The sequence below is a fragment of the Paenibacillus sp. FSL K6-1217 genome, assembly GCF_045040735.1.
In the GTDB taxonomy this organism is placed as follows: Bacteria; Bacillota; Bacilli; order Paenibacillales; family Paenibacillaceae; genus Paenibacillus_AQ.
In genome coordinates, this window is sequence record NZ_CP150271.1 from 1,840,216 (window position 1) to 1,897,886 (window position 57,671).

A 57,671-nucleotide genomic window follows, 5' to 3' on the forward strand; every position below is an offset into this window, starting at 1 on the left:
GGAGCCGCCGGTAAGAGCTGATCTCTCCGCGTATTAGCGCCGTCACCACCTCCTCATGGGTCGGACCAAGCACGAACTCACGGTCGTGACGGTCCTTAAGCTTCATCAGCTCTTTGCCGTACACCCCATACCGTCCGGATTCTCTCCAGAGCTCTGCCGGCTGCATCGAAGGCATAAGGACCTCCTGCGCACCGGCGGACTCCATTTCCTGGCGCACGATCTGCTCCATTCTGCGCAGTACCCTCCGTCCGAGCGGCATATAGGTGTACACCCCGGCAGCAAGCTGGCGGATATACCCGGCACGCAGCAGCAGCTGATGGCTTCTTGTCTCTGCTTCGGCAGGAGCTTCGCGCAGAGTGGTAACTAATAGATCGGTTTGACGCATGTAGATCAGCCTCTTTCTTGGATAAGTGAGTACGGGTCCAGATCCTTATACTGTGTTCATGAGAACGCAAAAAAGACGCATCCGTCAGGGACGAATGCGCCGTGTTACCACCCTGGTTCAACCAACAGCCTATACAAGCCTGCGGTCCTCTAATCCGGGTAACGGCCGGGTCCGGCAGACATATGCCCATCTTCAGCATAAGCTGCAGCTTCCAAGGCAGGATTGGTGTCTCACGCGCTCGGGGGATCTTTCAGCCGGTGAATCCCCTCTCTGCTTCCGGCGGTTATGGATACCAGGTCCTTGGTCAACGCTGTTACGTTATAAATATGGTACTTAATTTATACGATATTCCGGACCGCGTCAAGCCGTGAGACATAGATTGAAAATGCAATTAAATATTTTCACAAAATGCCTTATGATATGAAAAAAATGTGTCGATAAACCGAATATATGAATAGAGTTATGCAGAGAGAAACGGCTGCCTGTACTACCGGCCGATTTCCATACACCAGAGGGGGAACCATTTCAAATGTTCAAGTCAGTCAACCGCTTCATCCACAAGCTCAAATTACGATCGCTGCAAAGAAAAATGATGATGCTTTTCACCATTATGCTGGTGATCCCGATCCTTCTGGTCAGTTATTTCTCCTACTCCAGCGCTAAAAAGGAATTGGAGATCAAAATGCAAAACGCCACGCATTCCAGTGTCGATCTGGTTGCCGGCACCATCCATGAATATGTATCCGCCGCGATGCGGAATGTAGATTTGCTCAGCCGCCAAATCCAGTCCTCCAGGGTTGGTGCTAACGCTCCTGAAACCCGCACACTGATCGAAGAGTTCATGAAGGCACATCCCGAGCTTGAGATTGTTACGGTGGGCAACGAACAAGGCGCCTGGATGAAAGCCCCGGACCCCGGCAAGCAGGATTATGATCCGCGCACGCGGGACTGGTATAAGGCGTCCATGCAGAATGCCGGTAACACTACCATCATTGATCCTTTTGTCTCGGCAACCACCGGCAACTATACGCTGTTCATCTCCCATTCGCTGCAGGACGGCAAAGGAGCTATCACCACCAGCCTTAATCTGAAGGCAATGAGTGAGAGAATCCAGAACACTACTCCGGGTGAGACCGGCTACTTCTACATTGTCGACCGGAATCATAAATTCGTCTCTTATCCCGGCAAGGCCGCAGGTGAAGAGGTTGCAGACTATATCGTGAAGATGCTGGTTAACGACAAGGGAGATCTGCACTATACCAATCCGGACACAGGGATGGACATGCAGGGGTATTATACAACCGATCCGCATACAGGCTTCAAAATTGTCGGCATTCTGCCTACCGAAGAATTCTCGAAGGCCTCAGAGCCCATTATTTATACCGGACTTATGGTTCTGGCTGTTGCCCTGATAATCGCCCTAACCCTGATGTACCTGATTGTCCGCTCAATTACGAATCCGATCCGTAGTCTCAACCATTCCGCACAGCGGGTAAGCGAAGGCTATCTGAATGAGCAGATTCAGATCAACCGGGTGGATGAGATAGGTCAGCTGGCACAGAATTACAACCTTATGGTAGGCTCCCTGCGGGGCATCGTGGCGGACATTTCGGACACCTCGGGACAATTGGCCGCCTCCAGCCAGCAATTGAATGCCACCACAGAAGAGAATTCCAGAGCCACCGCTTACGTGGCCGGACTGGTCCAGGACTCCTCCGAGGGTGCGCAGACACAGACCTCAGCCATGGCAGAAACCTCGCGCGCGATGGAGGAAATGTCCTCTGGTATTCAAAAAATCGCCGAAGCCGCCGCCTCGATCGTCGATTCTTCCGCGAATACGGAAGCCGACGTTCGCAGCGGCAGCCGGAAGATGGAGCAGGTCGGCAGGCAGATGGATGCGATCCGTACCTCTACTCACCACTCTTCGGAGCTGATCGGACAATTAAACGGTCTCAACAATGAGGTGTCCGCGATGAGCAGTGCAATTACGGCGATCGCCGTACAGACGAATCTCTTGTCACTGAATGCCGGCATTGAAGCCGCGCGGGCCGGGGAGCAGGGACGGGGCTTCGCAGTCGTGGCGGCAGAGGTGCGCAAGCTGGCGGATCAATCGAAGAATACCGCCGGAGATATTCAGGACACTCTGCAGCAGATGACCCGGTTGATCGACCAGACCTATGAAGCGATCCGGCATACCGTTGCGGCCGATGTGGAGCTGGGCATTCAGGTTACCGCCGAAGCCAAGGAAGCATTCGTCAGCATTGAACACTCCACGGCCAAAATCAACGGCCAGTTGCATGACATCTCGGCCATTACCGAGCAGATGTCAGCCGGAGCACAGGAGGTCGCCGCTTCCGTGCATGAGATATCCTCTATCTCCCGTTCCACCTCAGACGCTTTCCAGAGTGTGACGGCGGCTACAGAAGAACAGCTCGCTTCCATGGAAGAGATCTCAGCCTCCTCAACGGAGCTGTCCAGAATGGCCGGTAGTCTGCAGCTGAAGATTGAACGGTTCAAGCTGGAGGACTAGCATAACAGCATAACAAAGTCACCTGCGGTTGAATAGGATTACCTTCGCGCCAGCAAATTGCAGATTGTATACTGTTTTCCGCATACATTCGGGCCATGCGCCTGCATGCGATCACAATGTATGCTGTTTTTCGCATACATTCGGGCCGTGCGCCTGCATGCGATCACAATGTATACTGTTTTCCGCATACATTCGGGCCATGCGCCTGCATACGAGCACAATGTATGCTGTTTTTCGCATACATTCATCAACAAGGTCACTCTGCGAACTCTTATCCACCAACTAACATGCAACTTGTCCACAGCAGGAGGAAACTATAGTTTCCTATACAATAATAAAAAGCCGTCCCCCAGCAATGCTGGGAGGACGGCTTCTTGGTGTATATTCAGTTAAGCAAGTACAGTCGAACCCATCAGGAATTTATCCACTTCCCGTGCGGCTTCGCGGCCCTCGTTGATGGCCCAGACGACCAGACTCTGTCCGCGGCGCATATCTCCGGCTGCGAATACTTTATCCACATTCGTATTGAATTTGCCGTAACGGGCCTTCACATTGCTGCGGCGGTCCGTATCCAGCTTCAGCTCCTCAATGATATCCTGCTCCGGTCCGTCGAAGCCAATCGCAATCAGCGCAAGCTGGGCTGGGTAGACAGCCTCGGTTCCCGGAACCGGCTGGTAGATCTTCCGTCCCGTCTCGTCCACCGTCCGGCGGATCTGCACCGTATGCAGCTCCTTGAGGTTGCCTTCTTCATCGCCGACGAACTTCGTGGTCATGATGGAGAATTCACGCGGGTCTTCTCCGAAGACCGCCTTGGCTTCCTGCTGGGCATAATCCAGGGTGTAGACATTCGGGAACTGCGGCCACGGGTTAGCGATCGGATCGCGCGTAAGCGGCGCTTTGTCGTGCGTACCGAACTGGGTGATGCTGCTGCAGCCATGCCGCAGGGAGGTCGCTACACAGTCAGAGCCGGTGTCCCCTCCACCCAGCACGATTACATCCTTGCCGGCGGCGGATACGTAGTTGCCATCCTCCAGATTGGAATTCAGATAGCTCTTGATGGTACCGTTCAGGTAATCCATGGCGTACATTACGCCTTTGAGGTCATTGCCTTCCACATTGAAGCGTCTGGCCTTGGTAGCTCCGCCGCAGAGGACAACGGCATCATATTCATCAACCAGCTGCTGCGCCGGAATGTCTTTGCCGATTTCCGTATTCACCACGAATTCGATACCTTCTGCAGCCAGCAGATCGACGCGGCGCTGTACGACACGTTTGTCCAGCTTCATCGTCGGAATACCGTACATCAGAAGGCCGCCGATCCGGTCACTGCGCTCAAAGACCGTTACTGTATGACCCGCCTTGTTCAGCTGGGCGGCAGCGGCAAGACCTGCCGGTCCGGAGCCGACAATGGCGATCCGTTTGCCTGTACGCTTCTCCGGCGGATTCGGGACGACCCAGCCCTCTTCAAAGCCCTTGTCCACAATCGCCAGCTCGATCGTCTTAATCGTAACAGGCTGTCCAATCAGACCGACTGTACAGGAGCCCTCACAGGGTGCAGGACAGATGCTGCCGGTGAATTCGGGGAAGTTATTCGTCTTGTGCAGGCGCTCCAGTGCTTCCTTCCACAATCCCCGGTAGACCAGGTTATTCCACTCCGGGATCAGGTTATGCACGGGACAGCCTGAAGTACCGCCGCTCATATCGATACCGGTATGGCAATAAGGTGTTCCACAATCCATACAACGGGCACCCTGGGTCCGAAGCTCGTCCTCGGTCAGATGCTCGTGGAATTCTTCCCAATCCTTCACGCGCTGCTCGGGAGCCCGGTCTCCTGGGAGCTGGCGCTTATACTCCATAAATCCAGTAGGTGTAGACATATATACGTTTCCCCCATCCGTTCTCTTCGTGTTGATGTAATAGTACACCACTTCTAATTTTAATTATATTAGCATTCAATACTTTCGCACTGTAATGGACTAATCTGCTGATTATTTGTACTATTTCACATCTTGTGTCAGAGAAAACGCTTCATTGTCACTCCCTGCGTTCGTACACAAAGAAACGGTAATCATAGGGATTCTGCTCATTCCTTAGCCCCGCCTTGCTGGAGACTTCCTTCCACCGGCTCCAGTCCACCTCAGGGAACCTCGTATCGCCTTCAATCTCCGCCTCTATCCGTGTCACCTGCAGCTTGTCGGCATACGGCAGCATCAGGCTGTAGATCTCGGCTCCGCCGATCACCATCAGCTCATCCTCCTTACGCCCCTCTGCCAGCGCGGCTTCCAGCGAATGCACGACCTCTGCCCCTTCAGGTGCGAAGCTCCGGTCTCGGGTCAGGATCAGGCTGGTGCGGCCCTTCAGCGGCTTGCTGCCCAGCGACTCCCAGGTTTTGCGGCCCATCAGCATCCGTTTGCCCAGTGTCTCTGCTTTGAAATAAGCGAAGTCCAGCGGCAGTTGCCAGGGCATGTCATTATCTTTGCCAATTACGCCATTTGAGGCCATCGCCCATATCATTGTAATACTCATATAGCAACCGGTGCCTTGATCCCCGGATGATGGACATAGTCGGTAAATTCAAAATCCTCAAAGGTATAATCAAAAATACTGTCCGGTACTCTGCGGATATGAAGCTTCGGCAGCGCATAAGGCTCCCGTGCAAGCTGTGTGGCTACTTGTTCCATGTGATTTGTATATATGTGCACATCTCCGCCTGACCAGATGAATTCTCCTACCTCAAGCCCCGTCTGCTGAGCCACCATATGGGTGAGCAGCGCGTAGCTGGCAATGTTAAACGGAAGCCCCAGGAACGTATCTACCGAACGCATAGTAAGCATGCAGGACAGCTTGCCGCCCGCTACATAGAACTGAAACACGAAATGGCAGGGCGGAAGCTTCATCTGCTCAATCTCGCCTACATTCCACGCACTGACAATATGACGCCGTGAATCGGGATTATGCTTAATCGCCTCAATCACATTCGCAATCTGGTCAATATGCTGCCCGTCCTTGCTCTCCCAGGCCCGCCACTGCGAGCCGTACACCGGTCCCAGCTCCCCGTTCTCATCAGCCCATTCATCCCAGATGGAGACTCCATGCTCCTTCAGATACGTTGTATTGGTATCCCCTCTGAGGAACCATAACAGCTCATGCACCACCGACTTCAGATGGATGCGTTTGGTGGTCATCAGCGGGAAGCCCTTCGACAGGTCGAAGCGGAGCTGACGCCCGAAGACGGACACTGTACCGGTACCGGTCCGGTCGCCTTTGGCTGTACCGTTGTCCAGAATATCCTGCAATAAATCCAAGTAATTACGCAAGTAGTATCGCACCCCACTCTCTTTTTTTCTTCTATCAGTTTACCATGAGGTGACGCTTGTTGTAACTTCCCTAACGATAAAAAAACGCAAAAAAGCAAACATTTCTATCCCGTATTGGCCCGGCTTCCAGCTATTCCCGAACGTTAACGACAGATTCAAAAGAGGATGTTCCCTGACCATCTGCATGGCTTCGGAAACATCCTCCTATGTTCTTACCGCATAAGCTTAGGCGGTTATTATTTCATTACGTGGATCGGGTGGCCTTCTACCAGCTCAGCCGCTTCCATTACGATCTCGCCAAGGGTTGGATGCGCATGGATCGTCAGAGCGATATCCTCAAGCGTTGCGCCCATTTCAATGGCCAGACCCAGCTCAGCGATCAGGTTGGAGGCTTCGATACCGACGATTTGTGCGCCGAGCACCTGATTGTTGTCACTCTTTGCTACAATCTTGATGAAGCCTTCAGGAGCATTCAGGGACACGGCACGGCCGTTGCCTGCGAACGGGAACTTGCCGGCTTTCACCGCATAGCCCTTATCCTTCGCTTCCTTCTCGGTCAGGCCTACGCTGGAGCATTCAGGATCTGTGAACACGACAGCCGGCATTACCTTGTAATCTACAACCGATTTGTGTCCGGCAATCGCTTCCGCCGCAATCTTACCTTCGTAAGAGGCTTTGTGCGCCAGGGCAAGACCTGGAACGATGTCGCCGATGGCGAAAATATTAGGAATGTTGGTACGTCCCTGGTGGTCTACCTTCACCAGACCGCGGTCATCCAGCTCAACGCCGATCAGATCCAGGCCCAGCTCGCCGTCTGTATTCGGACGACGACCTACTGTTACCAGCAGGTACTCGGCAGTCACTTCCTTGGACTCGCCGCCTACAGAATACTTCACAGTCACTTCTTTGTCATTCTGAACAGCACTTTCCGCTTTGGCATTGGTCACAATTTCAATACCGGTCTTCGCCATATTCTTGGCAACCAGACGGGTCATGTCTTTGTCGAAGCCAGGCAGAACGGTATCCAGACCTTCAATGATGGTAACCTTGGTGCCGAATTTGGAGTACATCTGACCCAGCTCCGCACCGATGTAGCCGCCGCCGATTACGATCATGCTCTTAGGAATTTCAGGCAGATCCAGCGCTTCCGTGGAGGACAGGATGCGTCCGCCGAACGGGAAGGGCTTCAGTTCAATCGGACGGGAGCCCGTTGCGATAATGCAGTTGTTGAATTTGTAGCGCGGGGATTCATGATCATTGAACAGACGGGCTTCGTTTGCACTGATGAACATAGCTTCTCCGCTGAATACTTCGATCTTGTTGCCCTTCATCAGGCTGGTAACGCCGGAAGTCATTTTCTTGACTACGCCGTTCTTGAAGGCCTGAGTCTTGGACCAGTCCACCTTTACGTTCTCGGCAGTAACACCGAATACATCACCGTGCTGGGCAGCCTCGAATTGATGGGCGGCCGAGATCAGGGCCTTGGAAGGAATACAGCCGCGGTTCAAGCACACGCCGCCGAGTTCCGATTTATCTACAATGATGACCTTTTGGCCGAGCTGGGCGGCACGAATTGCCGCCACATACCCGCCGGGACCTGCACCAATTACCAATGTGTCGATTTCGATTGAAGCGTCTCCGACTACCATTAATTACACCTCCATAACTAACATATCAGGATTTGCAAGCAGGGTCTTAATGTAATTCATGAAATTCTGTGCAGTAGCGCCGTCAATAATACGGTGGTCAAAGCTAAGGGACAGAGCCATTACAGGTGCTGCTACGATTTCGCCGTTCTTCACAACAGGCTTCTCAGTAATACGTCCGGTTCCGAGAATCGCAACTTCAGGGAAGTTGATAATCGGAGTGAAGAACATACCGCCGGCAGAGCCGATGTTGCTGATTGAAATCGTGCTGCCCTTCATTTCATTCGGTGCCAGCTTGCCGTCGCGTCCGCGGACAGCCAGATCTGTAATCGCGCTTGCGATCATCCAGATACTCTTGCGGTCAGCGTCCTTGATGACAGGAACGATCAGGCCGTTGTCTGTATCCGTTGCGATACCGATGTTGTAGTACTTCTTGTAGACAATTTCGTTCGTGGCTTCGTCAATCATCGCGTTAAGCGCCGGGAATTGACGGGAAGCGGCAACGAGTGCCTTCACGATGAACGGAAGATAAGTAACCTTCACGCCCTTCTTCTCGGCTACCGGCTTCATACGGGCACGGAAAGCTACAAGCTCCGTAACGTCCACTTCGTCCATGATGGTAACATGCGGTGCAGTGTAAGCCGATTTAACCATAGCGTTGGCAATCGCCTTGCGGATACCTTTGAATGGTACGCGTTCTTCTTCCAGGCTTGCATTGCCGGAAGCTGCCGCTGCCGGTGCTGCTGCTTTTGCTTTTGGCGCTTCTGTTGCTGCTGGAGCAGCAGATGCTGCCGGAGCCGCTGCCGCAGGCGCTGCAGAGCCGCCCTTCAGGAAGGCTTCCACATCTTCAAGGGTGATCTTGCCGTTCTTGCCGGAGCCGTTCACCTTGGAGATATCAACGCTCTTGTCACGGGCATACTTGCGCACGCTTGGTGTTGCCAGTACTTCACGGTCAGGAGCCGGGGCTGCTGCCGCTGCCGGAGCTGCGCTTTGAGAAGGTGCTGCTGCCTGGGCACCGGAGGCTTCAGCGTGGCCGCCCTCCTGGTGAGGAACATCACCTTCAGCAGCAATGATAGCTACAACTTCACCAACGCGGCAGATCTGGCCGTCTTTGGTGAACACTTCTACTACTGTACCGTTGACTGGAGAAGGAACTTCCACGACAGCTTTGTCATTCTGAACTTCCATGATGATATCGTCATCGGTAATGGTGTCGCCGACCTTGATATGCATCTTGATAATTTCCCCTTCATGCAGGCCTTCGCCCAGTTCAGGGAACTTATATTCGAAGTTCGTAGCTCCGCCCGTTGCAGGGCTGCCGGCTGCCGGAGAAGAGGTTGTATCTGCTCCGCCTTTGGCTGCATCCGCTTCCTGGGAAGCATGCTCTGCCGGATGGCCGCCTTCCTGCTCAGGAACGTCGCCTTCTGCATCAATAATGGCTACAACTTCGCCTACCCGGCAAACTTGGCCATCCTTGGTGAAGACTTCAAGCACTGTGCCGTTGACCGGACAAGGAACCTCTACTACCGCCTTGTCATTCTGAACTTCCATTACGATATCGTCATCGGTTACTTTGTCGCCGGCTTTGATATGCATTTTGATAATTTCGCCTTCATGCAAACCTTCGCCCAGCTCAGGGAACCGGTACTCAAATTTTGCCACCTTGATAACCTCCTAATAAGTTATGTTAAGTTATTCCCACAGCTCTGTCCAACAGATGACAGAAACGGCTGCCGCCCTTTATACAAGGACGGCAAGGTCGTTACTTCCTAGAATTCCATTACTTTCTTAACTGCCGCAATAACGCGCGCAGGAGTAGGAATCCAGGTATCTTCGATTTGAGCGAACGGATAAATAGTATCAGGACCTGCTACACGAAGCACAGGGGCTTCCAGGTGCAGCAGAGCTTTTTCGTTAATCTGGGCAATCACTTCTGCGGCTACGCCGGAGCTCTTCTGAGCTTCTTGTACCACAATCGCACGATTGGTCTTCTTGATGGAAGCCACAATGGTGTCGATATCAATCGGGCTAACGGTACGCAGGTCGATAATTTCGACTTTGATGCCGTCTTTTTCGAGCTGATCGGCCGCTTTGGTAGCTGTATGTACCATTAGGCCGTAGGTAATGATAGATACATCCGTACCTTCGCGTACTACATTGGCTTTGCCGAGTTCAACGGTATATTCACCTTCAGGCACTTCTGCACGGAAAGCATGGTAGAGGTTCAAGTGCTCCATGAAGAATACAGGGTCATTGTCGCGGATCGAGGCGATCAGCAGTCCCTTGGCATCGTATGGATTGGAAGGAATAACAACCTTGATCCCCGGACTCTGGGCAATCAGGCCTTCCAGGGAGTCGGTATGCAGCTCGGCTGCCTTGACGCCGCCGCCGAATGGAGTGCGGAACACTACAGGAGCATTGTATTTGCCCCCGGAACGCCAGCGCAGGCGTGCTGCCTGAATAACGATCTGATCCAGAGCTTCGAAGATGAAGCCTACGAACTGGATTTCGGCAATCGGGCGGAAGCCCTGCACGCCGAGACCGAAGGCCAAACCGCCAATGGCGGACTCTGCCAGCGGTGTATCGAAGATGCGCTCCTCGCCAAATTCCTTCTGCAGCCCTTCCGTTACACGGAATACGCCGCCTACATTACCAACGTCTTCTCCGAAGATCAGAACATTGGGGTCACGAGTCAGTTCAACGCGCATTGCGTCACGAATTGCTTCTTTCATATTCATCTGTGCCATTGCCTGATATCCCCCTTATTCAAAATCGGCTTTTTGTTCTTCAAGATGTTTCGGAGTTACCTCGAACATGCTGTCGATCAAGCCGGGAATGGTCATTTTTTCGGTCTGTTCTGCTTTTTTAATCTGCTCGTTAACAGTCGCTTTCGCTTCTTCTCTTACGCGCAGAGTATCCTCATCGGTCCAAAGGCCTTTCTTCTCCAGGTACTTGGCAAGACGGGCAATCGGATCTTTCTCATTCCATTGTCCTTCTTCTTCCTTCGTACGGTACTTGCTGGCATCATCGGAGAGGGAATGCGGACGGAAACGGTAGGTGACCGCTTCAATCAGTGTTGCGCCTTCGCCTTTGCGGGCACGTTCAGCAGCCTGCTGTACAGCAGCGATTACTGCAAATACGTCCATACCGTCGATCTTGATTCCGGGAATCCCTGCGGCAACCGCCTTGTGGGCGATGGATTTCGCTGCCGTCTGCTTCGAGAACGGAGTGGTGATGGCATAGCCGTTGTTCTGTACGAAGAAGATTACCGGCAGTTTGTATACTCCTGCATAGTTAAGGCCTTCATAGAAGTCGCCTTCAGACGAACCGCCGTCACCTGTATATGTGATTGCAACGTTCTGCTGTTTCTTCAATTTGAAGCCCATCGCAATACCGGTAGCATGAAGGATCTGTGCTCCGATAATGATCTGCGGCATAAGTACATTCACGCCATCAGGAATCTGTCCGCCATGCTGATGTCCGCGGGAATACAGGAACGCCTGATATAATGGAAGGCCATGCCATACGAGCTGTGGAATATCGCGGTAGCCCGGGCAGACGAAATCTTCCTTCTGCAGAGCATACTCGCTGCCGATCATTGTTGCTTCCTGTCCGGATACCGGCGCATAGAAGCCGAGACGGCCTTGACGGCCCAGGTTGACAGCACGGTCATCCCAGGTACGGGTAAATACCATACGGTACATAATTTCTTTCAATTGATCATCGGTAAGTTCAGGCATCATTTCCTTGTTGATAATTTCTCCATCCGGGGAAAGAACCGAAAGGGCCTCAACGTCCTCTGTATACACTTCATAGGGAACCTTAGTCATTATCTTCACCTCAATAAAAAAATTTGAATATCAGTGGTCTCTGTTATAGAATTATTATACACCTGTTGTATCTGTTTCGTCAAAGAAATACGCATAAAATTTATGTTTCCATAAATTTTGTATGTATAACAGGCTTACAAATATCCTATAACAGATTAAAGGATATTTATCAAGTAAATGATATATCCCACATCTGCCGCTTGGGTAATTTTAACGCAACACTAAGCCTTAAGCAAAATTCGACATGAAAGGTGACGATTTGACAATGAGCGAACCTGTTTTTCTGAAACGTACAATTGTGAAACAAACACTGTGGAGCGAACACCTGCAGGAAGAGCGCAAGCTGCGTATCTATCTTCCCCCCGGATATAATGAAGTACTCAGCTATCCCGTCATCTACTGCCAGGACGGGGAAGAATTCTTCAACTTCGGCCGGATTGCTACCCTCGCCGGGCAGCTGATTCTGGAGCAGGATGTGGAACCCTTCATTATAGTGGGTGTCGAAGTGAACGTGGCTGTCCGCACCGCCGAGTATGCTCCGTTCGGCAGCCGCTTCAAGCAGTACCTCGCATGCTTCGCCGAAGAGATTATTCCCTTCATTGAACATAATTATCCTGTCCGGCGTACCCCGGAGGAGCGAATCGTAGCCGGTGACTCTCTGGGCGGCAGTGTCTCCCTGCATCTCGCGCTTACGTATCCGGGATTATTCAGCCGTGTGCTCAGCCTCTCCGGCGCTTACTATCCCGAGACCCGTGAGCTGTTAGCACAGGAGGAGGATCTCTCCTGGCTTCTGATCAATATGGTTGTAGGGCTTCAGGAGCGGGACTACAAGACCGATACCGGAGTCTATGACTTCGTTGAGATGAACCGGGAGACCAAGGCCATGCTTGAAGCCAAGGGAGCCACGGTGTCCTACCGCGAGAAGGCCGGCCAGCATCTTTGGGGTTTTTGGCAAAAAGAGCTCCCGGAATCATTACTCTATTTCTTCAGCTCCTGAAACAGCAAATAGAACGCCAAAAGTGAACATCTTACGAACTTATGTAATGCAGCAGAAGTGGCTGCGCTTTCATTCTCAGGCGGACGTACGGTGCCGGTCCTTACATGATAAGGACGGCAACCGGTCCGGCTGTAGCACTATGCCTGAAGCTTCTCCTCGATGATCCGTTCCAGCAGCACGTCACAACCGGCATTGATTAAATCATAGACCTGTTCGAAATTTCCGGTGAAATACGGGTCAGGCACTTCACGCAGCTCCTCATCCGGCAGCAGATCCATGAAGAACAATAGCGTTGACTGCTCACCGCCGGGAATTTTGCGGACATTCTCCCCATTGGACTTGTCCATGCAGATGATATATTCGAATCTCCCGAAATCCTCGCCCACTACCCGTCTCGCTCTCATATTCTCATAGCTGATGCCATGCAGGTCAAGAAGACGCCTTGTCCCTTCATGCGGCGCTTTCCCGATATGCCAGTCCCCGGTTCCCGCAGAATCCACTGTGATCTGATCCGCAAGCTGACGCTGTTCAATCTTGCTGCGCAGCACAGCTTCGGCCATCGGCGACCGGCAAATATTCCCCAGACATACAAACAACACGTTAACGATCTCTCTCACCTCCTGCATTCAAGCATACCTTATCATCCGTGAAGGATGGGTGCAGTCTAGCCACACTAACCTTATTTTAGCGTCAGCGCGGCAATTGTACAACTTTTGAAACTGCTATATACTGTTCAGGATGATGAAGTTAAAGAATAAACAAGGGAGTGGGATCTATTGCCATCCGGGCGTATCGTAATTGTTGCAGGCGGTAAACTGACAGCTGAATGTCTGCATGTATTAGATGAAGAAGATTATATTATCGGCGCTGACCGGGGAGCGCTGTTCCTGATTGACCATGGATTCACCCCCCAGCTTGCGGTCGGTGATTTCGATTCCGTCTCTGCTGAGGCGTTGGCGAGGATTCAGGCGGGCAGCAAGGAGACAATCAGCTGTGATCCGGTCCACAAAGACCTCACCGACAGCGAAATGGCTCTGGATCTTGCCTTGAACCTCCAGCCTGAGTCCATCCTGATGATCGGAGTCACCGGCAGCCGCATGGACCATACGCTGGCCAGTATCCAGATGATGACACGGGCGCAGCAGCGGCAGGTAGCCTGCTCTATTATGGATGCGAACAACTATATCACGCTTACAGGTTCCCAGGCGGTTGTAGAGGAACGGGGGTATACCTATGTCTCCCTGCTGCCCCTGACTCCTGAGGTTACCGGAATTACCCTTCAGGGGTTCCAGTATCCGCTGGAGAACGCCACTCTCAAGCTGGGCCAGTCTCTGGCCGTCAGCAATGTGCTTCTTGAGCGCAGCGGAACCGTTCATATTGACAGCGGACTTCTGCTGATTATTCAGAGCAAGGACTAGAGTACATAGATCTTTGGAGACATCGCTGTAACCTTTGTTTCAAACGCATAAAGCCGGGAATCCCTATGAATGTCAAGGGTTTCCCGGCTTTTTTGTATGAATAAACCTTCTAAATATTAATATTTTGTAACTTTTAATGCGATTTTAATAAAACGCTTACATTGTATATCCCGCCTGCATTTAGCCTGTCCCTTCCATAATTTAGGTCTACCATAACCTGCTATACTACGAATCAGAGCACGAAACTACTAGAATAATTACAACCTCGGAGGTATATAACATGAAGAAGCAACAATGGTTCAAGCAAGCTATTACAATCGGTCTGTGCACAACAATCGGGTTCAGCGCCTTACTCGCAACCGGAGCGGGAACTGCCCCAGTAGCCGCTTCAGCGGTATCCGCTGATTCCGTATCTGCCGATTCCGTATCCGCATCTGCCAGCGGCTCCAAAGTTGTCAGCTTCGGCAAAAAGTATCTGGGTACACGTTACAAGTTCGGTGCCTCCACTTCAACTACACGTTATTTTGACTGCTCCTCCTTTACTCAATTTATCTTCAAAAAATATGGTGTAGATCTGCCCCGTACGTCTGTAGCCCAATCTAAAGCGGGTAAATCGGTCAGCAAGGCCAATCTGCGTGTCGGCGATCTGGTGTTCTTCTCCAGTGGAAGCCGGGCCAACGGCAAGAACGTCACCCATGTGGCTGTATATGCCGGCAATGGCAAGATCCTGCACACTTACGGCTCACCCGGCGTGACCATCTCGGATCTGAATTCGGGCAACTGGAAAAAAACCTACCTGAAATCACGCCGCGTACTGTAACAGCACGAAGCTTCATTGTCGCCTGTTCCAGATAGAACTTAAGGCTTGCTGATATGTCGCAGCCCATAAGAGTTCAAGTCTTTCAGCCGGAGAGCTGCTTCGCAGCGGCCGTCAGCTTGTGGCCCCGCTCTCCGGTGCCCGCAGTACATATCCGGTTCCACGCACCGTATGAATCAGTTTATTCCGGCGGCCCTTATCCACCTTAAGCCGCAGATGCCGGATATACACATCCACCACATTGGTGTCCGCATGAAAATGATACCCCCATACCTGCTGCAAAATCTCGGTACGCGGACAGACTTCCCCGAGATTCTCTGCCAGATAATACAGCAGATCGAATTCTTTCGGGGTCATCTTCAGCTCGGTTCCATCCCGGCTGACCTGCCGGCGGCCAGGATCGAGGAGCAATCCGTCCACCTTAAGCAGCGAGGCCGTATCTCTGCGGCGGCCTGTCAGCTTAAGCAAATTCAATATTCTGCGTTTGAACTCACCGGTATGTACAGGCTGCTCCATGTATTCGTTGCCTCCGGCATCGAATACGGCGACAGCCGCCTCCCCCTTCTCTCCAGACGCGCCCCCGGAGATGACCATTACCGGCAGAATCATCCCCTCCTTCCGCGCCTCTGAGACTGCTTCCCAGCCCGCCCAGCCTCCGGGCTCCGCAAGCTCCGCGAGCAGAAGCACAGGCTCCCCGCCTGAGAGCAATAAGCGAAGACTATCCAGGTCTTCGCTTATTGCTATTGTCATGCCAAGGCTGCGGAGGGCCTCTTCAAGCCCGGTATGGCCTGTAATCCCATCCCCTCTGTCTGCATCAGCTTCACGGCTATCCGGGAGCGAACCGGGTATGTACCACGCTATCTTTTCATTCACCGGAATAGTCCCCCTGTACCCGTCTTGCACCGGCTGTGCCGCCGCAGATGAAGCTTAGAATTCCCGCAAAACAAAGAGACCATTCGGGGAATGGTCTCTTCGCGGAACTAATTATGAAATTTACCGTACGAAATCAATCTCCTGGAATGCAGCCACCTGGGTATCCCAGCGCTCTGCTACAAAAGCCTGATGCGCCGGATGATGATTATAGGCGTCATAAGCCGCCTGATCTGCGAACTCCATTGAGAAGGCGTACTGGTGCTCACATTTGGCGCTGACCTGACGCAGCACCTCGAAATTCTCGACCGCCGGAATCGCGCTAAGAATCTCAGCTCCATCCCGCAGGAAAGCTGTAGTCTCCTCTGAATCGGGGGCGGATTTCAGTGTAAATACCGCCATGTGACGGATGGCTCCCTTGTTCATTGTGATCTCCTCCATTATCCGAAATACCGGTGATAATAGCTGCGGGCGGCAGCGATATCACTGGTTCCATGTATTAAGGCTCTCCCGTCTGCGAACACAACCATCCGGTACGGCTCCTCTGTCAATGAAACCAGATACGGGTTGCTCTCCACCTTGCCGCTGCCGAGCCTGGACAGGCGGGCAGCTGTCTCCTCCAAGTCAAGACTTCTACGGTGTGCCGGACGGATCTGCACCGTATCCCTGCCGCACAGCACATCGCTACGCTCTGTGTTAGAGGCTGACAGATACGGATAGCTCCGTGATTCACCGCAAGAAGGACAGTCATCCTTCTTCGCCGCCTTGACGCCAATCTCCTGCTGCTCATTACGCCAGATATCGAAGGTCAGCAGCTTGCCGCGAAGCTTGTCCCTGAATCCGCCGAGCAGCTTCAGCGCCTCCGCGGTTCCATTCGTTGTAACCATCTGCACCGCTTGCGGAAGGATACCCGCCGTGTCGCAGGTATCCCCGCCGAGCGGAATCGTGCCCAGCAGACAATTCAGACAGGGAGTCTCGCCTGGCAGGATGGTATACGTGATGCCATAGCTACCCACACACGCCCCGTAGATCCAGGGGATGCTGTGCTTTTGCGCCAGGTCATTGATGATCAGCCGGGTATCGAAGTTATCCGTTCCGTCCATAATCAGATCCACACCGGGGAGCAGGCTCTCCAGCTCCTCTGCACGAACATCCAGCACATGGGCTTCGATCACAATCTCCGAATTGACCGCCATCAGCCGGGTACGGGCGGCGGCCGCCTTGGGAACCCGCACACGGGCATCCTCTTCCGTATAGAGCTGCTGGCGCTGCAGGTTGCTCCACTCCACATAATCACGGTCAACCAGTATAAGCCGCCCCACCCCGCAGCGGGCCAGTGTCTCGGCGATGCCGGTCCCCAGCGCCCCCATTCCAACGACCAGCACACAGGAACGTGCCAGCCCCTGCTGTCCTGCCGCGCCGAATGGCGTGAAGCGGACCTGTCTTGAATATCTGCCGTCCCTGCCGGCTGAAGAGGCCGGAAGTTGCGTATTTGAATCAGGACCCATCTCTGAACAGCCCCATTTCTTTATGATTATACGGTCTGAGCAGACCACTGCTCCACATTCCAGACCTTACTTACCCAATCCTCGTAAAATTCCGGTTCATGGGACACCAGCAGAATCGTACCTTTATATTCCATAAGCGCCCGCTTCAGCTCAGCCTTGGCTACAATATCAAGGTGATTCGTAGGCTCATCGAACAGAATCCAGTTGCTCTCACGCATCATCAGCTTGCACAGGCGTACCTTAGCCTGCTCGCCGCCGCTCAGCATGTTCATCGGACGGGTGATATGCTCATTTTTGAGCCCGCAGCGGGCCAGATGGCCGCGCACTTCATTCTGGGTCAGACCGGAGAACTCACTCCATACGTCTTCAATCGGCGTGATATTCTGGGCCTTCAGCTCCTGCTGGAAATAGGCGGAACTCAAATAATCACCAAGATACGTTTTTCCGCTGAACGTAGGGATGACACCCAGGATAGTTTTGAGCAGCGTAGATTTGCCGACCCCGTTGTAACCGACAATCGCAATCTTTTCACCGCGTTCTATCATCATATTCAGCTTACCCGGCAGCAGCGGACGGTCATACCCGATCTCGAAATCAACGCCCTCGAACACCGTCTTCCCGCTGGCCCGGCTCTCCTTGAACTGGAATGTAGGCTTCATCGCCTCTTCCGGCTTGTCAATCCGCTCCATCCGTCCAAGCTGCTTCTCACGGCTCTTGGCCCGGCCCGAAGTGGAGGCACGTGCTTTGTTGCGCTGGATGAAGTCCTCCTGCTTTTTGATGAAATCCTGCTGTTTCTCGTACGCATCAATATGCTGCGCCTTGTTCATCCCCGCCATCTCCAGGAACTTCTCGTAATTGGCCGTATAGCGGGTCAGCTTCGAGAACTCCAGATGATAGATCACATCAACCACTTTATTCATGAATTCCGTATCGTGGGAGATCAGCATGAACGCATAAGGATACTGCTTCAGATAATTCGTCAGCCAGTCAATATGCTCCACATCGAGATAGTTGGTAGGTTCATCGAGCAGCAATACATTCGGTTTCTCCAGCAGCAGCTTCGCCAGCAGAACCTTGGTCCGCTGTCCCCCGCTCAGGGAAGTGACATCCCGGTCCAGACCGATCGCAGTCAGGCCCAGGCCATTCGCCATCTCTTCCACCTTCACATCAATGAGGTAAAAGTCGCCGATATCGAGCTGCTCCTGAATGTCGCCCATCTGCTCAAGCAGCAGGTCCAGCTCCTCCGGAGTCGCATCCCCCATTCGTTCCGTAATCGCCAGCATCTCATGCTCCAGCTCCAGCAGCGGCAGAAATGCATCCTTAAGCACATCGCGCACGGTTTTACCGGCGGTAAGCAGGGTATGCTGATCCAGATATCCGTAACGGACCCGCGGCGTCCATTCCACCTTGCCGTTGTCCTTCAATAATTTGCCGGTCAAAATATTCATCAGCGTCGATTTGCCGACGCCGTTCGCGCCAACGATCCCTACATGCTCTCCATCCAGCAGACGGAAAGACACATCCTTGAACAACACCCGGTCCCCGAAATTATGGGAAACGTCTTCTACACTAAGTAAACTCATAAATTCTCTGCAAGCTCCATTCTATATTGTAAATACCAAGAGGTTCAATAATTGTAGATATCGCTCCATTTTAGCACACCTGCACCCTGCACTGAAATAGAAATTAAGCCCGGTTTCTGAAAATCAGCCGAAAAGTCCTGAGCGTTCAGCTCTTTTTCTGAAAAAACCTATTATTCTTTGCAGGAAAGCGGCCACTCCTAACCGGCCCAAGCATTGCCTTGATGGCCTGAACCAGCTTCCCTTTGCTCTGAAAAGGGTCCTGCTGAAGCGGCAGGCTGTATACGCTGGCAGGCTTTAGCAGTGAAGCCATCAGAGTCACAGCATGCTCCCCAGCCAGCGGCAGACCAATCCGCCATTCCGGGCGGGGAGTCAGACCTCTGCGGCGCAGCCAGTGCAGGGTATCCTCCAGCCGCCAGTCTGCCCCTGAGGCGACTAATAACGGGCATCTGCTGCCGCTGAACGCCTCCAATGCCCCTTCACCGCCGCCGGTTCCAAGATCCAGGACGATGTAAGCATATGCTTGGTCCGGCCTCTGCGGCAGCCCGTACGAAGGGGGAAGCTTCCAGTAGTCCACCCCCATCCAGGTGAACGGTTGCTCCTGCGTACCCTGAACACCGCCTATTTCAGAGGCCCCCGCCATTTCCTTCATGCGGTTAAATACCTGCGAACCTGGACTTCCGTCCACCCATGCCGTCCGCCCCGACTGTGACAGGCAGCGGCTTACCGCAAGTGAGGTATGTGTAGTCCCCAGCCCGGGGGACACTCCTAATACGGCCACTACCTCAGCAGATTGCTGCAATTGCAGGTCATCCGAAGCCTTGCGTATGTGCACCCGTTGATGCCTTGCATCCCCCGCACCGCCAGCCTCCAGTTGCTGTAGGGCCACCCTCACCTCCTCTGCACTGCCATACCGTTCCTCCGGGTGATGCCGCAGCAGCCGTCTGATGACCGGAATCATCCGGCTGTGGAGCTGCCCCTGCAGCTTCCGCTCCATACCCGGCTGCCAGGCGCTGAACTCGCCGCCGGAGGCCATATACAGCAGCAGCGCCCCAAGACCGTACAGGTCCGACAACGGGCTGCTCTGCCCGCCTCCGTATTGCTCGGGGGCTGCGAACCCGGCGGTACCGAGCTTCTCCGTATCCTCACCGGAGCCGCTTCTCAGCCTGCGCGCGATCCCGAAGTCAATGACCTTCAGCTCATGCTCACCAGTCAGCATGATATTCGAAGGCTTCAGGTCCCGGTAGATGATCGGCGGCTGATGGCTATGTAGATAATGCAGCACCTCCAGCAGCTGCCGGGCGTAGCTGAGGATTCGCTCTCCCGCCAGAGCAGCAGGCCGCTCTGCCATATACTGATGCAGGGTGATTCCCTCGATATAATCCATCACCAGATAGCTGTAGCCGTCAGGGTCCGGCGGGAAGAAATCCGCTATATGCGGCAGCAGGGGGTGATGCAGCGAGATGAGCAGCTCCGCTTCCGCCTCAATTGCTCCTGCACCATAGCTTCTCTCCTGGATCACACTCTCCTTAACCGCCCGCAGGATGCCCGGCAACCGCATATCCTCGGCCAGATATACCCGGCTCATGCCGCCTGTCCCGATCAGCCCGGTGACATAATAGCGTCCTCCCAGGATCTGTCCCGGGCTTAATTTTCCTGTGAATTCCATCTCTTCCCCGCCTGTTCTCATAGAATGATGTTGTATAACGCAAAAAAAGCCCCCCACTGCCGCACCGTAACCGGCAAGAAGCCGGTGGTGCAGACCGCAGGATGCTTTCCCTTGATCCTTCCAAGAATGGATTAATACTTAATCATGTACAGTGTAATCTCATCACGGTTATGGAACAGCTGCTTCGCGCGCTGAACCTGCATCCGCTGGCCTTCAAACATGGTGATGATCTCCTTGATCACGGCCATTGGCTTCTTGTGCATCAGCTTCACTGTAACAATTGCGCTGCCGCCCGGAGTCAGGCTATGCAGCAGCTCTGTGACCAGCTTAGCCATCAGCTTGGGACTCCAGCTCATATCGCAGACCAGCAGATCGAATTCATTCTCACGGAATTTGACCTCACCGGCATTTTTGCGCAGAATCTTCAGGCCCGGATGCTTGCGCAAGGACTCGTGCATGAGTGCCGGATCGACAGCAGTAACCTTGAGGCCGCGCTCCAGCAGGAACGAAGTCCAGCCGCCCGGAGATGCGCCGATATCGACCGCATTCTTGAAGCTGTAGAACGGAATGGCGAATTCCTTCTCCGCCTCCATCAGCTTGAATTTGGCCCGCGAGATCTGCCCGTCCTCCTTGCGGAAGCGGATCATGCCCCCGTTCCAGCTGGACAGGTTGTCCTCCGGCCGGGATACACCGGCATACAGCGCATCACCGTCTGCATAGACAGAGATCACCCACGCCGGCTCCTGTACTGTGAACTCGGCACCGAGGGTGTCAAGCCTGGCTTGCAGCCATTCGCGCAGCTCGCCCGGGCTTTGCTCCCAGAAGGAAGCCCCGCCCTTACGGACATGCAGCGCTACCTTCTGTCCTTCCAGCTCCGTACGCCGGCTTAAGTACACGGCCAGCCGTTCCAGCGCCGGCAGATCGCCGGTGTCCTGGAAATCTACAGGCTGGATGTGGCGCAGGAAGATTGGCAGGTTCTGTGCCAGCTGCTGCGCCACCTCCTCCGGCTCCGCCTCAAGCGAAGCCAGGAAGATTTCTCCCGGCAGCAGCAAGGTGCTTTTCACCGCTCCGAACAGGCGGCGAAGCTCCTCCTGCGCGTAGGGGGCGAAGCCGTGGTTGGCCGTGCAGATGTATCTTGAGAGGATCTTATCCTGCGGAGCAGTGTCCTGCTCCGGTGTAACTTCTGTGAAATCGTTCAAATCGATGAGCCTCCAGAACTTATTTTAATCCAGGGACGGCCGTTATCCCAGTCAACCGTGACCGGAAGATCGTAGGTAGCCTTCAGCATCTCCTGCGTCAGCACCTCTTCCTTGGGACCGGCTCCGGCCAGCTTCCCGTCGCGGATCAGCGCCACATGCGTGAAGAGCGGTACAATCTCCTCCACATGATGGGTAACATACACCACTCCAACATTACGCTGCCGCAGCTTGTCAATCTCGGCCAGCATTTTCTCCCGTTCATATAAGTCCAGACCGGCACAAGGCTCGTCCATTATGAGCAGCTTAGGCTCGGCGATCAGGCAGCGGGCCAGCATAGCCTTCTTGCGCTCCCCCTGGGATAACAAGCCGAACGGATGATATGCCAGCTCACCGAGGTTCATATCCTCCAGCAGCGTAAGCGCCTGGTCCTTCACACTTTGCGGAATCTCCTGGTAGAAGCGTAAATAGGCATAGGCGCCAGTAGCGACAACCTCCCAGACTGGGTCGGTTAGCGAGAGCTTTTCCATCAGGGAAGGGCCAATATAACCGATTCTCTTGCGCACCTCGCGCAGATCACATTGACCGTATTTGTACCCCAGCACTTCAACAGAGCCCTTGCTGGGGAACAGGTAGCCGGTCATCATTTCCAGCAGGGTGGTCTTGCCGGAGCCGTTACGTCCGAGAATGACCCAGTTCTCCCCCTGCTTCATGGTAAGCGATACATCGTCAAGAATCTGGCTCTCGTCCCTGCGCAGGGACAGATGTTGTAATGATATCATTATAATGTCACTCTCCTTATGTATGCCAGTACCCGTTCAACAGAGTGTATGGAATAGATGATATCCGGTTCAGCGCTGCGGTCAGCAGATACGGCCAGCAGAGCGGGCACACTTGAGATTTGATAGGTGTTCACCAGTTCAGGGAGCATATTGACATTCCCCTCCGCAATCAAAAGGCCAGGCGGCAGCAGATGCTCCGCCACCTCAATCATCCGCCGGGCTGCCTTACAGGTTCCGCATAGCGGGGTATGCAGAAACAGGACAAGCGGCTCGCCCTTCGTGGCCAGCAGCTCCAGCAGCTCCGGCTGATTCATTTCCTTCATTCTCCATCATCCCCCGCCTATAAACCAAGTTTTCACAGCAGCAATTTCCGCCCTGTGTGTGCCATCCGGCCCCTTTTCTGTTTCCATAACGATCACTTTATCCGCCAAGGGCTCCATCCTCACAAGCTCACTAAGAGCCTGTTCTCCAATGTATCCGCTGCCGATTCCGGCATGTCTGTCGCGCCGGGAGCCGTAGGGAAACCGGGAGTCGTTCAAATGTACAGCCGCCAGATTCGCCCAGTACCCCAGCCTCTCGCCGCGTACGATAAGCTCCTCTGTCCGTTCCGGATTCCAGATACCCGCAGCGAAAGCATGGCAGGTATCGAAGCAGAAGCCGATCTTCTCCGGGTAGCGGCAGAGCTCACGGACCTTGACCAGCTCTTCGGGTGTCATGCCTTCTTGCCCATGATTGCCTGCCATATTCTCAAGCAGCAGCCGGGTTTGTCCCTTCCAGTCGGCCAGTACCTCATTCAAACATTGTATAATATTTTGATAACCCTGTAACGGCTCCATCCCGGCAAAATGTCCGAAATGCACCACAATGCCCACCGAGCCGCAGGCTTCTGCAATCTCCAGATCGTTGCGCAAAGAGACGGTCATCACCTCTCTGTCCCCCGGAGCAGCAGCCAGATTCGTCGGATACGGGGTATGGGCAATGGACGCCATCCCCTGTGCACGGCAGTACTCTGCGCAGCTTGCTGCATCGCGGTAGTCTACCGGCTTCGGCTTCAGGCTGCGCGGATTCTTCGGGAAATACTGAAAGCATGTAGCACCGCTCTCCCTGGCGGACCGGGCAGCCTGCCCGTACCCGCCGCGTATGCTGACATGCGCCCCTATGAAGGGGCTATGCGTCATGCTGGCAATCCGGGCAATAGAATACCTTGCGTCCGGACAGCTCTGTCTTCACGATGGTTCCCCCGCCGCGCAGGCAAGGCTCGCCTTCACGGTCATACACTTTACAGGCATCATTATAAGAACCGGTCACGGTATCGCCGGTCATAAACGGCATTTCCATATACCCGCCGATTTCGGTGGCTTCCGTTAATACCTTACGCACGCTGTCGTACAGCCGGGTCACCGCTTCCGGCGACAGATTCTGAACAAGCGTTGACGGAAGCAGGCGGGCTTCATATGCGATCTCGTCAGCATAGCAGTTGCCGATTCCGGCCATCACCTGCTGGTTGACCAGCAGACTCTTCAGTGCGCCGCGCCGCCCTTTGAGCAGGCCCGCGAAGCGTTCTGCCGTCATCCGGCGGTCCAGCAGCTCAGGTCCAAGCTTGCCCATTGCGGCTTCCCCTTCCTTGACGGACAGCAGATGGAGATACCCCAGGCGCAGTCCCATGAAGTAGAGGATATGCTCACCGAACGCCAGCTCAACCTGTGTGGTACGGTCAGGACGTTCTTCCTCTGTACCGTAGAACAGAAGTCCGCCCAGCATCAGATGCAGCAGCAGTCTGCGGCCATCATGCAGGTGGAAGAGAATATGCTTGGCGCGGCGTTCCACGAACACAATTCGTGCCCCGACCAACCCCTTCACGAATTCTTCTGTTTCCATATTGATGGTTTTTTCTCTATTTACGGTTACCCCTGTAATGGGAGCATTTATTAGATGTTGGCTAAGCAGCTTTCTGTAATTCTCCATTTCCGGCAATTCCGGCATATTGTCATCTTCCCTTCTTGGATGGTCAAAAGGTCACCTTTGTCATTATACACCGAGCAATACCATAAGTTCAGCTAAATCGGCACAAATTTCATCAGGCTTGACTCCGGTCAGCTTCTGGTAATGCTCCAGGTTATCACTGGTTGTCAGTCCCGTAAGCACCAGCACCGTCCGGCAGCCCGCATTGGCCCCCGCTAAAATATCTGTTCTCATATTATCGCCAACCATCACCGCATCCTCCGGCTTGATGCCGAGCAGGGAGGTCGCATACGTCACCAGATGCGTCTCCGGCTTGCCGATGACGACAGGCGGCACACCGCTGGCTGCTTCAATAGCAGCACCGATCGTACCGGCACCGGGCATCACCCCGTCATCGGAGGGAAGCATCAGGTCGGGATTGGTCAGGACAAACCGTGCTCCTTCACGAATCCAGCGCGAGGCACGGGCCAGGGCTTCATATGTAAAAGTACGGTCGATCCCCTGCACGACATACTGCGGACGCTCCTGGACCAAGGTTAACCCTGCCTCTCTGCAGGCTTCCACCAGCCCCTCTTCTCCAAGTATCGCCACGGATGCCCCGGGAGATTCTCCGGCGATATAACGGGCGGCAGCCAGCGATGAGGTGCAGACCTCCTCGGGTCTTGCTTCAATGCCCATTCCGCGCAAATGCTCCGCTACACTGGCCGGTGTTCTTGAAGAGTTGTTCGTCACATACAGGAATGGAATCTCCGCCGCACGAAGCGCCGCGATCAGCCGCTGGGCTCCGGGGATCATTCTGCCGCCATGATACAAGGTTCCATCCAGATCAATTAACAAGCCTCCGATATTGTTCATAACTCCTCCTGTAGACTCGGACTAAGTTGTTCATGTTATTTATTATTAACCCTATGAATTATTTTTCAGAACAGCGGCAGCTTCTCCGGGAAGCACGCTGCTAATGAATGTATTGCATGTCTGTTGCGGCTTTGAGCCGCTTTGTTTCGGCATTTTCTCTACTGCTTCGTACCCTTAATCCTTAGCTTTTACTTTAAATTTAACAGTCTTCGTCGAACGCTAGCGAACGGCTGCAGCCCCCGGCTTTTTTTGGCACAGCCCTGTCAGTTCCTGCGCTTTCCCGGAAAATAATTCATTCCCCAAGGGCATTTCCCGGGGTTCTCCGGTAGACCGGGAAGGTGCAGAATTCCTCTGCCAGCAGGGTATTCGGGAAGATCTCCTGCGCTTCCTTCAGCAGTGGAACAAGCTCTTCCTGCGAAGTATAACGCGAGCTGAAGTGGGTCAGCAGCAGCTCAGCACCAGCTGCATCCCGTGCCAGCTCCGCAGCCTGCTGCGCCGTGCTGTGGTGATATTGATATGCCATATTGGCCAGCTCATGGCCAAACGTCGCTTCATGAATAATCAGATCGGCATCCTGCGCCAGCGGCAATGAACCCGGGCAAGGCCGGGTATCTCCCAGAATCACTACGATACGTCCGCGCTTGGGTGCATGGATCACCTCTGCCGCCCGGATTAGCACGCCTTCATCGGTGGTAATGTCTTCGCCTTTCTTTAAACGGCCGTACAGCGGGCCCGGCTTCAGCCCATAGCTCTTCAGCAGCTCCGTATTCAGGTTCCCCGGACTGTCCTTCTCCGTCACCCGGTAGCCATAGCTGTCAATCCGGTGCTCCAGTAACCCCGCTTCCACCTTGAAGGTCTCATCCTCAAAAATCAGCCCGCCGCTGTGCTCTACAATCTCCAGCTTATAAGGAATCCGGGACTGGCTGACAGACAGCGAAATGTCCAGATATGCCTTGAGTCCGGGAGGTCCGTACACCGTAAGCGGTGACGTCCCGCCCTGGTACCCCCTGCTGGAGATGAGTCCGGGCAGGCCAAACAGATGGTCACCGTGCAGATGGGTGATGAACAGCTTCTCCAGCTTGCCCAGCCGCAGCGGCGAGCGCAGAACCTGATGCTGAGTCCCTTCCCCGCAGTCGAACATCCAGAAGGTTCGCCGTTCTTCAAGCAGCCGGAGGGCAACCGAGGTCACATTGCGCTGCAGCGTCGGCACCCCGGCATTCGTTCCGAGAAAATATACTTCCATCATGCCTCTCCTCTCTCTCTTCTGTTGTCTTCATTATTTTTTGTGATCTTGTTTGTTCTTATGACAAGAATTCTACTCTGTTTTGGCTGCAAAAGCATCTTTTCAGCAAAAAACCTCCCGCTAACCGGGAGGTTCCGAAAAGTCGGGGAAAACCCCTTCTGGCCGGTAAGCATGCGGGAGGCTTAGAGCTTCTCCACATTGAAGTACTGCGCTTCCGGGTGGGCAAAGACCATAGCCGAGACCGAAGCCTCCGGCTCCATCATGAAGCCCTCGGTAAGCTGCACGCCGATATCCTCGGGCTGCATAAGCTTGAACAGCGGCCCCTGATCCTCCAGATCCGGGCAGGCCGGGTAGCCGAAGGATACGCGGATGCCCTGATAACGCGCGCCGTGTCTTTGCTTCATTGTCATATCTGCCGGGTCCGGGAACCCCCAGGTGTCGCGCATCATATGATGGACACGTTCAGCCAGGCCTTCCGCGACTTCAAGGGCGACAGCCTGAAGAGCATGGGAACGGAGATAATCCCCCTTATCCTTAAGCTCGGTCGATAATTCACGCACACCATGGCCCGCAGTGACCACCAGGAAGCCCACATAGTCCATGATCCCGCTCTCCACCGGCTTCAGGAAGTCTGCAAGGCAGAGATACGGCTCCACATTCTGGCGCGGGAAGGTGAAGGTATGCAGCACGTTCGCCTGATTCTGCGGATCATAGACCAGAATATCATTCCCGCGTGACTGGGCCGGGAAGAACTGGTACATCGCATGCGGAACGATCGTGCCTTCCAGCATCGCCTGATGCAGAATATCGTCCACGGTCTCTTTCAATTCAACCGTACGCGGGTCCCGTGCTGCAAGCTGGGCCTCCACAGAGCCGCGCAGGCCCAGATGATGGCCGAGCAGCATCTGCATATTCACATAAGGAATAATATGGCCCAGCGGATAATTGCGCAGGACATGACGTTCGAGATCCGGCGGACTGAACACAGGGGCGTCCGCCGAGATTTTGGAGCGGACTGCGCGCGTAAGCTCGGGAAGCGGCGCTTGCGGAGCGACCGCTACGGCGGCCTCAGCTTCCTGGCGGACCTCCTCTTCAATCTTCACCCGCTCCAGCGGGTTCATCAGCCGGTTGGCGATATCCAGACCGTCCATAGCATCCTTGGCGTATAAGACGAGTCCGTCATATTCCGGCCGGATACGGGTCTTCGTGAACTTGCGGGTCAGCGCCGCACCGCCCACCATAATCGGCACATCAATACCGGCGGAACGCAGATCCTGCGCAGTCAGTACCATCTGCTGCGCCGACTTTACCAGCAGGCCCGACAAGCCGATGGCATCTGCCTTTTCCTTGCGGAAGGCTTCAATGATATTCTCCGGCGGAACCTTGATGCCCAGGTTGACGATCTCATAACCGTTGTTGGAGAGAATAATCTCCACCAGATTTTTGCCGATATCATGCACATCACCCTTGACGGTCGCCAGCATGATTCGCCCTTTAACCGAGGTCTCATCCTTCTGCATGAACTGTTCCAGATGGTTAACAGAAGCCTTCATCACTTCAGCGCTCTGCAGCACCTCTGCCACGATTAATTCATTGTTATTGAACAGCCGTCCGACCTCAGACATCCCCGCCATCAGCGGACCATTAATGATCTCCAGCGGAGCCGAGGTCTTCAGCGCTTCATTCAGATCCGGGATCAGGCCTTCCTTAGTGCCTTCTACCACATAGGAAGCAAGGCGCTCCTCCAAGGAGAGATTAGAGATCTTCTCCTTCTTGTCGACCTTCTTGCCGCGGAAAGCCGCCACGAACGCAGACAGCGTATCGTCATTTGTATTATAGATCAGCTCTTCAGCCAGCTTGCGCTCCTCTTCAGGGATAGATGCATACCGCTCCACCTTCTCTGTGTTCACAATGGCATAATCCAGGCCGGCCTTGGTACATTCGTACAGGAATACCGAGTTCAGCACCTCGCGGCCGGCTTCCGGCAGACCGAAGGAGACATTGCTGATGCCCAGAATGGTGTGAACCGCAGGCATAGCTTCCTTGATCAGACGAATGCCGTCAATCGTTTCCTTAGCCGAACCGATATACTGCTCATCCCCGGTTCCTACAGGGAACACGAGGGTATCAAAGATCAGATCCTCCGGAGCCAGACCGTATTTGTTGACCAGCAGATCATACGAACGTCTGGCTACCTCCAATTTGTCCTTAGCCTGAATGGCCTGGCCGGTCTCGTCGATGGTGCCCACTACAATCGCTGCCCCGTACTTATGAATCAGAGGGGTGACAAGCTCGAATTTCTCTTCACCATCTTCAAGATTAATGGAGTTAATGATCGCTTTGCCCTGGCAATACTGCAAGGCCAGATCAATAACCTTCGGATCGGTCGTATCAATCATTAACGGCACTTTGACCTTCTTCACCACCAGCTCCAGGAACCGCATAATATCTTCCGTCTCATCACGGTCCGGGTCCTGTACGCAGACATCAATGACCTGTGCGCCGCTCTTCACCTGAGCACGGGCGATCTCCGACGCCTCCTCATATTTCCCTTCGACGATGAGACGCTTGAACTTACGGGAACCGAGAACATTGGTCCGTTCACCGACCATATAAGGACGGTTCTCATTCTCCACGTATACCGGCTCGATCCCGGACAAGGCCGGAGGATGCTGGCCGTCCAGCTTGCGCGGCGGGTAGGCCGCCATCACTTCAGCCATCGCACGGATATGCTCCGGCGTGGTTCCGCAGCAGCCGCCGGCAATGTTCAGCCAGCCCTTCTCAGCGAAGCCGCCCAGCTTGCGGGCAAGTGAATCCGGGGACTCATGATAATTCCCGTTCTCATCCGGCAGACCGGCATTCGGGTAGCAGCTTATAGCTGCCGAAGAGATCGCGGACAGCGAACGGATATGGTCACGCATGAACTCCGGTCCGGTCGCACAGTTCAGACCGATGGACACCGGCTTCAGATGCTCCAGCGAAATATAGAATGCTTCGATATTCTGACCGGCAAGTGTAGTTCCCATAGGTTCAATGGTTCCTGAGATCATTACCGGCAGCGTAATCCCGCTCTTCTCGAAGGCATTGCGGATACCAATACTGCCTGCCTTGACATTCAGTGTATCCTGGGATGTCTCCAGCAGCAGCGCGTCCACCTTACCGTCGATCAGTGCTACCGCCTGCTCTTCGTAGCTGTCTACCAGATCCTTGAACGTTACTCCCCCTGTAACAGAGAGCGTCTTCGTGGTCGGTCCCATAGCGCCTACAACATAACGCGGGCGCTCGGGTGTATCATATTTATCTGCGGCATTACGTGCAAGTCTGGCCGCCGCAAGGTTAATCTCACGGGCACGGTCCTGAATATCATATTCAGCCAGTACCACCGAGGTGGCACCGAAGGTATTCGTCTCGATCAGATCTGCACCGGCCTCCAGGTATTTCTCATGAATATCCTGTATTACCTCCGGCCGGGTCAGTACCAGCATTTCATTACAGCCATCCAGGTCATCCCCGCCGAAATCCTCGCCGGTGAGCGGCACCTGTTGAATCATGGTACCCATAGCTCCATCCAGTATCAATATGCGCTGCCGCAAGCTCTCAGCAAGTGTGTATTTGGCCACTTTCCATCCCCCCAGTGAAACATTAGAGTAATTTTAGCAGAATAAAGGGATTTCGGAAAGCCTTCCTTTCCACCCTGCATTATTTGTATTTCCGGTGATTCCAATTCTCTTACGGCTCTACTACCAGTTTTGCATTCGGCATGGAATGCTGCGTCCGGGCAGTCACATGAGAAGTGACTGTGAATTCCCCCGCCTCTGTAAAGGTATGCTCCCCGGTATAAGCGCCTTCTCCGGCACTTTCACCCTTGATTTCCACCTTCGAGCTCTTATCCGCCGCATCGTTGACCTCAAACATCACTTCTCTGGCATCATCAACCGGTTCACCGTCCTGTGTCACCACAGCCTTGAAGCTAACCTCTGTGCCTGCGCTTACTTTCTCCGGAGTCCAGCTCAGTTCCACCTTAATGGGCGACATGGAGGAATTCGCGGCAGCATACATCTGCATCTCATCCTCTTTGTTCCCCGAGCATCCGGCAAGTGTCATCCCCATCACTATGCATATCAGTCCTCTGCGTATCGCTGGCTTCATCATCCGAAATCCTCCCGGTTCATAGGTAGATTCTTCTTCATCCTTACAAGCAGAAAAATATGAATTCTAGTATATCAATGAAAGTCAGAACGCTTCTCTTCCTATTATACACATAATATTCAATTTGCCTTAAAGAAGCTGCATGATTCACTCGTGAACATGAGAATAGTCATATCTTTCATTGTGAGCACTTGGGTGAGGACTTGGGTGAACGCTGCGTGAACGGACCGTTGTTCCAATCGCTGTGCTCTCCAGATTTTTTTTCATTCCCCTATGCGGTGAAAATCCGGAGACTGCTGATGCTTCCGAAGCGAGCTTTCCTGCGGAAAGCTTTCAAGCGACCGCTATCGCTTTTACACCATCCTAATGGATGAATAAGATAACCTTTGCGAGCACATAATGTATGCTGTTTTTCACATACATTCAGGCCGTGTGCCTGCTCGTGAGCACAATGTATGCTGTTTTTCACATACATTTGATCCAACACATCTTCTCCACAGCAGCAGGAAACTATAGTTTCCTATATATTAAAAAAATAAAGAGCAACCATTCTCCAGTGACGGGAGGACCGTTGCTCTTTGACCTTTTACAATTTTAAAAACACAGATGTTTCAATTATAGGGAGTCTACCAGCGGCAGAAGCTCTGAGAGATGGCTGATCTGGTAATCCGGCGTTATCTCCGGGTCAGAAGCCTTCTTATTTCGGTTGATCCAGACCGTGGTCAGCCCGGCAGACAATCCTCCAAGAATATCCGTCGTAAGCTTGTCGCCAACCATGATCCCTTGCTCTGGAGCAATATCCAGCAGTCCGAGCGCATGCTCGAAGATCCCTTTGTCCGGCTTGCCTTTGCCGAAGCTTCCCGAAATCACAATATGGTCAAAATACGGGGTAAGCTCCGGTACACCGTCCAGCTTCTCCTGCTGAAGTGCCGGGCAGCCATTCGTCAGCAGCAGCAGCTTCACCTTACCGCGCAGCAGATCCAGCACCTGAAGCGTCTCTTCATAGATATACGGACGGCTGCGGCGCTCAGCGGCGAACTTGTCAGCCAGCCGTGCAGCCAGCGCCTCATCCTCCACCCCGAGTGAAGCCAGGCCGCGGCGCCAGGATTCCGTACGGTAGACGGGTGCAAGCTGCTCCAGTTGACGGAATTCCGGCTGTTCTCCGGCAGTGAAGTTGGCCCAGAGCGCTTCATACGGATTAATACCGATCAGCTTCGTGAATGGATATGTCTCATAGGATTCATAGAGCGAACGGGCTTCCCTGCGTACAGCAGCCTCCAGCTCCTTCGGATCAACGATATCTCCAGCAGCCTCAGAAGCATAGCGGAAGGCTTCTTCCACGCTGCGGTCATCCCACAGCAGTGTATCGTCAAGATCAAATAGTACGGCGGTAATCGGCATTAGTTGTCCCTCTCCCTATATGCTGGTCTGTCTTCCTATTCGTGCACGACTTCAATATTGTTGTTCTTGGCGAACTGCTCCAGACGTTCCCCCATCGCAGCGGTGTCATAACGGTTAATCAGCTTGGAGAAAATCCACTGTTTGCGCTTGCCCTTATACTTAATGGTAACTACACTGCGCGATAAAATGATCTTCTCAATATCCGCCGCAGCCAGAAAGCGTTCACGGTTGTACTTAATAGTAGAGATCCGCGCACGCTCAACCTTAAGGAACGGACGGCGGAAGAACAGCAGCGCAGCCAGCAGGAAGTACAGCACAACGCCCAGCCAGTTGGCCAGAATCCCGCTTCCTTTGGCTTCGTCAATCGAGCCGACCACCCAGAACATGATGCCAAGCAGCATCAGTACAACGGGGAATACGATATTGCGGCCTTTGAAAATATCAATGCTTTTCGCGGCTGCCTTAGTGCCGGAAGTGTAAATGGAATCCTTCCCCTGCTTCTTTCTTTGCTGGTTAATCTGCTTCGTGTTGCGTTGAACCATTCTTTCCCAAGAACGGGCCATGTAAGTTCCCCCTAGTCATCCTGTATTATCTGAAAAGGCAACAGGCTAATGCTTAAGTCCGTTATTGCCTTCTTCATGCTCCGGATTATCCACAATTTCAATGGTATCAAGCTGGGCCCGAAAGTTCGTGCGGATATTCCCCAGGTAAATCTCGCGGAGCTTGGCACGTTCAGCCAGTTCCTCTTCATTCAGGCCCCCGTTCTTAGCTTTGCGTGCCAGTTCATTGATGCGGGCGACCAATTCGTCAATATTCAATACGTTTCCCTCCCTCTAAATTCATTTTAACTTTGCCATGAGAAAAAGAGCTTGTCAAGGTCTACCCCCTGAAAGCTCTCCGAGTCAATCACCAGTCTGCTGCATTCTGTCAGTATACGGGTATAGTCAAAATATCTCCTGCCTTAATTCCGCTGTTCTCTAAATGATTCGTCTTCATTATTCCTTCTATATATACAGCAGTCTTCATGTCTGCAGGCTTGTTATTCAAGGCAATACTCCATAAGGTATCCCCGCGCTGCACTACAATCCGTTTATCCGGCTTCATGGAAGAGATCGAGCCGGCAAAAACATTCCCCACTACAGTAAATCCCGAAACGACAAGCATCAGCACCAGAACCATCTTCATCAGGCTAACCTGACGGAAAAGTGATACGAGTGCAGTGAGACTATGAAGAATCGCGTCCTTGAGCTTGGTTACATAACTATGGGCAGTTGGATTACCGGGAGCGGACACCTTGATATCCTCATTATTGTAGATGCTGTTGTATGTACTATACTTTAACATGATCATCATCCTCCAAACACATGTTCTTGCTTTCGAAAATAATATAACACGAACATGTGTTTCGATCAACAGTTTTTTCAGAACAGCTGTTCCCTTTATTTTCGTTCTCTTATTTTCCTCATTTTAGAACTTATGTTTGTACGAACGGAAGTTCTATGTTATAATTTTCCCAAACATAGTATATGGGGTTGATTCCGATGTCAAAGATTTCTAGTCGTCAGCTGGCGATCCTGGAATTTATACGTAATGAAGTCCGCAGCAAGGGGTATCCTCCGTCCGTCCGCGAGATTGGCGAGGCTGTCGGCCTGGCCTCCAGTTCAACCGTGCATGGTCACTTGGACCGGCTTGAGAAGAAGGGCCTGATCCGCCGTGACCCTACGAAACCGCGCGCCATCGAACTACTCGGCCAGGAAGATTCAGAGAATGTGCATCAATTCGTCCAGACCGTTACCCGCATCCCGGTAGTGGGTAAGGTTACAGCCGGTGTTCCTATTACGGCTACGGAGAACATTGAGGATTACTTCCCGCTGCCTGCTCATTATGTAGGTGATAACAAGGTATTTATGCTATCTGTCCTTGGGGACAGTATGGTGGATGCCGGAATTATGAACGGGGATTATGTCATCGTCCGCCAGCAGCAGACCGCTGACAATGGCGATATCGTTGTAGCGATGACCGATGAAGATGAAGCAACTGTTAAGACCTTCTACAAGGAACGGGATCATATCAGGCTGCAGCCGGAGAATCCGGCGTACGAGCCTCTCCGCCTTAACCGCGTTACGATTTTGGGACGGGTCATCGGATTATTCCGCGATATCCACTAATTTACTCCCCCGCATAAGAACAGGCAGCTACGCACCATGCGCAGCTGCCTGTTTTCTGTTTATTTCCATTCGTGAAATGGGCAAAAAGTCAAATGCAAACATTTGTTCGCATACGGCTTTTTGGCCACTTTTCCTGTGAACCGCTGCACAGATCCGCACATATCCTGATGATAAAGGAGTGCTGATCTTCATGCCCAATTATCGAATCATTGTCGATCTGTCACAGCGTATGCTGTATCTGCTGGATAATGACGTTGTTACCCGAGGCTTCCCTGTCGGCATCGGTAAAATGTTAACCGTCTCGCCCGTAGGCGAATACACCATTATTAACAAACAGCCTAATCCTGGCGGACCGTTCGGCGTCTTCTGGATGGGCCTGTCCAAACCGCATTATGGCATCCACGGAACCAATGACCCTTCCTCCATCGGCCACATGGTCTCCCACGGCTGTATCCGTATGTATAATGCAGACGTCCTTGCCCTGTCCGCTATCGTCCCTATAGGCACCCGGGTTACGATCAGGGAATAGAAAGCTCTCACAAAAACCCTTGAGGCGCCAGATTGCGCTCCAAGGGTTCTTGTGACTGCTATGAATTAGTTCAGATACAGGTTACAGCACACTTCTCAACAGACGGATAGCCACAGTATTCAAACGGATGGCTTCACGGATCGAGGCTCTGGCTTCCAGCAGCTCTCTTCTGGCCCGCGATCCTCTAGGGACTCTGCGCAGATTCTCGTTAATTTCTTCCAGTCGCTCCAGCAGGACGGCCCGCTGTGTAAGCAGGACATTAATGGCTCTACGAATCCGGTTTCGTTCTCTTTGGTTCATCGTTACACCTCTTCTACGTTTGATAGTATAAGAGATGCAAGGAATCACTTCAAAGATTGTGCGATCCGGCAGTAATGTTAGAGCTGCGGTTAACGGGCAGCGAATCTGCTCACTTCTTGTTCAATCCTACCCGGAACTCAAACTCATCGCGTCTATAAGTCATACCGGCCAGCACAATGTACTCCGCTGTCCATTTCTGTACAGGTCCGGCATAATCAGCAATCACATGCGGTTTGCCATCGACCAGCTGAACGACGTAGACCTGTACCTGAGCCAGTGCAGCAGCGAAGAGATCAGCATCACTGGACAGTACTTTATAAGCCGTATTCAACTTCCTTCCTCCTTGTTCCACAACCATGATTAAAGATTCCATCTCGAATCTATTTAATTATACCGGGTTCTGGAACAATATGTAAACCTATTTTACAGCTGGATAAAAAGGATCTTGAACAAGCCCAGATAAGTCCGGTTGGCCGAGCGGTCCCCGATCAGGCTTCGGCCATTCTCAACGTCCGGTACGCTGAATGTAGAGAAGATAATGTAATTATCTCTTATAGTAAAAGACTCGACCAGCGGCCGGGCAACCATGTCCGTAATTCCTCCGGCCAAATCCGTCCCCGTCCCCTTCAGATCCTTAACGGCATACGCACTGAACTCTTCCTTCCCCGGATTGAGCACAGCCATAACGATCAGGATGAGTAGAAGGGCAATCGCCCACTTCCAGCCTGTTCTCTTGCGGACTCTGCGTTCAGGCTGCGGCATGCTATAACGCGGATTCATTCTTTTCCCCCTCATCTACAGAATATACTGTATCTCTTGCAACAAGAACCCCAGCGGATTCAACATCATCCGGCACACGAACAGCATCCCATCCGTAATTCCACTGCCCCCGATATCAACGCTGCTCCAATCCCACACTGGCGGAGATGGCGCATCAAGCCCATATTGCTCCATGATCCTCTCCTGGGTCTCCGCAGGAACAGCCACTCCTTCCGCCCCTGCCACCTGACCCATCAACGCCAGGATAAGTATCAGCGGAAGCATAATTTTATATGTATTCTTCATCATTCACTCCCATGTCTGCCACTAGAATTCTCTTCTGGTCAAGTATATAGGAGATGGAATAGTATGTAAATTGAATTGATCTGGAATTATAATTCCTATATTATGATGTAAGGGTTTTGTTCAGTCTTCATCTTCAATCTGTCCTTCACACTAAAAATCGAGAGAGTTTTTTTATGTAGGAGGTTCATGTATGAATGGAAATAAAGTTATCATCATTCTTTTGTCCATATCCATACTGGGCGTGCTCCTTTACTTCGGGATAGCTTATGGACTGCTATGGTATATTTTCCAGTCCCCGCTTCCCATTGAAGAATAGCATCCGTTCGACGTCAAAACTCATATATGAATGGTAAACATCATGATTCGATCTTGTTTGGTTTAAGAAAGGAAGAATAAATAAGGAGCATCGGGTGATCAAATGAAGAAATACAACAGAAGCGAAAAAATCATTCTCGGGGTACTGCTTGGCATGACTGCTGTACTATTTATGGGAAGCCTGTTTTTTTGGTATGTCTTCATCACAATATAAAACAACCCCAAAACATATAAATTCTGAAAAAACCCCCGACGCTATAAGCGCCGGGGGCTGCTGTATCCTAGTAAAGCGTCATGTACTGATCTCTTTCCCACTCGTGAACCTGGGTTCTATAGATGTCCCATTCGATTTCCTTCAGCTCGTAGAAGTGGGCCAGGGCATGTTCGCCGAGGGCTTCGGTGATTACGTGGCTGCGAACCATTTCGTTCAGGGCTTCCTTCAGATCGGACGGCAAGCTTGGAATGCCTTCTTCAATCCGTTCTTCTTCGGACATGACATAGATGTTACGGTCAATCGGAGCCGGAAGATCCAGCTTGCGTTTGATTCCATCGAGTCCTGCCTTCAACATTACAGCCAGTGCAAGATAAGGGTTAGCCGCCGGGTCCGGATTACGAACCTCAACGCGTGTGCTGAGTCCTCTCGAAGCCGGAATACGGATCATCGGGCTACGGTTACTTGCAGACCAGGCAACATAACAAGGTGCTTCATAACCAGGTACCAGACGTTTGTAAGAGTTAACCGTCGGGTTAGTGATGGCTGCAAAAGCACGTGCGTGCTTCAGAATCCCTGCCATGTAATAACGGGCTGTCTTGCTAAGACCAAGTGTGTCGCTCTCATCATAGAACATATTCTCGCTGCCGTTGAACAGGGATTGGTGGGCGTGCATACCCGATCCGTTCATGCCGAACAGCGGTTTAGGCATAAAGGTTGCATGCAGGCCGTGATGACGGGCTATCGTCTTCACGACAAGCTTGAAAGTCTGAATCTGATCCGCTGCCTTGATGGCATCGGCGTATTTGAAGTCAATCTCATGCTGGCCGGAAGCCACTTCGTGGTGGGAGGCTTCAACTTCAAAGCCCATTTCCTCCAGTGTCAATACGATTTCACGGCGGCAGTTCTCCCCGAGATCCATCGGCGCCAAGTCGAAATATCCGCCCTGGTCATTCAGTTCAGTGGTCGGGTTGCCCTTCTCATCGGTTCTGAACAGGAAGAATTCAGGCTCTGGTCCAACGTTCATAGCAGTGAAGCCCATTTCTTCCGCTTCCTGCAGACAACGCTTGAGGATACCGCGCGGGTCTCCGGCAAACGGTGTGCCATCCGGCATGTAGACGTCACAAATCAGGCGTGCCACACGGCTGTCTGTCACCCAAGGGAAGATTACCCAGGTACTCAGGTCCGGATACAGATACATATCGGATTCTTCAATCCGCACATAACCTTCGATGGAAGAACCATCGAACATCATTTTATTGTCGAGCGCCTTTTCAAGCTGGCTCACTGGAATTTCTACATTCTTAATGGTTCCAAGCAGATCGGTGAATTGCAGGCGAATAAACCGGACGTTCTCGTCCTTGGCGATGCGCAGAATATCCTCTTTAGAAAAGCTCACGTTACCCTCTCCCTTTCAACTGCTCTATATTATTTATTAAAAAACCGGGATAGCTCACCTTGGATTAGAGACACTTGTCCCGGTCTTTTACCGGAAACCAGCTCCTGCTTCAGCAGACGGTGAAGCTGTGAATCAGACAACTCTCTACGTCTCACCTCTGTGTCAGGGGTAATAACCGTAGCTTCCTCAGATTCCTTCGAGACAGGATTCATCACCTGCTTGATGCCGGCAATATTGACACCCTTCTCTATCAGCGCCTTGATCTCAAGCAATCGTTCGACATCATTAAAAGAGAACAAACGCTGGTTGCCGGAGGTACGCGCAGGTACGATCAGGCTGTGCTGCTCATAATAACGAATTTGTCTGGCGGATAGATCAGTTAACTTCATTACGATTCCAATAGGGAATAATGCCATATTTCTGCGGATTTCATCACCCATGACTCATCCAACCTTCCAATGATCTTTTTCTCATCTCATTGTACATTTCCTTATATGGCGTGTCAATGGTGTGTGAGTTTTTCTCACAAGATTTCTTTCTATCCTTGTGATACCCTTGTGAGATTAGTTGATCATTGCGTTGGATTTAGTAGATTTAGTTTCCCGAAGTATATCATATAGACTAATCTTCAAGCAAAAATAACGTGGAACACCGCCATCTCCCACAATTCTCCAGCCATGAATAGCTCAGATTGTTGCCCTCATGTCATGTCACGCTTCAACAACCCATTCCCCTTCGCCCGCCGGAGTCTCGAATCCGTTCAAAAAGCGGGACAGGATCTCGTCAGTGATCGGAAATGCCGCATTGGCATCCATCCGCCCGCTCCTCAGCAGAAGCCGCTGCCGTAACTCTTCAGGCTGTACCTTGAGGAAGATCACAGCCCATTTCCCGCCATGCTCCCCGATCAGCTGCTTGTAATCATCCCGGCGCTGCCGCTGCCAGAAGCTGAAATCCACCACCACATGGCGCTTCGCCTGTACCAGCTCTACCAGCTCATTACGCAGCTTCCGTTCGGACTGTTCCTTCAAAGCTTCATATTCTTCTTCAGGATAATCGATCCCGAAGCGGCCGTGTGTACTCCAGATATCCTCATCAATGGACAGCCGGACGAAGCCTTCCTGCTCCAGCTCCAGCGCAAAAGTCGTTTTGCCCGAGCCCGCCACACCGCACATCATGACGACCAGCGGAGCCTTATCCGCACGCTTTTTGTGTAACAATCCTTCGATAGCTTCTGCTTTGTACATGGGTCTGTGCCTCCCGTGCGTTACAAACTATAACAGCTTGCGCTCCCTCATACTCTGCAGGGCCATTAACACCCCGTACTTAACATGGGAATACGTTAATCCTCCCTGCATATACCCGATATACGGAGCGCGGATCGGCGCGTCCGCAGACAGCTCCAGACTCCCGCCCTGGATGAACGTCCCCGCCGCCATGATGACAGGATGCTCATAGCCGGGCATGTCCCACGGTTCCGGCACAACATGGCTGTCCACCGCTGCTGCACGCTGAATGCCTTGTACGAAGGCTATGAGATGCTCCGGTCCGTCAAAAGCCACCGCCTGGATCAGATCCGTCCGTGGCTCATGCCAGGCAGGCTTGGTGGTGAAGCCGCAGCGCTGGAACACAGCGGAAGCGAAAATACTGCCCTTCACAGCCTGTCCCACCGTATGCGGGGCCATGAACAGACCTTGATACAGGCCGCGCGTCGTGCCCAGCATCGCCCCAACCTCACCGCCGATTCCCGGGGCAGTCAGGCGGTAAGCCGCCAGCTCCACCAGGTCCGCGCGCCCGCAGATATAACCGCCTGTCTCGGCGATTCCGCCGCCGGGGTTCTTGATCAGCGAACCGGCCACCAGATCAGCGCCAGCCTGCGGCGGCTCCAGCGTCTCGGTGAATTCCCCGTAACAGTTATCCACGAATACGATGACATCCTGCTTAATGGCTTTTACCCGTGCTGTCATCTCGCCAATCTCGGCGACTGTGAAGGACGAACGCCAGTCATAGCCGCGCGAACGCTGGATTCCGATGACCCGGGTCTTGTCATTTATCGCCATAGCGACCGCGTCCCAGTCGATCTTCCCCTCTTCTGTCAGCGCAGTCTCACGGTAGCCGATGCCGAAATCCGCCAAAGAGCCGGTTCCGTCCCCGGGCTTGCCGACTACCTTGTGCAGCGTATCATAGGGGCGCCCCGTAATGTATAGAAGCTCGTCTCCGGGCCGCAGCACACCGAACAGAGCTGTAGCAATCGTATGAGTCCCTGAAGCGAAATGCGGCCTTACCAGCGCTGCCTCTGCACCGAATACTTCGGCGTAGACCAGATCCAGCACCTCGCGTCCCCGGTCGTTGTAAGCATATCCGGTGGAACCTGCGAAGTGAAAATCACTCACATGCTGACGCTGGAAAGCTTCGATCACCTTCCACTGATTATGATCCACAATCCGGTCAAGGGCCTTGACGGCACCTTCAATCTCAAGCTCAGCAGCTTCCGCTGCCTGTAATAAATCCTCTGCAAATCCTGCCATGTCCCCTTCATCTCTCCTAACATTCCTGTATAATGATGTCCCGCTTCTGGAACAACAGATGTGCAGCCTGATACGCTTACACTCCGAGAAAACCCGCACAGCAAAGCCTGCCTGGATCATTATCCGAAGCAGACTGTTACTGTGCGGGAATAGATGCTTCCTATCTAATCAAAGCGGTTCAAAGCCACTCCAAGCGGACCTGGAGAGCCCTTATTGCGGCTCCACGAATTCAGCCAGCTTGTAGCTCCATTTGTCATAATCTTCTTTGTTCAGCCGCACGTTATAGAGCACATCGCTCCCGTCGTAATTCTGCTCCAGCACCTCGCCCACCCGGTAGAGCAGGGAGGACAGATCCCCCCGGTCTCCGGGAATGCGGAAGATCAGCGTATCCCCTGCCAGCTGGTCGCTGATGACCTCCGTGATCCGTGAGAGGTCGTCCTCATTAAAAGCACTGATCTTGAGGAAGCCCTCCCCGGACGGAAGCATCTCCAGCTGCTCCGGCTGGCACAGGTCGGACTTGTTGAACAGTACGATCTGCGGCTTGCCTGCCGCGCCCAGATCCTGCAGAATCGTTTGAACGACTTCCATCTGCTCCTCCCGCATCGGAGAAGCAGCATCCACCACATGCAGCACCAGATTGGCTTCATTCACTTCCTCCAGGGTAGCGCGGAAGGAGGCTACAAGATCATGCGGCAGATTCTGAATGAAGCCGACGGTGTCCGTAAGCACGACCTCCTTGCCGCCCGGAAGCTGAAGCACCCGTGAGGTCGGGTCAAGGGTAGCGAACAACTGGTTCTCGATGTACACATCGGCATCTGTCAGCTGCTTCAGCAGGGTGGATTTGCCCGCGTTGGTGTAACCTACCAGCGCCACCTGAACCGCACCGCTCTTACGGCGGTGTTCACGGTGCAGCCCACGGGTCTTGACCACCTCATCCAGCTGGCGCTTCAGCTCGGTAATCCGGTCCCGGATATGCCGGCGGTCCGTCTCCAGCTTGCTCTCTCCGGGACCTCTCGTACCGATTCCGCCACCCTGACGCGACAGATTCTTGCCTTGCCCCGACAGGCGCGGAAGCAGATAAGACAGCTGGGCCAGCTCTACCTGGATGATCCCTTCCCGGGTCTTCGCCCGTCCGGCGAAGATATCGAGAATCAGCTGAGTACGGTCAATGATTTTGAGATCCAGCGCCTCTTCCAGATTACGCACCTGCGCTCCGGACAGCTCCTGATCGAAGATCGCGGTATTCGCGCCAAGCCCGTCAGCGGCCATCCGCAGTTCTTCCACCTTGCCTTTACCGATAAACCACCTGGAATCCGGGGTCTCCTTATTCTGCCGCAATACATCCAGCACCTCTACACCTGCGGTCTCTGCTAATTGTACCAGTTCCTGTAGCGAGAGCTCAGGGTCGATCCCGGTGCGTTTGATTTTATCAGTCACCAGACTCACGAGAATCGCCCGGTCCTGCACATCTGTCTCTGTGTCATGTGTTGTAGTTGCCATTCATTCCATGCTCCTCATCTATTCTTCCTGTACTACCCTTTGAAATCCTCGATCCGCAGGGTCATCAGCTCCTGCTTGCCCGGACTGGTGCTCTCATACTGGTTCAGCAGCCTCACAGCCTGTGCGCGTACGGCCTTCTCAATACTGTTGCGCACATACCTTGCATTGCTGAAAGCATGCAGACTCTCGGTCTTCTCATTAAGCAAATGCTGCTTGAGTCTGAGTATGGCCTGCGGCATCAAAATATAATCACGGTCCTTGGCCATCAGCTCCGCAATCTGCAACAGCTGGTCGATGGTATAATCGGGAAATTCGACCTGAATCGGAAAACGCGAAGGCAGACCCGGATTGCTCATCAGAAAATAATCAATCTCGCCGGAGTACCCGGCCAGAATCAGGACAAACTGGCTGCGGTGGTCCTCCATCGATTTGACCAGCGTGTCGATGGCTTCCTTGCCGAAATCCTTGTCTCCGCCGCGGGCCAGACTGTAAGCTTCATCGATAAAGAGAATGCCCCCAAGCGCTTTTTTAACCAGATCCCGCGTCTTCTGAGCAGTATGTCCGATATATTCGCCCACCAGATCCGCGCGCTCCACTTCTATCAGATGCCCTTTGCTGAGTACACCCATCCGCTGGAAGAGCTTCGCCACAATCCGTGCCACCGTGGTTTTGCCTGTTCCCGGATTGCCCTTGAACACCATGTGGTAGGCCTGGCCTCCGGTGGCAAGTCCGGCTTCACTGCGCATCTGGGCCACCTGCAGCAGGGCATAGATCTCGAAGACCAGCTCTTTGATGTTATCCAGACCTACAAGTGCATCCAGCTCCCGGCTTAGCTCCTGGAACAGTCCGCTATGGCTGCCGGGCTTGGAGGTAACTGTACCTCCCGTGCTATCAACCGGCAAACCTGATACCGGAGCCGGAGTCTGATGGTTCAGCACAATGTTAATCTGCCTGGACGGTCTGCGTTCTTCCCGTCCGCTGCTTGCCGCCGCTACATGTCCGTTCACCTAGTTCACCTCGTTATACAGGTCTGACTTGCTCTAACCAGTCTATTCCAGTATAAAAGGGGTTATTAGCAGTTTTGGAAATTAGCAGAGTTACAGCGACAGCTCCTGCACTTTCCATTTGGTGTAGGCCAGGATTTCGCGGGACTTATACTTCAGCATCGACATGACTTTAGACTCCGTTATGCCAAGCTGCGGGTTCTTATATCCAAGTTTATGCGCAATCTCCAAGGCACGGCGGCCATGAAAATCATGCGTAATCACCACTGCAGAGGACAAGCCCTTCTGCTGCATGACTGTCTTGCTGAACAGCAGGTTCTCGTAAGTGCTGGTAGACTGGTTCTCCAGATAGATCACCTTGTCCGGTACCCCATGGGCAACCAGATACCTCTGCATGCCTTCGGCTTCCGTGTACTTATAATCCGGCTGATCCAGACCTCCGGAGACGACAAAATGGCTGAACGCCCCAGCCTTATACAGCTTAAGCGCGTAGTCGAGCCGTTCCTTCAGCCCGGGACTCGGTTCATCCCCCCACATGGACATTCCCAGAATGACCCCGGCGTCCGCCTTCACTATGGGCGAGGTGGTAGCTGCACTGTTAATTCTGTTAAAGGCCACTCCGCACCAGACGAGGCCGGCCACAACCAGTACCAGCAGCGAAACCGTCAGCACTCTCTTCGTACGTCGGCGGCGCTTGCGGGACACTTTGCGGATGGGGGATGAACCCCGCGGATAGACATACCAATCCATAATCTATTTCCTCCTAAATTCTCCGTGATGAAACAATTCGGCACGATGCTTCAGTGAAAGGGAGAAATACGGAAAGGCATGGGCGTCTATCGTACGCAGTATTGCATTGGCTGTTGACCAGGCTAACTGGTAATCACTGTCTGTGATATCTTCCCGCTCCAGCGCTTCCTCCAGCTCGTCCTCATCCAGCAAAAACACTTCACCATTCCACAGCACTACAACATCCAGGTACAGGTCGTCGAACCAGGGAACCCCTTGATCCGTTACACCCTGGACCTTGCAGGTGTCAATATACCACTGCACAATATTCTGCCGTTCATCAAACATGGCCGTCACAATATAATGGCCGTCTTTGGGAAAATACTGCAGCCATGAATATCCCTTGTCCGCTATGCGGTATGTATGCCTGCCGTAACTCTTCCATAAAGGCTCCTTCAGCCCATAAATGGTGTAGAGCGTGATATAACCGCTGAATTCCCGGGTCTCCACATAGCGGCAGGCAAAATGGCGGCGGGTAATTCTGCGCCAGTTGGCCCGGTCTCCGAATTTACGTTTCATATGAATAACCCTCTTCTGATAATGGTGCCTTCAGCTTAACACATTTTGCAGAGACACTCAAAACAAGAAAACCCCGACGTCCGGCCATTCTGCGTAGCGCAGAGCTTCCGGAGCTGTCAGGGTATTTGTTAATCCTGTAAACTTGATGTATCCAGCCTACTGCGTAGTGTCTGGTCCTTCGACAAAGCCGCTGCCCGGATCACTTGCCGGATCGGTTCCGGCATTCGGGTCAGGGATGATTCCGGGATCGACTGTACCGCCCGGCGCTTCCGGTGTCGGTAATGGCTCTGGTGTGGCGGTCGCAGGCGGCGGTGTTATCTCAGGCGGGGCTGTGGCGGTTCCGCTGCCGTTGTTCCCTCCTTGACCATTGCCCTGATTGCCCGGACCATGATTGCCGGAGCCATTATTCCCAGGGCCGTTATTCCCAGAGCCGTTATTACCCGGTCCGTTATCCGGCGGAGTGCCTCCGTTCTCACCATTTCCGGGATTCCCGCTGTTATCCGGGTTGTCCGTTGGCATATTCGGGTCAAGCGTCGGCTCCGGCTCAGGGGTCTGTAGCTCATCCTGGACGGATACAGTTACAGTCGCCGACGGCTCGCTCTCCTGATCAAGCTCTTGATAATACGCGGTAACATAATACTCGTAAGACAGTCCCGGCATCGCACTGATGTCCCCTATATTAGATGCCATGGTATTCATGAGTGAAGTGAATTCCGCCTCTGACGTCTCGCGGCGGTATATACGGTACTCTACACCGCTTGCCGCAGCAGGGTTCCAGCTCATATTCACTGTCATCGTGGATGGATCATAAGCCGCCTGGAAGCCCGTTACTGCTGTTACGGCTTCAGGCGTAGGCGTTGCCTCTACTTCCACAGCGGAGCCCTTCGGTACTGGGAACTGTTTGGCAGGTACACCTTCCAGCGCCTTCTCCATGACCTTGCCCCAGAAGGCAGCGGCCAGCGGACTGCTGTTCTTCAGCAGATGGGTCTTGCTTGGCTTGTCATAGCCCATCCATACCGCAGCCGTCCATTCCGGTGTATAGCCGACGAACCAGACATCACGGTTCGAGCTGATGCCCTTATAACCGCTCTGCGTTGTACCGGTCTTACCGGCTACCGGCCGGTTAATTTTGGCTTTTTTACCCGTACCATCCTGGACGACACGCTGCATCATCTCTGTCATCTGATAAGCGGTCTGTTCACTCATCACACGGTCTGCCTTGGTGTTCGCCTTGTAGACGGTCTTGTCATCACTGTCGGCAATCGACTTGATGGAATACGCCTGGCGCAGCTCCCCGCCATTGGCGAAGGCGCTGTAGGCTTGGGCCATCTCCTTCGTGTTCGTTCCCTCACTCATCCCGCCGAGGGCGAGCGACAGGTTCTTGTCCTCATCCTTCAGGTTGATGCCCAGCTTCTTGGCGAACTGGAAGCCGGTATTCACACCGATCTCATTCAGCAGCCAGACCGCCGGGATATTCTCCGACTTTGTCAGCGCATCGCCCATGCTGATCGACTTCGAGTACCCGTGCAGGTTGTTCGGACAATATTTGCCGAAGCATTGCTTCTCATTGCTCAGCATGGAATCATTCGTGAATTTGCCGGATTCCAGAGCAGGTGCATAGGATACCAGGGGCTTGAAGGCAGAACCCGGTGAGCGGCGGCTGCCGTCGATCCGGCTATAGCCTTTTTTCTCATAATTACGTCCGCCCATCAAGGCTACAATGCTGCCGTTCTCCTGATTCATAATGGTCATCGAGCCCTGTACCAGCTCATCGTCCACACTCTTCTCGAAATTATCACTGTCGGCAAAAGCATCCTCAATCGTCTCCTGGGCATGCTTATCCATAGTTGTGTAGATCTTATACCCGCCGATGTTGAGGTCATCCTCGGTCAGCCCGAATTTGTCCTCAGCCTCACCAATGGCATAGTCGATGAATGCCTGGTAACGCTGCTTGCCTGTCTCTGGTGGCGTATAGTTATAGTCAACAGCCTTAGCCTCGTCCATTTGCTCCTTGGTAATCTTTTTCTGATCATACATCAGCTGAAGCACAACGCCGCGGCGTTCCTTCGACAGCTCAGGATTGCGCAGCGGATTGTAGCGGGAAGGCCCCTTAGGCATTGCAGCGAGCGTAGCGATTTCCCAGAGCTTTAGATCGTTCAGATTATCCTTACCGAAGTATCGGATAGAAGCAGCCTTGATCCCATAGATGGTCCCGCCGAACGGAATCCGGTTCAGGTACATCGTGATAATATCTTCTTTGGTTTCTGTTTTCTCCAGCGCGACGGCAATCGATACCTCGGTTGCTTTGCGGAAGAAGGTCTTGTCCCGGTTCAGAAAGATATTCTTCGCCAGCTGCTGGGTGATCGTACTGCCGCCTTCAACCATGCTGCGTGCCGCAATATCCTTCACAGCCGCGCGTCCGATGGACCAGAGGTCCACCCCGTTGTGCTCGAAGAACCGTTTATCCTCGGTCGCCACGAACGCGGTAATCAGCAGCTCGGGAATATCCTGGTATTCCACCGGGTCACTCTTCTCCAGCGAAAGTTCGCCGATCAGATTCCTATTGCGGTCAAAAATCTGCGTCGGCGGATTCACCGTCAGCTTATCCCGGTTCTCATCCAGCAGCTTCTGCCCGTTCAGCATAATGAACAAATAGCCGCCCAGCGCGCAAAAGATCGCTAAGGCAATTGAAAAAAACAAACTCCACAACACACGTTTTTTGGTTAAAAATCTTTTCTTCTTTTTCTTCGGCTTCCCTGGGGAACTCGGCGTCTGGCTTCCTCTGTTTCTATTGCCGCCGCTCCTGGTTAGTTGGTCTCTGGACATACTGCCTCCTGACTCCCTTAACGGAAAAACATGAATGATGTTCACGAATGAAAAGAACAACCTTCTCAGGTTGCTCTCTCGCACTCTCTATTCAAACGATTTATAAGCAAAAAGGTTTCGCTTCAAGGCTGTAAAATCTTAAACCTCGTTATTATTGTCCTGCATCAGTGATACGCTTCGCTGCGGTGTAAACGTGGAAATCGCATGCTTGTACACCATCTGCTGGCGCCCGTCACTGTCGATCACAATGGTGAAGTTGTCGAAGGCTTTGATAATTCCCCGGATTTGAAAGCCGTTGGTCAAATATACTGTAGCAGGGATATTCTCTTTGCGCAGCTGGTTCAAGAACGTATCTTGAATGTTAATGGACTTGTTCATATGACGTACCCCCAATGGTTCAATTAGATTGTTCAGAAGTATATTCAAGACCTGTGAGAAACTTTCCTGCTATTATACCATTTAATTTCGCAAAATTCTCAGAAAAGTTTTGGCTCTCCAGGACGTCGATCCAGTGAATCTCCTTCATGTGGCGAAACCATGACAACTGCCGCTTGGCAAACCGGCGGGTATCGCGCTTCAGCAGCACCACTGCTTCCGCAAGCGTCATCTCCCCTTCCAGGTAGGCGGCAATTTCCTTGTAGCCCAGGCCCTGCATCGATACAAGACTCCTGCCGTAGCCTTGATCCAGCAGCCGTTGCACCTCAGGCACGAGGCCATCCGCCAGCATCTGATCGATTCGCTCTTCAATACGTTTATATAGTATTTTCCGGTCCATTGTCAAACCGATCAGGCATAATTCATAGGGAGACTCCTTGTTCTGGACGGCCAGCGAGTCGGATAACGGGACGTTCGTCTGGTGATAAATCTCCAGCGCGCGGATGATCCGCCTGCGGTCATTGGGATGCAGCCGCTCCGCGCTAGCCGGGTCCACCGCTGCCAGACGGGCATGCAGGGCATCCGCCCCATGGGCCTCGGCGTAAGCCTCCTGCTGCTCACGGAACGCCTCGTCAGCCACCGCTTCAGAGAAGCGGAAGCCGTAGCATAACGATTCAATATACAGTCCTGTTCCGCCCACAATAAAAGGCAGCTTGCCCCGCCCGCTGATCTCTTCGATCAGCCGGGCCCCCTGCTCCTGGAATTCAGCCGTCGAATAAGCGTCCTGCGGGTCATGAATATCAATCAGATGATGGGGGATATCCTTCATCTCCTCAGGCGTAATCTTGGCCGTACCGATATCCATCCCGCGGTAGACCTGCATCGAATCCCCGGAGATGATCTCGGCTCCGTGAGCCTCCGCCAGTTCCAGACTCAGCCGGGTCTTGCCAACCGCAGTTGGTCCCAGCAGTACAAGCACTTTGCGTTTAGTCTTCGTTGTCAATGGTAATCACCCCGTACGATGTTTTGGCATTGGCCCGCAGCAGCTCCTTGAAGCCCAGGCGGGTGAATTCTCCGCTCAGCGCCTTCTCCTTCAGCAGCACAGTCTTGCGCGCAACCCGGGTGGCCTCAGCCACACTGGCAGGCGACAAGGCGGCGGGATTGGCGAATTGCCGCAGCGGCGAGATCGCCGCCGAATCCGTAAGCGGCACCCGGAACATCGGGTCGAAATAGATAATGTCGATGCTCTTGTCCGGCTGGGCCCGCAGGTATTCCAGATGGTCCCCGTGCTGCACATCAATACGGCGCAGCGCCTCGTTCACCTTGATCTGGCCGGACACATACCCGCTCATTCCTTCCAGCAGAAGGGCATACAGCGGCAGTGAGCTCTCCAGCGCCGTCACCTTGGAGTGTTCCCCTCCGGTGACCGAGAACAGCAGCGAGTCGGCTCCGAGTCCTGCCGTGCAGTCCAGCACGCTGTCGCCGGGCAGCATGCCTGCGGCAGCGATCATGGGGTCCGGCTCGCCTCTTAAGATTCGTTTGGCGCGGACAAAGCCCATGCTGGGATGGAATTCCATCGGCGGCATTCCCGGCGTGATCAGCCGGACGGCCTCCTGCAGAACCACCAGAATCTGTTCGTCCCCATAATGCTCCACCAGCTTGCTCATGGAGAACTTCGCTCTTGGAGCATAGGCGCAGCCTGTGCGTTCCGCAAGCTGCCGGGCGCGCCCGGCAACTTCCGGTATCGGGTCAAAGCCCGTGGTTATAATCATGTTGCCTCCGATCCTGCACTCTATAAATGTACAATATAGCCCCTACATGACACGCTTAAACAGCTTCTCCAGATCATAGGCCGAGAATGACACCACGATCGGACGTCCATGCGGGCAGGTGTAAGGCTGACGGCAGGCTGCGAGCCTGGTGAGGAGCGATTCCACTTCCAGCTCGGTAAGCTTCTGGTTGGCTTTGATAGAAGCCTTGCAGGAGCATAGAATGGAGGATTTCTCGCGCAGCTTGGCGAGGTCAATCGACCGTTCGCTTAAGACCCACTCTGCCATCTCTTCAATTACAGCCTTCTCGTCCCCTTCCGGGAACCAGTACGGCAAGGAACGGACCAGGAAGGTCTGTCCGCCGAAATGCTCAAGAATAACCCCTGCCTGCTCGAACCAGTGCAGCCGTTCGCTGAGCTGCCTGCTCTCCGAAGGGGTAAACTCCAGCGTAATCGGCAGCAAAAGCTCCTGCGACGCATCCTCAGGCTTGCCGAATTTCTCATAATAAAATTCATAATTCACCCGCTCATGCGCAGCATGCTGATCAATCAGATACAGACCGCTGTCATTCTGGGCGATAATATAGGTTCCGTGATGCTGGCCGATATAATTCAGCTCCGGGAACTGCGGAAGACCGGAGCCGGCCTGCTCCGCAGGAGCATACAGCTCCCCGGCCGCCGGCTGCTGCCCGCGCCCAGCCATAGAAGTCTGGGGGCGATAGCTGTCACGCGGGCCGGAGGACGGCTGCCCGGTACCGCTCCGGTAAGGAGCAGGTGCGGTGTTCCCGCCGGTATAAGCAGCGGCCGTCTCTCTGGCCTGCGGCGACTGCTGCACATTGCTGCCGCTATAAGGCTGGGTACTCCCGGCGGATGCTTGGGAAGCAGCATAAGTGCCTCCAGCGGCAGGGTCCGTTAATGGACCAGTGCTGGCGGAGAATGGAGCGCCGCTCCGGCCGCCGGAAGACAATTGGCTGCCCCCTTCTCCGCCGGAAGCGCCAGGCATCCCTTGGCCGGAATTGTGCGGGTCGGCCGCCTGATCTACACCGGCTGCTGCCCTGCCTTGCTGATCATTCCCCGGAGCTGCGCCTTTGGAGAAGGCGAACTGCTCCTGAATGAACGAGCTGCTGTTCTTGCCGCCGATGACTTCCTTGGTAGGACGCGGAATCAGGCTCTGGCCCATCAGCAGTGAACGGAGCTGCTGCTCGATGAAGGCATACAGCTCGGGTTCTTTGCTGAAGCGGACTTCCAGCTTGGCCGGATGCACGTTGACATCGACCAGTGACGGGTGCATCTCCAGCTTCAGGACCAGCAGCGGATAGCGGTTAATCGGCAGCAGCGTATGATAGGCGCGCATGATTGCCGCATTCAACCCGTTGCTGCGGATGTAACGTCCCCCGACCAGTGTCGTAACCGCATTGCGGTTCGAGCGTGTCCATTCCGGGCGGCTGATATAGCCGGAAATCCGGAAATCCGGATCTTCTGCCGATACCGGGATCATCGCCTTCGCAGCTGAAGTGCCATATACAGCGGCAATCACCTGCAGCAGGTCTCCGTTGCCCAGCGTATGCAGCAATTGGTTGCTGTTATGCTGCAAGGTGAAGGAGATATCAGGATGAGCCAGCGCCATCCGGTACATCGCATCCGAAATATGGCCCAGTTCGGTCTGGATGCTCTTCATATACTTGAGGCGTGCCGGAGTATTGTAGAATAGCTCCCGCACAGTGAGATCACTGCCCCGGCCGGAAGCCGCATCTTCATTACGGATCAGCCTGCCGCCCTCGATGTCCAGCACCCGTCCCTTGCCGTCGTCTCCGCTTGCGGTCAGCAGTGTCAGCTTCGAGACCGCCGCGATACTCGCCAGCGCTTCTCCCCGGAAGCCGAGGCTGGTGATCAGGAACAGATCACGGCCACTGGCAATTTTGCTCGTTGCATGGCGGTAGAAGGCGGTCTCGCAATCCTCCGGCTCGATTCCCGAGCCGTTATCCTTCACCCGGATGCTTTGCAAGCCCCCCTCTTCCACAGAGACTTCAATGCGGGTGCTTCCCGCATCAATCGCGTTCTCCACCAGCTCCTTCACGACAGAAGCAGGACGCTCAACTACCTCCCCGGCAGCAATCTGGTTCGCAATATGCTCATCCAGCACATGAATTTTAGCCATATTCGTTCACCCCCGCAGTTATTTATTATATAGATAATATTGAACATTAACGGACTGTAAAAGCCTTATTCGGACAAGTGGAGACGGCTTTGCCGTCCTTTTAAAGGACGGCACCGTTTCAGGAACAAAATCATCCTAACGGATGAATAAGATTACCTTCGCGCGAGCAGAATGTATGCTGTTTTTCACATACAATCAGGCTGTGTGACTGTTTACGAGCACAATGTATGCTGTTTTTTACATATATTCGGGCCGTGTGCCTGCTTGCGAGCACAATGTATGCTGTTTTTCACATATATTCAGGCCGCGTGACTGCTTGCGAGCACAATGTATGCTATTTTTCGCATATATTCAGGCCGTGTGCCTGCTTGCGAGCAGAATGTATGCTGTTTTCCACATACATTTGGTCCATCTTCCTCTGTAACAGTCAAGTCCGGACCTTGCTTTACTTTAAACAGGATGCCTGCAGCAGTTCCGCTGAACTACAGCTCCCTTGCCTTCAGCTTCAGCTCATTCAGCAGGCCCATCGCCTGCAGCGGGGTCATGTTCATCAGATCCGCGCCTTGCACGGCGGTGATTAGCTCTTTGAGCAGCGGATTATCTTTGACGGCCGGTGCTGCTGTCCCGCCTTTGCGGTTCTTGCGCGGCTCTTCCTCGCCGAAGATAGACAGCTGTACCACTTCATTGTCCTCTTCCTCTACAGGAGAAGCAAGGGTAACGGCAGCTTCCCGCTGTCCGGCAGCCATAGAAGCTGCGGCTTCGGAAGACGGGTCCGAATGAGTTGAAGCTTGCGTGGTGCGTTCAGCAGAATAGACTTGACCTCCTGGGGCAGCTCCTTCCCCGGCATCAAGTGTCTGAACAGCGTTAGCCTGATTCTCCTGTATGCCTGGTATGCCTAATTGGCTTCCGCTCCGGCCGCTATAATCGGTGCCGTAGTTCAGCGGTACGCTGCCCGGCGGAGAAGCCTGCTCAATGCTCTGAAGCAGCCCGTAGGCCCGGTCGATAATCCCTTCAGGCAGTCCGGCCAGCCGCGCACAATAGATCCCGTAGCTGCTGTCCGCAGCCCCCGGCACCAGCTTGCGGAGAAAGTTCACCTTGTCGCCGCTCTCCTGCACCGCCATCGAATAATTCCGCAGTCCGCTGAGACTCTGCTCCAGATGGGCCAGCTCATGGAAGTGTGTGGAGACCAGCGCCTTGCAGGCAATGGTATCATGCACATATTCAATCACCGCCTGGGCAATTGCCATCCCCTCGCTGGTTGAAGTTCCCCGGCCCAGCTCGTCGATGATGATCAGGCTGCGCGCGGTCGCTTTCTCGGTCATGACCTGAATGTCGGCCATCTCAACCATGAACGTGCTCTGGCCGCCAATCAGGTCGTCCGCTGCACCGATCCGCGTGAAGATGCGGTCGATCAGTGCCACCTCGGCGCTTGCCGCAGGCACGAAGCAGCCGATCTGGGCCATGATGCAGATGAGTGCCACCTGGCGCATATACGTGCTTTTGCCAGCCATGTTCGGTCCTGTAATCAGCAGGATATTGCCCTCGTCCTTGCTGAGTGTGCTGCCGTTCGCAATGAACGCCGAATCCTTCAGTACCGCCTCCACGACCGGATGGCGCCCGCCTTCGACCCGCAGGTCATAGCTGTCGGACAGCTTAGGCTTCACGAACCGGTGCTCCGCGCTGACAGCTGCGAGGCACTGATACACATCAATCTCCGCTACCTTCTCGGCCAGCGCCTGCAGGCGCGGAACCTGGCTGCTGATCCGCTCGCGCAGCTCGGTGAACAGGCTGTATTCCAGATCGGTCATCTTATCCTGGGCTTCAAGGATCAGCGCTTCCTTCTCCTTCAGCTCCGGGGTCACATAACGTTCGGCATTGGCCAGTGTCTGCTTGCGCTCATAGCGGCCTTCCGGCAGCGCGGACAGATTGGAGCGGGTAATTTCTATATAATATCCGAAGACTTTGTTGTAGCCGATCTTGAGGGATTTGATCCCTGTAACCTGGCGCTCCTTCGCTTCAAGCTCAGCAATCCAGCGCTTGCCGCTGCTGCTGGCTTCCCGCAGCTCGTCCAGCCGCTCATGGTAACCCGCGCGGATGATTCCGCCGTCTCGCACGGACACTGGTGCATCCTCCACAATCGCCCGCTCGATATCCTCACGGAGCTCTGCGCATTCATCCATGGAAGCGCCGATCTCCCTTAAGGTGGACGAGCCGGAGGTCAGGCACATCTCCTTCAGCGCAGGAATCTGGGCCAGGGACAGCCTCAATGCGTTCATATCCCGCCCGTTCGCGCTGCCGAAGGCAATCCGCCCGACCAGCCGCTCCAGATCGTAGATCTCCTTCAGCGCACCGCGCAGGTCCTCGCGGACAATAAACTGGTTATACAAATAGTCGACGGCTTCCAGACGGCGCTCAATCGGCGCGCGCTGGAGCAGCGGCTTATCAATCCGGCGGCGCAGCAGGCGGCCGCCCATCGAGGTCTCGGTGCGGTCCAGAAGCCAGAGCAGCGAGCCTTTTTTGGAGCGTTCCCGCACAGTCTCGGTCAGCTCCAGATTACGCCGGGTGAACGGATCGAGGATCATATAATTCCCCGGCTCGTAAGGCGAAATCTGCGTAAGCTGTCCCAGTGAACGGCGCTGGGTCTCGCTGAAATAGGAGATCAGCAGCGCCAGGGCACGGCCGCGCTCCTTCTCCAGCCGGACCCAGGCCGCTTCGCCGAACTGGCGGCGGGCCAGCGCTTCCTCCTGCTTGTCCCACGGTGTATAGACCACAGGTTTGGCCAGCAGGGAAGCTTCACTGCGCAGCTCCTCCAGCAGGGCCGAATCGCCAATGATCTCCGACGGCTCATAGATGCCAATCTCATCGCGCAGCCACTCGGTGCTTGCGAGTACCGAGGTGACATAGAGCTCACCCGTCGTTAAATCACAGGCGGCCAGCGCCATCATCCCGTCTTCCTCTGTGACGCAGACGAGGTAATTGTTGCTTTTGTCCGAAATGATCTTGCCGTCCATCACTGTGCCCGGTGTTACGACCCGTACGATGTCGCGGCGGACCATCCCTTTGGTCACCGCAGGATCATCCAGCTGCTCGCAGATCGCCACCTTGTAGCCTTTCTCGATCAGTCGCTGTATGTACCCCTCGGCGGCATGATACGGCACACCGCACATCGGAATTTTTTCCCCGATCCCGCCATCGCGGCCTGTTAATGTAATCTCAAGCTCTTTGGATGCCAGAAGCGCATCCTCGAAGAACATTTCATAGAAATCGCCCAGACGAAAGAAAAGGAAAGCGTCTTTGGCCCCCTCCTTGACTTTGAGATACTGCTGAATCATCGGCGTATAGTTTGCCATCGTCTACCTCCATGCCTACTTCATACTGTTCTCTATTATAGCAGAAACTTCGCCCGTTACGTTACCGCAAGCCCCCAGGGACTTCTGCTAAAAGCTGGTTGGTGTTGTAAAGCGGGTTGGGGGAGGGGATTGTAACGGTAAAAAAGCATTTTACCTGTGCAGCACAGGAAACGGATTCGTTGTTAATACGAAAAGAATCGGGACAGAAGAAACGAATGATATTGGAAGCGCGTGTGCGACATTGTGATTGTGTTCGGTTTTCCGATTACATTCGGCTCACATGTCTACGCAGCGGCTGTTGAATGAGTGTTGACGGGTTCAATCAGCATTTTACATCGGATAATCATTCAGCCAGGTCAATGCTTGTTCATAATCATCGAAGAATTGTACGGATTCCTTGGTATTTGTCTGCTGTAAATGATTCAGGATCTCCCCTTCTTCCAGGAGAAACGCTATGGCCTTGCTGTAATTTAATATGGACTCATTAAAGAACTTGTCTTTCCACGCTTTTTGCACCGAAAAGTGATCTGGCGTGTAACCTTGCCTATCCACCAGCAGTTTGAAGCTCCGGCCGCCGGAAATAAATGGCCTGCACACCTGCTCGAAGCCATCAAACCATTCATTCACATCGTCTAGTCTAATCCTGCCAATTAAACGGGTTACAATTACATCACCAGAAGCTGTCGTGCTGATGTTATGGTTACTCAACTTGAATTTATCCCCTTCAATTACAATTATGAGTAAAAGTCTTATAAAATCAACCTGCAAAAAAACAGCCGCCCTATACACGAATTCCCCGCCTAAGATGCGGCGGATCGTGAATGGCGGCTGTCTATGGTTCCGGTTAACAGGAGATTTACAGTCTGCGCTGCGGCTGGAGGCAGACTCTGTCCGCTACTCTAAATGGCGCTGCGCCGCGGAGACGGACGGTGCGCCGCCAAGCCAGGAGCTGCGGATGTCCCGCGACTCGTCCCAGCTCTGCTGCTCCGCTATGGCGCGCAGCATCGGATCAATCCACCGGGCGGCGGCTGCGTAGCCGCCCAGTGCGCGCAGCTGCGCCTCCAGGGGAGGCCAGGCTGTGCGCAGAGGGGGTTTGCTGCCGCTGTAGAAGGCAGCATGCAGGTCTTCCCGGTCGAGCGGGCGCAGCGGCAGGTCTTCATAATGGCTCACGATCAGGTGAGCCAGGCAGACCGCGCCTTTGGCGATGACCGGGGAGACCAGGAAGCTCGGCAAGGTCCGGTACTCGAAGCCGCCATGCGGCTGTGGCCGGAAATCGCCGAGCACGCCATAGCGGGGACGCCGGGCCGCAGCCCGGATGTCCTCCAGCAGGAACAGGGGCAGCGCCAGATAGTTATCCAGCGCGCGCAGGAGCGGCGCACACAGCGTGACGCCGCTGAAGTGCAGGTGGCCGCCGAGGGCCCAGCCCCGCAGCGGCATTCCTCCCGCCCGCCAGCGGAGCGAGCGGTCGGCAATGAGCCGGTCCGCCTCGCGTGCGGCGGACATCAGCTGCGCCAGCAGCGCGCGCGGTTCCCCGCGCGGCGCAGGGCGCAGCTCCGCCACCGGGAACACGCCGTGCGTTCCCGGGGGTCCGGCGTCGCAGCCCGCGACGCCGTCCATGGGCAGGTACCGCGACGCCGGCACGACGCGGCCCGTGGATTCCCGGAGCAGCAGGAACTCCGGGTCCATGCCCATGAGCAGCCCGGGCCGGCCCGGCTGCTCGCTGTCAAGCATCCGCGCAAGCGCTGCGGATGCTGACCGGTACGGCTCAGGCAGCGCTCCTGCGGAATCAGGCATCACCGGAGTGATGCCTGTCACCACATACCGCCGCCCGCCCATGGCCCGCAGCTCCACCTCGCCACTGTCCAGTCCCAGGCTGTACAACGCCCGCACCGCTGTGGCCCGCAGAACACCTGCAGTCCCCCGCAGTTCCCTCCCTCCTCCAACTAAACTGAGAAGCTCATTCCCATCACTCCCATCCCCTCCCTGCCCACTAGCTCCTACCTCACCACTAGCATCCTCACCTAGCCTTCCAGCTCTTCCCCTGTCACTCCCATCTCCACCTAACCACCCAGCTCCTACTCCGCCGACCCCATCCCTACCTTGCCCGCTCGATTCTCCTCTGCTGTTCCCATCCCCACCCTGCCCACTAACTCCTATCTCATCGCTAGCATCCTCACCTAACCTTCCAGCTCTTCCCCCATCACTCCCAGCTCCACCTAACCACCCAGCCCCTACTCCGCCGACCCCATCCCTACCTTGCCCGCTCGATTCTCCCCCGCTGTTCCCGTACCTGCCCTGCCCACTAACTCCTACCTCACCACTATTATCCTCACCTAGACTTCCAGTTCTTCCCCCATCACTCCCATTTCCACCTAACCTCCCAGCTCCTACTCCGCCGACCCCATCCCTACCTTGCCCGCTCGATTCTCCCCCGCTGTTCCCATCCCAACCCTGCCCACCAACTCCTACCTCACCACTACCATCCTCACCCAGCCCTCCTGCCCCCAGCAGCACCCCGCCCATAGCCGCTCCGGCTCCAAGCGGCTGGCAGTCCAGCACGGCCAGATTGAATATAAGCACGCGGTAGTGCTGTCTATAGCTTGCGGGGTCTTGTCCATGCGGATGAGCTTGGGAGTCTCTTGCATCCTTTCGCTGTGCCCCTCTGCCGATAGAATCGGAGTCTGCTTCAATTCCGCAGCGCCCGAGCCTGCGTCC

54 protein-coding genes (2 of these 54 only partly in view) are annotated in these 57,671 nt (G+C 53.9%); 7 read left to right on the forward strand and 47 right to left on the reverse strand.

The window, feature by feature from the left end; translation table 11 throughout:
* On the reverse strand, positions 1–385 hold the 5' portion of the coding sequence (locus MHH28_RS08080; RefSeq protein ID WP_405113760.1) for a proline--tRNA ligase. 1,346 nt of this gene lie to the left of the window's left edge; only the first 385 of its 1,731 coding nucleotides appear in the window; the start codon lies at positions 383–385; the stop codon falls past the left edge of the window.
* A gap of 529 nt (positions 386–914) precedes the next feature.
* On the opposite strand from MHH28_RS08080, the gene MHH28_RS08085 reads away from it, so the two are divergent.
* The gene (locus MHH28_RS08085) at positions 915–2,915 is read left to right on the forward strand and encodes a methyl-accepting chemotaxis protein (RefSeq protein ID WP_405113762.1); all 2,001 of its coding nucleotides are present in this window, start codon (positions 915–917) and stop codon (positions 2,913–2,915) included.
* Between the two features lie 389 nt (positions 2,916–3,304).
* Here MHH28_RS08085 and MHH28_RS08090 read toward each other — a convergent pair whose 3' ends face one another.
* From MHH28_RS08090 to pdhA, 7 genes are all read right to left on the reverse strand, one after another.
* Positions 3,305–4,792 carry a glutamate synthase subunit beta gene (locus MHH28_RS08090; protein ID WP_405113764.1) on the reverse strand — a complete coding sequence of 496 codons (1,488 nt, stop codon included), beginning with the start codon at positions 4,790–4,792 and terminating at the stop codon, positions 3,305–3,307.
* A 157-nt stretch (positions 4,793–4,949) separates the two neighbouring features.
* On the reverse strand, positions 4,950–5,441 hold the full coding sequence (locus MHH28_RS08095) for a dihydrofolate reductase (protein WP_405113766.1): 492 nt from the start codon (positions 5,439–5,441) through the stop codon (positions 4,950–4,952).
* Positions 5,438–6,232 carry a thymidylate synthase gene (locus MHH28_RS08100; protein ID WP_405113768.1) on the reverse strand — a complete coding sequence of 265 codons (795 nt, stop codon included), beginning with the start codon at positions 6,230–6,232 and terminating at the stop codon, positions 5,438–5,440. Before MHH28_RS08100 ends, MHH28_RS08095 begins: the two co-directional genes overlap by 4 nt.
* 236 nt (positions 6,233–6,468) lie before the next feature.
* Positions 6,469–7,881: a dihydrolipoyl dehydrogenase gene (lpdA, locus tag MHH28_RS08105; protein ID WP_405113770.1), complete on the reverse strand. Its 1,413-nt coding sequence runs from the start codon at positions 7,879–7,881 to the stop codon at positions 6,469–6,471.
* A gap of 3 nt (positions 7,882–7,884) precedes the next feature.
* A complete protein-coding gene (locus MHH28_RS08110) occupies positions 7,885–9,540 on the reverse strand; it encodes a 2-oxo acid dehydrogenase subunit E2 (RefSeq protein ID WP_405113772.1) in 1,656 nt (551 codons plus the stop codon).
* Positions 9,541–9,647: 107 nt separating this feature from the next.
* The gene (locus MHH28_RS08115) at positions 9,648–10,625 is read right to left on the reverse strand and encodes an alpha-ketoacid dehydrogenase subunit beta (protein WP_405113774.1); all 978 of its coding nucleotides are present in this window, start codon (positions 10,623–10,625) and stop codon (positions 9,648–9,650) included.
* Positions 10,626–10,640: 15 nt separating this feature from the next.
* Positions 10,641–11,708 carry a pyruvate dehydrogenase (acetyl-transferring) E1 component subunit alpha gene (gene pdhA / locus MHH28_RS08120; RefSeq protein WP_405113776.1) on the reverse strand — a complete coding sequence of 356 codons (1,068 nt, stop codon included), beginning with the start codon at positions 11,706–11,708 and terminating at the stop codon, positions 10,641–10,643.
* 265 nt (positions 11,709–11,973) lie between these two features.
* On the opposite strand from pdhA, the gene MHH28_RS08125 reads away from it, so the two are divergent.
* Positions 11,974–12,705 carry an alpha/beta hydrolase gene (locus MHH28_RS08125; RefSeq protein WP_405113778.1) on the forward strand — a complete coding sequence of 244 codons (732 nt, stop codon included), beginning with the start codon at positions 11,974–11,976 and terminating at the stop codon, positions 12,703–12,705.
* Positions 12,706–12,842: 137 nt separating this feature from the next.
* Here MHH28_RS08125 and MHH28_RS08130 read toward each other — a convergent pair whose 3' ends face one another.
* Entirely contained in the window at positions 12,843–13,313 is a 471-nt protein-coding gene (locus MHH28_RS08130) for a low molecular weight protein-tyrosine-phosphatase (protein WP_405116927.1), read from the reverse strand.
* A gap of 168 nt (positions 13,314–13,481) precedes the next feature.
* Here MHH28_RS08130 and MHH28_RS08135 point away from each other — a divergent pair, with 168 nt between their 5' ends.
* Positions 13,482–14,123 (forward strand): thiamine diphosphokinase, encoded by a 642-nt coding sequence (locus tag MHH28_RS08135; RefSeq protein ID WP_405113780.1) that lies wholly within the window; start codon positions 13,482–13,484, stop codon positions 14,121–14,123.
* A gap of 280 nt (positions 14,124–14,403) precedes the next feature.
* Entirely contained in the window at positions 14,404–14,943 is a 540-nt protein-coding gene (locus tag MHH28_RS08140; protein WP_405113782.1) for a C40 family peptidase, read from the forward strand.
* Positions 14,944–15,054: 111 nt separating this feature from the next.
* On the opposite strand, the gene MHH28_RS08145 is transcribed toward MHH28_RS08140, so the two are convergent.
* The 18 genes from MHH28_RS08145 to MHH28_RS08230 all read right to left on the reverse strand — a co-directional run bounded on the left by MHH28_RS08145 (position 15,055) and on the right by MHH28_RS08230 (position 33,499).
* Positions 15,055–15,813, reverse strand: a complete 759-nt coding sequence (locus MHH28_RS08145) for a winged helix-turn-helix domain-containing protein (RefSeq protein ID WP_405113784.1) — start codon at positions 15,811–15,813, stop codon at positions 15,055–15,057.
* Between the two features lie 120 nt (positions 15,814–15,933).
* Complete coding sequence (locus MHH28_RS08150; protein WP_405113786.1) at positions 15,934–16,236, reverse strand: Dabb family protein; 303 nt, start codon at positions 16,234–16,236, stop codon at positions 15,934–15,936.
* Positions 16,237–16,250: 14 nt separating this feature from the next.
* Positions 16,251–17,318, reverse strand: a complete 1,068-nt coding sequence (locus MHH28_RS08155) for a ThiF family adenylyltransferase (protein ID WP_405113788.1) — start codon at positions 17,316–17,318, stop codon at positions 16,251–16,253.
* Between the two features lie 26 nt (positions 17,319–17,344).
* Complete coding sequence (locus MHH28_RS08160; RefSeq protein WP_405113790.1) at positions 17,345–18,901, reverse strand: ABC-F family ATP-binding cassette domain-containing protein; 1,557 nt, start codon at positions 18,899–18,901, stop codon at positions 17,345–17,347.
* Positions 18,902–19,046: 145 nt separating this feature from the next.
* Entirely contained in the window at positions 19,047–20,567 is a 1,521-nt protein-coding gene (locus MHH28_RS08165; protein ID WP_405113792.1) for a serine/threonine protein kinase, read from the reverse strand.
* A gap of 131 nt (positions 20,568–20,698) precedes the next feature.
* The gene (locus MHH28_RS08170) at positions 20,699–21,766 is read right to left on the reverse strand and encodes an SAM-dependent methyltransferase (RefSeq protein WP_405113794.1); all 1,068 of its coding nucleotides are present in this window, start codon (positions 21,764–21,766) and stop codon (positions 20,699–20,701) included.
* Entirely contained in the window at positions 21,763–22,545 is a 783-nt protein-coding gene (locus MHH28_RS08175) for an ABC transporter ATP-binding protein (protein WP_405113796.1), read from the reverse strand. Before MHH28_RS08175 ends, MHH28_RS08170 begins: the two co-directional genes overlap by 4 nt.
* On the reverse strand, positions 22,545–22,868 hold the full coding sequence (locus MHH28_RS08180) for a thioredoxin family protein (protein WP_405113798.1): 324 nt from the start codon (positions 22,866–22,868) through the stop codon (positions 22,545–22,547). Before MHH28_RS08180 ends, MHH28_RS08175 begins: the two co-directional genes overlap by 1 nt.
* A 6-nt stretch (positions 22,869–22,874) precedes the next feature.
* A complete protein-coding gene (locus MHH28_RS08185; RefSeq protein ID WP_405113801.1) occupies positions 22,875–23,723 on the reverse strand; it encodes a deoxyribonuclease IV in 849 nt (282 codons plus the stop codon).
* Positions 23,713–24,528, reverse strand: a complete 816-nt coding sequence (locus tag MHH28_RS08190; protein WP_405113803.1) for an Fpg/Nei family DNA glycosylase — start codon at positions 24,526–24,528, stop codon at positions 23,713–23,715. Before MHH28_RS08190 ends, MHH28_RS08185 begins: the two co-directional genes overlap by 11 nt.
* Before the next feature lie 45 nt (positions 24,529–24,573).
* Positions 24,574–25,362 (reverse strand): TIGR01457 family HAD-type hydrolase, encoded by a 789-nt coding sequence (locus tag MHH28_RS08195; protein ID WP_405113805.1) that lies wholly within the window; start codon positions 25,360–25,362, stop codon positions 24,574–24,576.
* A gap of 292 nt (positions 25,363–25,654) precedes the next feature.
* Positions 25,655–26,605: a ribonuclease Z gene (gene rnz, locus MHH28_RS08200; protein WP_405116929.1), complete on the reverse strand. Its 951-nt coding sequence runs from the start codon at positions 26,603–26,605 to the stop codon at positions 25,655–25,657.
* A gap of 182 nt (positions 26,606–26,787) precedes the next feature.
* Positions 26,788–30,165, reverse strand: coding sequence for a methionine synthase (metH, locus tag MHH28_RS08205; protein ID WP_405116931.1), 3,378 nt, complete (start codon positions 30,163–30,165; stop codon positions 26,788–26,790).
* Between the two features lie 169 nt (positions 30,166–30,334).
* Entirely contained in the window at positions 30,335–30,757 is a 423-nt protein-coding gene (locus MHH28_RS08210; protein ID WP_405113807.1) for a FixH family protein, read from the reverse strand.
* A 612-nt stretch (positions 30,758–31,369) separates the two neighbouring features.
* On the reverse strand, positions 31,370–32,155 hold the full coding sequence (locus tag MHH28_RS08215) for an HAD family hydrolase (protein WP_405113809.1): 786 nt from the start codon (positions 32,153–32,155) through the stop codon (positions 31,370–31,372).
* A 35-nt stretch (positions 32,156–32,190) separates the two neighbouring features.
* Positions 32,191–32,718: a hypothetical protein gene (locus MHH28_RS08220; protein WP_405113811.1), complete on the reverse strand. Its 528-nt coding sequence runs from the start codon at positions 32,716–32,718 to the stop codon at positions 32,191–32,193.
* Positions 32,719–32,763: 45 nt separating this feature from the next.
* Positions 32,764–32,973 carry a DUF896 domain-containing protein gene (locus tag MHH28_RS08225; RefSeq protein ID WP_036695465.1) on the reverse strand — a complete coding sequence of 70 codons (210 nt, stop codon included), beginning with the start codon at positions 32,971–32,973 and terminating at the stop codon, positions 32,764–32,766.
* 109 nt (positions 32,974–33,082) lie between these two features.
* A complete protein-coding gene (locus tag MHH28_RS08230) occupies positions 33,083–33,499 on the reverse strand; it encodes a LysM peptidoglycan-binding domain-containing protein (RefSeq protein ID WP_405113813.1) in 417 nt (138 codons plus the stop codon).
* Between the two features lie 197 nt (positions 33,500–33,696).
* Between MHH28_RS08230 and lexA the strand changes: the two genes are divergently transcribed.
* Together lexA and MHH28_RS08240 are read left to right on the forward strand one after the other, a co-directional pair.
* Positions 33,697–34,323, forward strand: a complete 627-nt coding sequence (lexA, locus tag MHH28_RS08235) for a transcriptional repressor LexA (protein ID WP_340753329.1) — start codon at positions 33,697–33,699, stop codon at positions 34,321–34,323.
* Between the two features lie 190 nt (positions 34,324–34,513).
* Positions 34,514–34,852 carry a L,D-transpeptidase gene (locus tag MHH28_RS08240; RefSeq protein WP_405113816.1) on the forward strand — a complete coding sequence of 113 codons (339 nt, stop codon included), beginning with the start codon at positions 34,514–34,516 and terminating at the stop codon, positions 34,850–34,852.
* Positions 34,853–34,933: 81 nt separating this feature from the next.
* Here the strand turns inward: MHH28_RS08240 and MHH28_RS08245 are convergent, their stop codons facing one another.
* The 4 genes from MHH28_RS08245 to MHH28_RS08260 form a co-directional block, all read right to left on the reverse strand.
* Positions 34,934–35,152, reverse strand: a complete 219-nt coding sequence (locus MHH28_RS08245; RefSeq protein WP_405113819.1) for a hypothetical protein — start codon at positions 35,150–35,152, stop codon at positions 34,934–34,936.
* A gap of 109 nt (positions 35,153–35,261) precedes the next feature.
* On the reverse strand, positions 35,262–35,483 hold the full coding sequence (locus MHH28_RS08250; protein ID WP_405113821.1) for a hypothetical protein: 222 nt from the start codon (positions 35,481–35,483) through the stop codon (positions 35,262–35,264).
* A gap of 92 nt (positions 35,484–35,575) precedes the next feature.
* Positions 35,576–35,932 carry a hypothetical protein gene (locus tag MHH28_RS08255; RefSeq protein ID WP_405113823.1) on the reverse strand — a complete coding sequence of 119 codons (357 nt, stop codon included), beginning with the start codon at positions 35,930–35,932 and terminating at the stop codon, positions 35,576–35,578.
* Between the two features lie 15 nt (positions 35,933–35,947).
* On the reverse strand, positions 35,948–36,196 hold the full coding sequence (locus tag MHH28_RS08260; RefSeq protein WP_405113825.1) for a hypothetical protein: 249 nt from the start codon (positions 36,194–36,196) through the stop codon (positions 35,948–35,950).
* 211 nt (positions 36,197–36,407) lie between these two features.
* On the opposite strand from MHH28_RS08260, the gene MHH28_RS08265 reads away from it, so the two are divergent.
* A complete protein-coding gene (locus MHH28_RS08265) occupies positions 36,408–36,533 on the forward strand; it encodes a hypothetical protein (RefSeq protein WP_405113827.1) in 126 nt (41 codons plus the stop codon).
* A gap of 280 nt (positions 36,534–36,813) precedes the next feature.
* Here MHH28_RS08265 and glnA read toward each other — a convergent pair whose 3' ends face one another.
* From glnA to MHH28_RS08345, 16 genes are all read right to left on the reverse strand, one after another.
* Positions 36,814–38,142, reverse strand: coding sequence for a type I glutamate--ammonia ligase (gene glnA, locus MHH28_RS08270; protein WP_405113829.1), 1,329 nt, complete (start codon positions 38,140–38,142; stop codon positions 36,814–36,816).
* A gap of 29 nt (positions 38,143–38,171) precedes the next feature.
* Positions 38,172–38,582 (reverse strand): MerR family transcriptional regulator, encoded by a 411-nt coding sequence (locus tag MHH28_RS08275; RefSeq protein WP_019910684.1) that lies wholly within the window; start codon positions 38,580–38,582, stop codon positions 38,172–38,174.
* 270 nt (positions 38,583–38,852) lie between these two features.
* Positions 38,853–39,386 (reverse strand): AAA family ATPase, encoded by a 534-nt coding sequence (locus tag MHH28_RS08280; RefSeq protein WP_405113833.1) that lies wholly within the window; start codon positions 39,384–39,386, stop codon positions 38,853–38,855.
* A 27-nt stretch (positions 39,387–39,413) separates the two neighbouring features.
* The gene (locus MHH28_RS08285; RefSeq protein ID WP_405113835.1) at positions 39,414–40,667 is read right to left on the reverse strand and encodes an aminotransferase class I/II-fold pyridoxal phosphate-dependent enzyme; all 1,254 of its coding nucleotides are present in this window, start codon (positions 40,665–40,667) and stop codon (positions 39,414–39,416) included.
* Positions 40,668–40,877: 210 nt separating this feature from the next.
* Positions 40,878–42,167, reverse strand: a complete 1,290-nt coding sequence (gene hflX / locus MHH28_RS08290; RefSeq protein WP_405113837.1) for a GTPase HflX — start codon at positions 42,165–42,167, stop codon at positions 40,878–40,880.
* 32 nt (positions 42,168–42,199) lie between these two features.
* Positions 42,200–43,174 carry an AAA family ATPase gene (locus MHH28_RS08295; protein ID WP_405113839.1) on the reverse strand — a complete coding sequence of 325 codons (975 nt, stop codon included), beginning with the start codon at positions 43,172–43,174 and terminating at the stop codon, positions 42,200–42,202.
* A gap of 90 nt (positions 43,175–43,264) precedes the next feature.
* Positions 43,265–43,921 (reverse strand): YdcF family protein, encoded by a 657-nt coding sequence (locus MHH28_RS08300; RefSeq protein WP_405113841.1) that lies wholly within the window; start codon positions 43,919–43,921, stop codon positions 43,265–43,267.
* A 3-nt stretch (positions 43,922–43,924) separates the two neighbouring features.
* The gene (locus MHH28_RS08305; protein ID WP_405113843.1) at positions 43,925–44,479 is read right to left on the reverse strand and encodes a DUF402 domain-containing protein; all 555 of its coding nucleotides are present in this window, start codon (positions 44,477–44,479) and stop codon (positions 43,925–43,927) included.
* Positions 44,480–44,635: 156 nt separating this feature from the next.
* Positions 44,636–47,305, reverse strand: coding sequence for a PBP1A family penicillin-binding protein (locus MHH28_RS08310; protein ID WP_405113845.1), 2,670 nt, complete (start codon positions 47,303–47,305; stop codon positions 44,636–44,638).
* A 138-nt stretch (positions 47,306–47,443) separates the two neighbouring features.
* On the reverse strand, positions 47,444–47,683 hold the full coding sequence (gene hfq, locus MHH28_RS08315; protein WP_405113847.1) for an RNA chaperone Hfq: 240 nt from the start codon (positions 47,681–47,683) through the stop codon (positions 47,444–47,446).
* 19 nt (positions 47,684–47,702) lie between these two features.
* A complete protein-coding gene (gene miaA / locus MHH28_RS08320; RefSeq protein WP_405113849.1) occupies positions 47,703–48,683 on the reverse strand; it encodes a tRNA (adenosine(37)-N6)-dimethylallyltransferase MiaA in 981 nt (326 codons plus the stop codon).
* Positions 48,667–49,452, reverse strand: coding sequence for a class I SAM-dependent methyltransferase (locus MHH28_RS08325; protein ID WP_405113851.1), 786 nt, complete (start codon positions 49,450–49,452; stop codon positions 48,667–48,669). The genes miaA and MHH28_RS08325 overlap by 17 nt, the downstream gene beginning before the upstream one ends.
* A 42-nt stretch (positions 49,453–49,494) precedes the next feature.
* Positions 49,495–51,606, reverse strand: a complete 2,112-nt coding sequence (mutL, locus tag MHH28_RS08330; protein ID WP_405113853.1) for a DNA mismatch repair endonuclease MutL — start codon at positions 51,604–51,606, stop codon at positions 49,495–49,497.
* A 482-nt stretch (positions 51,607–52,088) separates the two neighbouring features.
* Positions 52,089–54,956 (reverse strand): DNA mismatch repair protein MutS, encoded by a 2,868-nt coding sequence (gene mutS, locus MHH28_RS08335; protein WP_405113855.1) that lies wholly within the window; start codon positions 54,954–54,956, stop codon positions 52,089–52,091.
* Between the two features lie 330 nt (positions 54,957–55,286).
* Complete coding sequence (locus tag MHH28_RS08340; protein ID WP_405116934.1) at positions 55,287–55,763, reverse strand: STAS/SEC14 domain-containing protein; 477 nt, start codon at positions 55,761–55,763, stop codon at positions 55,287–55,289.
* A gap of 87 nt (positions 55,764–55,850) precedes the next feature.
* Positions 55,851–57,671, reverse strand: partial view of a putative amidoligase domain-containing protein gene (locus MHH28_RS08345; protein WP_405113857.1) — the 3' portion only. The gene runs 48 nt beyond the window's last position; the window shows 1,821 of its 1,869 coding nt (coding positions 49–1,869); the start codon falls outside the window, past its right edge; it ends in the stop codon at positions 55,851–55,853.

Coding starts and splice junctions, on each gene's coding strand:
- MHH28_RS08275 (WP_019910684.1), bottom strand. CDS start 38,582: ATGGGTGATGAAATCCGCAGAAATATGGCATTATTCCCTATTGGAATC.
- MHH28_RS08215 (WP_405113809.1), bottom strand. CDS start 32,155: ATGCCGATTACCGCCGTACTATTTGATCTTGACGATACACTGCTGTGG.
- pdhA (WP_405113776.1), bottom strand. CDS start 11,708: ATGACTAAGGTTCCCTATGAAGTGTATACAGAGGACGTTGAGGCCCTT.
- MHH28_RS08180 (WP_405113798.1), bottom strand. CDS start 22,868: ATGAAGGAAATGAATCAGCCGGAGCTGCTGGAGCTGCTGGCCACGAAG.
- metH (WP_405116931.1), bottom strand. CDS start 30,165: ATGGGTACCATGATTCAACAGGTGCCGCTCACCGGCGAGGATTTCGGC.
- MHH28_RS08125 (WP_405113778.1), top strand. CDS start 11,974: ATGAGCGAACCTGTTTTTCTGAAACGTACAATTGTGAAACAAACACTG.
- MHH28_RS08300 (WP_405113841.1), bottom strand. CDS start 43,921: ATGGATTGGTATGTCTATCCGCGGGGTTCATCCCCCATCCGCAAAGTG.
- MHH28_RS08240 (WP_405113816.1), top strand. CDS start 34,514: ATGCCCAATTATCGAATCATTGTCGATCTGTCACAGCGTATGCTGTAT.
- MHH28_RS08220 (WP_405113811.1), bottom strand. CDS start 32,718: ATGGCCCGTTCTTGGGAAAGAATGGTTCAACGCAACACGAAGCAGATT.
- MHH28_RS08160 (WP_405113790.1), bottom strand. CDS start 18,901: ATGAGTTTACTTAGTGTAGAAGACGTTTCCCATAATTTCGGGGACCGG.
- lexA (WP_340753329.1), top strand. CDS start 33,697: ATGTCAAAGATTTCTAGTCGTCAGCTGGCGATCCTGGAATTTATACGT.
- mutL (WP_405113853.1), bottom strand. CDS start 51,606: ATGGCTAAAATTCATGTGCTGGATGAGCATATTGCGAACCAGATTGCT.
- MHH28_RS08175 (WP_405113796.1), bottom strand. CDS start 22,545: ATGATATCATTACAACATCTGTCCCTGCGCAGGGACGAGAGCCAGATT.
- MHH28_RS08305 (WP_405113843.1), bottom strand. CDS start 44,479: ATGAAACGTAAATTCGGAGACCGGGCCAACTGGCGCAGAATTACCCGC.
- MHH28_RS08210 (WP_405113807.1), bottom strand. CDS start 30,757: ATGATGAAGCCAGCGATACGCAGAGGACTGATATGCATAGTGATGGGG.
- MHH28_RS08190 (WP_405113803.1), bottom strand. CDS start 24,528: ATGCCGGAATTGCCGGAAATGGAGAATTACAGAAAGCTGCTTAGCCAA.
- mutS (WP_405113855.1), bottom strand. CDS start 54,956: ATGGCAAACTATACGCCGATGATTCAGCAGTATCTCAAAGTCAAGGAG.
- MHH28_RS08260 (WP_405113825.1), bottom strand. CDS start 36,196: ATGCTTCCGCTGATACTTATCCTGGCGTTGATGGGTCAGGTGGCAGGG.
- MHH28_RS08165 (WP_405113792.1), bottom strand. CDS start 20,567: ATGGAATTCACAGGAAAATTAAGCCCGGGACAGATCCTGGGAGGACGC.
- MHH28_RS08245 (WP_405113819.1), bottom strand. CDS start 35,152: ATGAACCAAAGAGAACGAAACCGGATTCGTAGAGCCATTAATGTCCTG.
- MHH28_RS08195 (WP_405113805.1), bottom strand. CDS start 25,362: ATGAACAATATCGGAGGCTTGTTAATTGATCTGGATGGAACCTTGTAT.
- MHH28_RS08285 (WP_405113835.1), bottom strand. CDS start 40,667: ATGGCAGGATTTGCAGAGGATTTATTACAGGCAGCGGAAGCTGCTGAG.
- MHH28_RS08090 (WP_405113764.1), bottom strand. CDS start 4,792: ATGTCTACACCTACTGGATTTATGGAGTATAAGCGCCAGCTCCCAGGA.
- MHH28_RS08140 (WP_405113782.1), top strand. CDS start 14,404: ATGAAGAAGCAACAATGGTTCAAGCAAGCTATTACAATCGGTCTGTGC.
- hflX (WP_405113837.1), bottom strand. CDS start 42,167: ATGGCAACTACAACACATGACACAGAGACAGATGTGCAGGACCGGGCG.
- MHH28_RS08095 (WP_405113766.1), bottom strand. CDS start 5,441: ATGAGTATTACAATGATATGGGCGATGGCCTCAAATGGCGTAATTGGC.
- MHH28_RS08155 (WP_405113788.1), bottom strand. CDS start 17,318: ATGGGTCCTGATTCAAATACGCAACTTCCGGCCTCTTCAGCCGGCAGG.
- MHH28_RS08325 (WP_405113851.1), bottom strand. CDS start 49,452: ATGATTATAACCACGGGCTTTGACCCGATACCGGAAGTTGCCGGGCGC.
- MHH28_RS08230 (WP_405113813.1), bottom strand. CDS start 33,499: ATGTTAAAGTATAGTACATACAACAGCATCTACAATAATGAGGATATC.
- rnz (WP_405116929.1), bottom strand. CDS start 26,605: ATGGAAGTATATTTTCTCGGAACGAATGCCGGGGTGCCGACGCTGCAG.
- MHH28_RS08085 (WP_405113762.1), top strand. CDS start 915: ATGTTCAAGTCAGTCAACCGCTTCATCCACAAGCTCAAATTACGATCG.
- MHH28_RS08185 (WP_405113801.1), bottom strand. CDS start 23,723: ATGACGCATAGCCCCTTCATAGGGGCGCATGTCAGCATACGCGGCGGG.
- MHH28_RS08265 (WP_405113827.1), top strand. CDS start 36,408: ATGAATGGAAATAAAGTTATCATCATTCTTTTGTCCATATCCATACTG.
- lpdA (WP_405113770.1), bottom strand. CDS start 7,881: ATGGTAGTCGGAGACGCTTCAATCGAAATCGACACATTGGTAATTGGT.
- MHH28_RS08310 (WP_405113845.1), bottom strand. CDS start 47,305: ATGTCCAGAGACCAACTAACCAGGAGCGGCGGCAATAGAAACAGAGGA.
- hfq (WP_405113847.1), bottom strand. CDS start 47,683: ATGAACAAGTCCATTAACATTCAAGATACGTTCTTGAACCAGCTGCGC.
- MHH28_RS08280 (WP_405113833.1), bottom strand. CDS start 39,386: ATGTACAAAGCAGAAGCTATCGAAGGATTGTTACACAAAAAGCGTGCG.
- MHH28_RS08255 (WP_405113823.1), bottom strand. CDS start 35,932: ATGAATCCGCGTTATAGCATGCCGCAGCCTGAACGCAGAGTCCGCAAG.
- MHH28_RS08150 (WP_405113786.1), bottom strand. CDS start 16,236: ATGAACAAGGGAGCCATCCGTCACATGGCGGTATTTACACTGAAATCC.
- MHH28_RS08115 (WP_405113774.1), bottom strand. CDS start 10,625: ATGGCACAGATGAATATGAAAGAAGCAATTCGTGACGCAATGCGCGTT.